This window comes from Microcoleus sp. N3A4 (assembly GCF_036701805.1).
In the GTDB taxonomy this organism is placed as follows: domain Bacteria; phylum Cyanobacteriota; class Cyanobacteriia; order Cyanobacteriales; family Microcoleaceae; genus Microcoleus.
Window position 1 is genome coordinate 1 of record NZ_JAUBRJ010000031.1, and the last position, 57671, is coordinate 57671.

A 57671-nucleotide genomic window follows, 5' to 3' on the forward strand; every position below is an offset into this window, starting at 1 on the left:
TTGACAACTACAAAAATAGATGTTTGCTTACGCAAGCATTTAATTGTTAGTTTAGCATACCAACTAATGAAGAACCAGAATTTATTTTACAGCGATAAACACTTGAATAAAACATATGATCTATCAAAATAAGCAACTGTCTGGTACTGGCAGGGAAGGGGTGCGAGGAGGTTTTGTGGGGCGATCGCCATTGAGTTAACCATTGATGGATAAAGTCGATAGCGCTGAACTCGTACCTTTTCGTTAGGTTTTGTATCGTATTCAATCAATTCATGCAGGAAATCAAACCATCACCTGTCACAGTCGATCGCTAACTCAATGACGGAACACAAAAAAGGAGAGGTGTCATGGAAACAATCAAGATTGAAATTTTAGGTTCAGGCTGCAAAAAATGCTAACAGCTAGAGGCAAATGCCAAACAAGAACTAATCTCAATTTAACTGCGGAAATTCTGCACATTACCGACCCAATCGAAATTGCTAAACGAGGTGTGATGTCTACTCCCGCCATGACAATCAATGGCAAAGTCGTCAGCAAAGGTCACGTAATCAGTCCCGAACAAATTCAGCCCCTATTGCAGCGTTAAAGAGGCAAATTGATGTTCGATCCATTTTATCCATTTGATTGGTTGGCAACCCAGATTGTCACCCAACTTTTTGGCTTGTCGATCGCATCGCATTTTTATCCATTTGATTGGTTGGCAACCCAGATTGTCACCCAACTTTTTGGCTTGTCGATCGCATCGCATTTAGGATCTAGTCTGCACTTCTTTCTTTACGATGTGCCAAAAGTCTTAACATTACTGATTGTAATTAGCTTCATTGTTGGGACATTTCAAAGCTTTTTAGAACCAGAGCGCGTTCGCTCTTTGCTAGAAGGAAAGCGCACTTTTGCAGGAAATATCTTGGCGGCAATGGTAGGAATTGTCACGCCATTTTGTTCTTGTTCTGCGGTTCCTTTATTCATCGGCTTCTTAGAAGCAGGTGTACCTTTAGGCGTGACATTTTCCTATCTGATGGCAGCGCCAATGGTGAATGAAGTTGCTGTTATCCTGCTGTGGGGATTGTTTGGACTAAAGGTGACGCTCATCTATATCGGCTTTGGGGTGGGTTTGGCGATCGCCTCTGGATATATCATCGGATTACTAAAATTAGAAAAATGGGTGGAACCCTTTGTTTGGGAACTGCAAAAATCTCATCAAGAAATACCTCTAGGTGATGAGGACAATCTAGAAGCAGTGATGCTAACTTGGGGGCAAAGATTTGAGCAAGGATGGTTCCAATCGAGCTCCATTGTGCGATCGGTTTGGCTCTATGTGGTAGGTGGAATTGCGATCGGGGCGGGGATTCATGGTTATGTGCCGACAGATTTTATCATCCAATATGCAGGCGCAAATAATCCTTTAGCAGTGCCGATCGCTGTAATGTTGGGCGTGCCCCTCTATGCGAACATTGCGGGTGTAATGCCCATTACTGAAGCTTTGGTAAATAAAGGAATGCCTATGGGTACAGTTTTAGCTTTCACAATGGCGGTAACAGCGCTATCTCTTCCTGAAATAGTGATTCTTAAAAAAGTTTTGAAACCTCAACTCTTAGCCGTTTTTGTTGGGTTAATGACCGTTGGTATTATCAGCATTGGCTATATATTCAACGCCATAATAAATTGATTGATAATGGTGCTGAAATAGTTGGCTGAGGGAGCTGAAACTTAACAATTTATTTCAGGATAAATCTATGAGCTTTAAGAAACCAATTCAGACGATATTACTGGGATTTGTACTATGTTTTTGCCTCTTGATTTGTATTTGGCAAAACCCACTTCTCGCAGCAACTATCATAGAAACTAAACCAATTTTTCAAGAAAGGATGCAAACAATGTCTGAAAAAACCGTGAATCTGGAATCGGGAGTCGATCGCTTTCTCACGTCGATTCCAGCAGGCTATTACACGATCGCCAATGTCGAAGGGTTGAAAAGCCTCTTAGAGAACCCTCAAACCCTGTTGGTGGATGTGCGCGAACCCTCGGAGTATCGATCGGGACATATCGCTAATGCGATCGATATTCCGCTCCGAACACTAACACACAATCTGGATCGAATTCCGCGCGATCGCCCCGTAGTTTTGTACTGTTCAACGGGCTATCGATCGGCAATGGGAGTAATGACATTGCACCTATTGGGCTATGAAAATGTCCAGGGATTTCCGCCAAGTTTTGCAGGCTGGAAAAACGCAGGAGAGGCGATCGCCTCTAGCTAATGCACCAAAACAATTAGGATGAAAATCCAAAAATTTTGACTCTGGAATTGCAAGACATTTTAACTTTTTGAGGACTTTTGTGATGAACTTTATCTACTTTAACTACCCTAAAATTCGCCCGATGCGCTGGCTGCTGGCTGCTTGGATCTGCGTTTTACTGATTGTCTGTATTCCCTTACCTGCTTTTGCTGCTGTGACGGAAATCGAAGAATATCCAGGGCAGATGCTGTATCAATCCCGGCAAAAACTGCAAGATCAGAACGGAAATTCTTGGCAGGCGATCGCCTTCAAACGCATCCATCCTGAAGGTAGTTTTACTGTCTCTCTGCGCGTCGTGGGCTTTCCTGGTGCGGTGGAATTCGATCGCACTCAACCGCTGATTCTGACAACATCTATGGGCGAAACTCTAACCGCGAAGGATATTTCTAGCGAAATTTCTAAGGACACACCAACCCCAGCGAATGTCGCAGAATATGACATTAAGTCTGTCCTACCGCAGTTGCAGGCTGAAATTCCCCTTCACCTAACTTTACCGATGGTAACTGGCTCAGCGATCGAGTTACAAATCCCATCGACGGCGATTCAAGAGTGGCAAACAATTTCTGCTCATTAACTAACCCCAAAAAATCAAACCGATGAATCCCCAACTCTCCACATTTTGGAGCTTACCCACAGATCAGGTGCTTCAGCAGACGCACTCTACAACCTGCGGTTTAAGCCGTCAAGATGCGAAACAACGCCTGAGCGAGTACGGCGCAAACAGCCTCAAACAAACACACAAATCGAGCCCATTGATACTGTTGCTCAATCAGTTCAAGAGTCCGATTATCTTGATTCTGATTTTTGCGGCGGTGCTATCAATTTTTGTTCAAGATGCGGCATCTGCCATTATCATTTTGACGATCGTCCTGATTAGTGGGCTATTAGGATTTTGGCAAGAGAAAGGAGCGTCGAACGCCGTCGAAAAATTATTGGCATTAGTGCAAGTTAAAGCCACTGTTTTGAGGGATGGTCAATCTCAAGAAATCCCTACTGAGGAAGTAGTTCCTGGCGACATTGTGTTGCTTAGCGCAGGTAAAAATATTCCGGGCGACGGTCTAGTTTTAGAGTCGAAAGATTTATCAGTAAATGAAGCAGCACTGACAGGAGAAACCTATCCGGTAGACAAGCTAAGTGGTGTATTGCCTGCGGAAACTGGACTAGCTCAACGTACCAATTCCCTCTATATGGGAACCAATGTAATTAGTGGAACGGGGAAAGCCGTAGTCGTTCATACGGGAAAAGAAACTGAATTCGGCAAAGTATCGGAACGTTTGAAACTCAGACCTCCCGAAACAGAATTTGAAAGGGGACTTAGCAAATTTGGTTACTTTCTCATGGAAGTAACGCTAATTTTGGTAGTTCTAATTTTTGTCGCCAACGTCTACCTCCATCGCCCAGTGTTGGAATCATTCCTGTTTTCTCTGGCGCTAGCAGTCGGTTTGACTCCCCAATTGTTGCCTGCTATAGTCAGCGTTAACCTGGCTCGTGGTGCCAAGAAAATGGCGACAAAGCAGGTGATTGTGAAGCGCTTGCCAGCTATTGAAAACTTTGGCAGTATGAATGTGTTTTGTACCGATAAGACGGGTACGCTGACGGAAGGAGAGGTAAAAATTCACTCTGCGGTTGATGTGGAGGGGAAAGAAAGCGATCGCGTTCTACTTTACGCTTATTTGAATGCCGCATCCGAGTCAGGTTATGTCAATCCGATTGATGCAGCGATTCGCGAACACAAAAAATTCGACATTTCTAGCTATCAAAAGTTAGATGAAGTGCCTTATGATTTTAACCGCAAACGTCTCAGCATCCTGTTCAAAAAAGAGAAGACGCATCTGATTGTTACTAAAGGCGCACTAAAAAATATTTTGGATGTTTGCTCAAGTGTTGAAACTGGTGAGGAAAAAACGATCGACTTTGCAGATCAGCGACAAAAAATTCACCAAGAGGCTGAAGATTTAGGCAGTAAAGGATTTAGAGCCTTGGGTGTGGCTTATCGCGATTTTTATCAAAATTCTTTCAGCAAAGAGGATGAAACCAAGATGACATTTCTGGGCTACCTTGCTCTGTTCGATCCTCCAAAAGCTGGCATCGCTGACACCCTTAAAGAGTTAGAATTGCTGGGAGTCACCCCGAAGATGATTACCGGAGACAGCAAGGCGGTTGCTATTAGTATCATTCAGCAGGTAGGACTGCCTGAAGCAAAGATTTTGACCGGTTCCGAACTAGAAAAGCTTAGTGATGAAGCCTTGATCCATCGAGTACAACATACAAATGTTTTTGCCGAGGTAGAGCCAAACCAAAAAGAGCGGATCATCATCGCCCTCAAAAAAGCGGGGAATGTAGTTGGATATCTTGGAGACGGCATTAATGATGCCTCTGCCCTTCATGCTGCCGATGTTGGTATCTCCGTCGAGAGCGCAGTCGATGTCGCTAAGGAAGCCGCTGATATTGTGTTGATGGAAAAAGATTTGAATGTCTTGGTCGAAGGCGTAAAGGAAGGACGGATTACATTTGCTAACACTTTAAAATATGTATTTATGGCAACTAGCGCCAATTTTGGCAATATGTTTAGCATGGCGGGAATTTCTCTGTTTCTGCCCTTTTTGCCTCTACTGCCCAGTCAGATTTTGCTGACGAACCTATTAACTGATTTCCCGGAATTGACGATCGCGACAGATCGGGTAGACAAGGAGTTAGTCAACAAACCTCGCCGGATGGATATCAAGTTTATCCGCAACTTCATGATTGTGTTTGGTTTGCTGAGTTCAATATTTGATTACCTCACGTTTGGGGCGCTGCTGTTGCTGCTACACGCTGAACCAGAACAGTTTAGAACAGGCTGGTTTATGGAGTCTGTAATCTCCGCTTCGATGGTTGTGCTAGTCATTCGTACCCGCCAATCTATTTTCAATAGTAAGCCAGGAAAATACTTGTTAATGGCAACGCTGGCGACTGTCGGAGTGACACTAATCATTCCCTGGACACCTTTGGGAACCCTGCTCGGATTTCGCCCGTTGCCGTTGAGTTTTATGCTGGTTCTGGGAGCGATTGTCATGCTCTATATTACTGCTGCCGAGAATGTGAAACGAGTGTTTTACAGCCGTGTAAAATTTTAGTCGTCAAGGCGTAGCACTTATGACTTTAGACATCGAACCTTGATTGATGCCTGGGGTCGTGGGGAGGTCATGGCGCTCTACTTTATCCATCCCACACTTTGATATATGATTAGCCCAACTTCAGAACTTAGTGTTGAACCGCTGAATCTATCAAGTCCACAAGGTTTGCTATCGACTCTGCAAGAACTTCGCCAGACCGTTGAAAGCGAAGGACAAGCCACCTTTAACCAGTGGCGATCGCACATTCAGCGTTCTGAGTTTCTTCCTAGTGCCTTGAATTTAGCTGAGTATCTGGCATTACGTCGGCACGATCTACGCCACCTCCAAGCCGCACTAATGCCTTGGGGCTTATCCTCATTAGGACGGATTGAAGCACGAGTAATGCCCAATCTTGATGCAATCATTGCCACCCTGAAAGTCATTTGCGGCCAAGACTCTGCCGAGCATCTCAACCGCCCACCGATTGAGTCATTTTTTGAGGGCGATCGTTTATTACAAAAGCACACGGAAGAATTGTTTGGTCAGTCCCCGCCCCAGCGTCGGGTCAGGATTATGGTGACGCTACCCACCGAGGCCGCTACTGACTATGAGATGGTGCGAGAAATTATTCAACGAGGGGCAAACTGCCTGAGAATTAACTGTGCCCACGATACGACCGAATCTTGGGAAAACACGATCGACCATATCCGTCGAGCGGAACAGGAAACAGGAACGCCTTGTAAAGTGATGATGGACTTAGCTGGTCTCAAAATCCGCACGGGACAGGTACTTGCACCACTTGATAAAAAACGGGTATTTCGAGGGGAGCGTATCCTGCTGTCGCGGTGTGTGCCTGCACTCGGAAGTGAAGTGATGTCAGATGAAACAATCCCATCACCTGTAAACTATTTCCAAACTTGCTGTACAGTTCCCGAAATTCTAGATTTATTAGTAGTTGACACCCTTGTATATATCGACGATGGCAAGATTCAAACTCGCGTGGTTGACACCCAATACCCAGTATCAAATGGACAACCGGGACTTTTACTAGAAGTGACTAATGCCAGCCCCAAAGGAGTCAAACTCCAACCTGAAAAGGGGTTGAATTTCCCAAACACAGTGTTACCTCTTAGTCCACTGACTAAAAAAGATTTATCCGACCTAGATTTTGTCGCCACTCACGCAGATATTATTGGCTACTCTTTTGTGCAACGACCTGCTGATATTGAGTTACTTCAACAAGAATTAGACAAACGCTTTGGTGAACGTCAGTCCCGACCTGCGATCGTGGCCAAGATTGAAACCGCGATCGCAGTTTCCAATCTGCCAGAATTAATCATCTACTCCCTTCCCGCTCTAAGATTGAGTATAATGAGAAGAGAGATAAAATAGGTAGCGGTATATGATGGAGATCTGTAAAACTCGGACAGAGCAATTTTTGGAAATAGGGTTGGACTTGGAGGAATGGCAGCGGCTGTACTACAAAAATCAGCAGGATTATATTAGGAAGAGATTAATAGCTATCAAGTACTTGTACACAGGGTATAGCAGGCTACAGGTCTGTCAATTCATTGATTGTTCGTACAATACTTTAGCGAGTTGGATTGATAAATTTATAGAAGGGGGTTTGGAGAGGTTGGTTGAACCAATTAAACACAAGAATGCACCGCAGCATTTGAGTCAAGAGAACAAACAAGAACTGAGAAAAATAATTTTGGAACAAAGTCCTAAGGAGCATGGAATTGACAGGAACTTTTGGACGGGGGAGATTATAGCACAAATCATCCAGCACAAGTGGAATATATCGCTTAAAGACAGTCGGATTTACGAAATTCTTAAAGAATTAAAAGTGACTTACCAAAAAGCCCATCGAGACTATGCTAATGCCAATAAAGCAGAACAAGGGGAGTTTGTAGAGGAGCTAAAAAAAAAATAGAATCCTTGCGCCCAGGGGGACGGGTGTTTTTTTTCGATGAGTTTGCAGTGTATGACCGCCCTAGTTTATTTTATGGTTGGGCAGCAGTAAATAGTCGGCCACAGGTGCTGAGTGATGAGAGGAGAAAGCGGAATAAGCTCAATGGTTTTTTGAGTGTTGATGCAGTTAGCGGTGAAGAGTATTTTATTTTAAGCGAGCGATCGAAAACAGAGGATGTTGTGAGCTATTTAGCGCTCTTGTGTGATGATATGGCGCAGGAGGGATGTGATAAAATCACTATTATTCTCGACCGAAATCCCACGCATAAGGACAAGATGAGATGTCAATTAAAGCAATTATTTGAAAACCTGGGTTTAACGGACAGAATCGAAGTTGAATTTATTCATACTCCTGCTTATTCTCCAGACTTCAATTTAGCTGAATATCTCATCCATCAATTCAGACTGAAAATCCTGCATCACCTACCTGCGGATACGACAATTGATGACATTCAGATGCACATCGAAACCTATTTCGCAAACCATCAGCTTCAAACACCAGAGCAGATCAAAAATACCATTAACCACATCTGTAAATTAGGTCGTCAATCATAGGGTGGGAAGGGAGTATGCAGCCGGGAAGCAATCATTTGGTGTGATGATTGCCAGAGGCGACTTAGCCATTGAAATTGGATACCAGCGTTTAACAGAGATCCAAGAAGAAATTCTCTGGCTTTGCGAAGCGGCTCATGTTCCTGTTATTTGGGCAACTCAAGTGCTAGAGAGTTTGGTCAAAAATGGCACACCTTCGCGGGGAGAGATGACCGATGCAGCAATGGCTGAACGCGCTGAGTGTGTGATGTTAAACAAAGGGCCGTTTATTGCCGAAGCGATCGCCATTCTCGATAATGTTCTAACACGCATGGAAGCCCATCAATTGAAAAAAACACCACAGTTGCGGGCGCTCCATTCGTGGTAATTCTTTTGCTTCACCGCAAAACACTGTAACGAAACCTTGAGATTGATACGAACTACCGAAATTACATCACGATTGAGCCAAATAAACGCAGCGGCAAACCTTGTGTGTGCGGCTTGCGAGCGCAAACTAGAGCAATAACTTGCTAAGACTAGCAAATTCAATAAGACCCTGATAGTTGTCAGTCGAGTGAATGCTGTGGGTCGAGCAAATGCTGTGAGCGCTCCATTTAATTAGAGCTGCATGACATTTTCCGGTTCTATATTTTTCACTTCGTTTAAGTCAGTTACATCATACCTCATCTTTCTGATAAAGGCTATACAATTGCCATAATTCAGGGGGGAGCAAATCTAAATCTGCAATAAATTGGGATGATAAATTCCTTTAATCCTCCAGCGGTTATCACTTTCCTCGGCTAGAAATCTTGCACAAGAATCAATCAGCCTTTTAGGGGATGATTCTTGGGTCAACCCCACAATAAAATTGAACTTTAGCTTAGCTGGTCTGAAAGGCTGTTCGTGCAAATGGTGCAAGATGTTCGATCGCACCTTACTCTCTTCAAGGAATAACGATGAATTACGATATCTTTGACGAACAATACTACCTTTCGCAATATCCTTGGGTGAAACCAGCCATTGATGCAGGAGTTATCAAATCTGGACTAGAACACTTTCAAAAATATGGTCAAGCAGGCGGTCTAACAAAAGTATCGCGCTATTTTGACGAAGCTACTTATCTTGCTGGCAACCCAGACCTCCGACCCTTTGTCAAGACTGTCAATCCAAACGCACCTTTCGCTACTGGGCTAGATCACTTTATCCAATTCGGTTACAATGAAGGAAATCGCCGCAACGAAGTATCGCCTGAGTACAACGAAGATTTTTATTTAGCAAATAACTTAGAGCTGATACCGTTTATCGGCACTAATCTAGTTGTCAAACCCAATGCAGTTTTCATATCAGGATACCAGCACTTCATTCAATTCGGGAAAAAAGAAGGTCGTTTTGGGACATCATTTTTTGAAACGGAATACTTAAGGAAAAACCCCGATATCGTCCCATCTGTCAACTCTGGAAATTTGAGAACTGGTCGGGAACACTACTTCAATTTCGGGAAAAACGAACCCAGCCGCTCTGCTACTTTGGTCGGCACTCGCGGCAACGATATTATCACAGGCGTTGGTGTGGGAAATACCGAACTGATTGGAGTGGAAGTAGGTATCGATCGCCGCCAAGGCAATCGGCAATACGAAAGCTTTGGCACCAATGAATTCGATGTCCTGATTGGCAGTCCGGGAGTTGATACATTCGTACTCGGAGTTCCTCCTACAGCCGAGAATGAAGAAGCGAGAACCTTGTACACAGATGCCCTGGTCGGGACACGGGAGCAGAACTTAAAGACACCAGGGCTAGGTTTTGCTACTATTCGGAACTTCAACGCAGCAGACGATTTGATCCAACTGGCAGGAAATTCTTTAAGCGACGGCTACGCACTGACTATCAATGGCAACAATTTGTTAATTGGTCGTTATGCAGAGTTGGTGGGCGTGATTGAAGGAGGAGCTAATTTGAGTTTGGTATTCCAACAATCTAATGGTAATGGTACTTTTATGATTGGATAATCATTGGTCATTAGTCATTAGGTAACGCTAATGATTGATGACTTTTTTGATCGGGAAAGCTAATGAGTATTCAAGCTCAAAATCATCTAAACATCAGGAGTAAAACATGGCTAACTACGCAATTTTCGACGAACAATTTTACATAGCCTCATATCCTTGGGTCAAACCAGCCATTGATGCAGGAGTTATCAAATCTGGACTAGAACACTTTCAAAAATACGGTCAAGCCGCCGGTCTAACTAAAGTATCGCGTTATTTTGACGAATCTACCTACCTTGCCGACAATCCAGAGATAGCACCCTTCGTCCGTACAGTCAACCCAAACGCGCCCTTTGCGACCGGACTAGACCACTTTATCCAATACGGTTACGAACAGGGTCGCAGCCAAGTATCGCCTGAGTATGACGAAGCCTTTTATGTAGCAAATAACCGAGATTTACTGCCGTTTATTCAGAATGGAACTTTTAAAAATGGCTACCAGCACTTCATTCAATTCGGAATCAAAGACGGTCGGTTTGGAACTTCATTTTTGGAATCGGACTACTTACAGAAAAACCGCGATATTGTGCCGTTTGTCAACTCTGGAGCCTTAAAAACTGGTCGCGAACACTACTTCAAGTTCGGAAGTTCCGATCCAAGCCGCTCTGCGACTTTTGTTGGAACTTCCGGCAATGACATTATAACGGGTTCCGGGGTGGGGAATGCCGAATTAATTGGAGTTGAAATAGGTGTAGAACCTCATTACGGTGCCCGATTGTATGAAAGTGATGGCAGCAATGAATTTGATACTCTCATTGGCGGTATCGGTCGTGATAAATTTGTGTTGGGCGAATATCAAGCATTCGCCCGTAATGTGTCATTGCGTGGAGTACAGTATTACATCGGGCCGGGTTTTGCTACAATTCGGAACTTTACCAAAGGTCAAGATAGCATCGAGTTATTAGTGGATTCCTCAGATCAGTTATTGGTGTTTCCCATCAACAATAATCGAGATTTAGCTATCCAAAGGAAAGGCTATCCCACCTTTGAGAATGGAGTTTCTGTTCCCTCAACCAGTCCATTTGATACAATTGGTGTTATTGAAGGTGGCGGAAATCTCAGTTTGAATCTATCACCAGGATCTGGTTTCACACGTTTACTTACGTAGAAATCTCGAAGCTATTCAGGATTTGCCTGATTGCTGCTGGGAGTACGATCGCACATTCAACAAAATCTGCGATCGCACTTGCCGATGCCAACAACTCGCCTTTCGCGACTGTACTTTACTTTTTTTAAGAAAGCAACCATGAATTACGACATTTTCGACGAAAAATACTACCTCGCCCAATATCCGTGGCTGAAACCAGCCATTGATGCCGGAAGCATCAAATCTGGGAAAGAACACTTTGAAAAATTCGGTCAAGCCGCCGGCCTAACTAAAGTATCGCGGTATTTTGACGAAGCTACTTACCTCGCTGGCAACCCAGACATCGCTGCCTTAGTCCGCACTCCTAGCAACCCAAACGCGCCTTTTGCAACCGGACTAGACCACTTTATCAAATTAGGTTACGAAGAAGGTCGTACCCCCGTATCGCCTGAGTATGACGAAACGTTTTATCTAGCAAATAACCGAGATTTACTGCCGTTTATTCAGAACGGAACTTTCAAATCAGGCTACCAGCACTTCATTCAATTCGGGGTAAAAGAAGGTCGTTTTGGAACTTCATTTTTTGAAACAGAATACTTACGGAAAAACCCCGATATTGTGCCATTTGTCAACTCTGGAACCTTGAAAACTGGTCGGGAACACTACTTCAATTTTGGGAAAAACGAGCCAAGTCGGTCTGCGACTTTTGTCGGAAGTTCTGGGAATGACATCCTCACCGGTTCCGGGGTGGGGAAAGTTGAATTAATTGCAGTTGAAGTAGGTTTAGCTACAGGTAATGGCTTTGGAAGCACTCGACTTTATGAAAGTGATGGCAGTAATGAATTCGATATTCTCATTGGCGGTAGCGGCCGCGATACATTTGCGCTTGGTAAGGAGAACATAACCCGTAGGGGATCGCTACTAGGATCGACACAGTTTTATATCGGGCCGGGTTTTGCTACAATTCGGAACTTTAATCAAGGTCAGGATACTATTCAGCTAGCAGGATATTTCACACTATCAAATTCTTACTTAGATATATTCTCGGTGTTTCCCATTAACAATGGTCGAGATTTAGCTATCCAAACGAAGGGCTTTAGAAACGCTATAAATGGAGTGCTATCAACCAGTTCATTTGATACGATCGCTGTTATTGAAGGTGGCGGAAATCTGACATTAAATCAATTACCATCATCTCCAGATGATACATTTTCACTTGGATAGAAATCTCGAAGTTATTAGGGATTTGCTTGATCCTGCTGGGGAGTGCGATCGCACATTCGCAAAAAGGGCGATCGCACTTTTGTCTTTGCCATAAAAATAATAAAGGTGAAATCGGCTATTGTAATTTTTCTGTGGGCTCAGAGACATTAGCTCGATATAAATACACGCAAAGCTCTCAACAAGTTAAGTAGGATGATCTGTCATGAATAAACTAAAACTTTCGGGTCTATTACTCTTTCTTGCTGGTTCAATTGCTTTAATGGGCATCATCACTGCTGAAGCACTATACCCATCCGGATCTGGCTACACGACCTTTAACAGCGAAATCAGTGATCTTGGGGCAACAAAACCACCTAACAGCTTAATCTATCAACCATCCGCCAGCATTTTTAATATCACCATGCTGTTATCTGGCTTAATGACTTTGACAGCAACATTTTATCAGCATAAATACTTCAAAAAACTGCTCGTTAGTATTCCACTTGGTCTATTTAGCTTAGGTCTTGTGGGCATTGGAATTTTTTCTGGTAATAAAGTCCCCTACCACGGAATATTCTCTTTACTCACTTTTATATCGGGTGGAGTATCAGCTATTATGTCTTTTAAAATTGTTTCTGCTCCATTTAAGTTTATCGGAATTGTCTTTGGAACTATTTCCTTAATAACATGGTGTGCTGTTGTGTTTGTCCCTAATATTATTGTTCCTTTTATTGGCTTGGGTGGAACAGAAAGATGGCTTGTTTATCCAATTGTGCTATGGATAACAGGCTTAGGCGGTTATTTGATGAACATAACAACAACCAAAAAACTTGGCGATCAGCACCTCTAAAATAATTTGGTAAAAAGTTAAGGAGAGATAAAAATATGAAACAAAAGAAGCGATCGCTAAAGCAAATCGGATTTTTTCTACTTTACACTTTTGCCATCACATGGTTGTGCTGGATAATTATCATCATTGGGAACAGATATTTTAATGCTCTTTGGTATGGTGAGCCTTTATTTTGGATACCTTACTCAATCGGCAATTTGGGGCCAGCCATTAGTTCTTATATTATTTATCGACAGTTCAATGAGGATTTTGGTGAAGAATCTTTTGTTAAATTTGTCTTCGGCAAAAAAAAAAGATAGAAAAGTGTGGCTGATATTTGGGTTATTTTCAATTTGGCGTTTGTTTATGGTTTGGATTGCCTTTGGAATCAATAAGCCTATATCAATTCTTTCTGTAATTATTAATCTACCACTGATTATTCTTTTAGGTGGTGGATTAGAGGAATTAGGTTGGCGTGGAATTTTGCAACCTAAATTAGAAAAGGTAGTTAATTATTTACCTTCTATCCTTATGGTAGGAACTATATGGAGCATATGGCATTTGCCGTTATGGTTTATAAAAGGAACAATTCAAAGTTCATTTCCATTTGGATTGTATCTATTTTCAGGCATAATTTTAACTTCCAGTTTTACAACTCTGTATAAATACACAAGCAGTTTATTTCTCTGTGTATTAAGTCATGCCTGGTTCAATGAATGTATTGGGTTGGCTTTGTATATAGGTAATAACGGAGCCTTGCAGCTAAATTTGAATTGGAAAGTAATTGTTGTTTTTTCCATCGAGCTAATAGTATCCGTCATTTTAGGAATAGCATATAGTCGTAAGAAAGCCCTTCTGTGTTAAGCAATACTTTCAATTGAAACAATTACTAACGTATTTCGGACTTGCATACTTAATCGCTTGGAGGATTTGGTCGATTCTAAGTCATCTCATTCAAACGTTATTCACAGTTTCTTCATTTTTGTTCAATATCATGATAGATAGTTAATTTTCTTGTAGTTGACGAGGATGAAATCTATGAAATGGCAACAATTAATTCTGGCTTTTATAGCTACCATTTGCTTAATATTTGCAGGCAATGCCCTGGCGCAGACTGATATCAATATCAACAATACCAACCTCATCCGCTTTGGTGGAAGCGTAACCGTACCAGAGAACCAAGTTGTCGAAAATGCCCTTGCTTTTGGCGGGAGTGTTACGGTATCCCCTAATGCCAAAGTTGTGGATACTGCGATCGCGTTTGGCGGAGATGTCATCCTGCAAAAAGGAGCGCTGGTAGAGGGTGATGCTTACTCATTTGGTGGCAAAATCGTACAGGAAGCAGGTGCGATTATTGGTGGTGAACGCGCTACATTCAGCGATCGACATGGCATGATGTATGGCTCCAATCGAGGCAGAAGTAGCTTCTTCGCGCACTATTTCTTCAGTACCATTTTTAGAACTTGTTCCGCTGTAGTAGCAGCTATTCTCGGACTGATCATCTTACAAACCAGCCCACAGTTCCTGCCAAATTTGGCGACAAAATTGGGTCAACACCCCGGTTTGACTGCTCTATGGGGAATCGGGGCGATCGTTTCCTTGGTCTTTGCTACCGTATTTTTAGCGATTACGCTCATTGGTATTCCTCTGATTCCACTCCTGAGTCTGACTGCGGTGATTACGGCTCTAGTCGGATCATTAGGCGTAGCACTTTTTGTCGGTCAACGCCTATTCCGTAATGGTAATTGGTCTTTACAGCAGCAGTTATTGGTGGGTTTGGCGATCGTGACAGTTATGACACTAATTCCCTTTTTCGGAGGGTTAGTAGTTTTCCTAGTCAATCTGTTGGGCTTGGGTATCATCTTGCTGTGGCAATTTGGTAGAGAAAAACCCCAAATAGCTACTTAGTGAGTAGGGCGGTATAAATGTTGATCAGGGTGAACAAGGTTCTGACGAAGGCAACGGCCAAAAATGTTGAAGGTAAATTTCAAAAATGAAAAATCCCCAGAAACCTTTCTCGCTCAGAACATATCTATTGATTGTCGTGGCGATATCTTGGCCATTTCAAATTGCGTATATGCTGTGGGCAGAGACACCGTTTATGCGCTATGCCTTAAGCTCATTACCAATGATTATGGTCACAGTTGCTACTTATATCGCCGATCGATATATATTTCAGGATGGCTTCTCAAAAGCTGGTTGGAATTGGGGTAAATCAAAACACTATTTCGCAGTCTTCTCACTAGCAATCTTTGTCTGGGTGGTTCCTACAATCCTCGAATTAGTCTTAGGAATGCGGAGTATTCCTAAAGGCGTTATCGTTCCAGAAATTCTCGGAAATTTTCTACTTCGTTTTATCGCAACCTTGATTCCAGCCTTTGGCGAAGAGTTTGGTTGGCGCGGCTATATGTTACCGCACTTGGTAAAACGATACAGATTAAGAACAGCACTGCTGCTTCATGGATTTATTTGGTGGGCATGGCATTTGCCTGTAATTGTTGGAATGGGAATGACTGAACAACTAACTGATAATATGGGTACTTCAATAGCCATTATGCTTGCAATCACTTTAATTCCTAGCATGATGCACGCGATGATTTATGCCTACATTTGGACAGTTACGCAAAGCCTTACTGTTGTAACTGTTTATCACGCGGCATTTGATGAAATTCGGGATGCAATTGAAACCTCGATCGGGCTTAGTCCTCTGGCGCAGATCTGGCAGATGCTGACGTTGACAGTATTAGGTGGACTGCTGCTGTGGAAGGGTAATTGGAAGCAGTTAACTGCGATGAAAACAGGAGAAAGCACCAGAGTATTCAGCAATCGTTCAGATTAAGAGCTGGTATAGCCTCAAAACAAGAAAATAATAACAAATGAGATAATAACAAATGAGAAAATACCCCCTTACTTGGTTCTATATCTTGGCTTTTGGTATGTCATGGCTTGGCATGATATCGACCGTCTTAGCCTCGCGAGGCATTGCCCCATTTAACAGTCCTTACTTCCAAGTTCTTTTCATCTTTTATGCCGTTGGACCTGCTCTTGCGGCTATGATTGTGTCACAGGTGACGCATGGTAAAACAGGGATTCGGGATTTGAACAAGGGACTAATCCGATGGCGGGTTAGCCTAATCTGGTACATCGTAGCGGTGCTGGGGTCTGCAATTTTGCTGATTGTGGCGCAAGTCGTCACGAAATTATTGGGCTTTTCAGTAACAATTGCAGTGCCACCAGTCAATCTATCTCCCTATGTTATTTTCGGTTTGGGAGTAAATTTCCTCGCCACTACCTGCGAAGAAATTGGGTGGCGCGGTTTTGCATTACCACACTTGCAGAAACGATATAACGCTCTGATTGCTACTCTCATTGTGGGCATATTGTGGGGTTTATGGCATTTACCGCTTGTCTTTTTGGTAGGCAACCCGATGTCTGAGTTTCCTTTCGTTTGGTTTATCAGCATCGTGACCAATGCTTTTATCTATACCTGGATTTACAACAGCACTAAAGGCAGTATTTTGCTAGTGGCGCTTTTTCATGGTTCGCTGAACGTATGGGGACTATTTATAACTGGGGTGTCCCCTGTCGCATACGCTCTCCTGAATTGCGTTGTGGCGATCGCACTGATCGCAGTATTGGGAAAAACCAATCTCTCTCGCCGAGAAAGGGTTCTTGCGGGCTAACACGAGGTATAGCAAACATATAGGAAATCTTCATTATGAAGCCTAATTGTGGTGGCACCATTATCATCATTGGGGCGGGGATTGCTGGGCTGGCAGCAGGTTGCTACGCCCAGATGAATGGTTATCGATCGCAGATCTTTGAAATGCACGATCAACCCGGTGGGCTGTGTACGTCATGGCAACGACAGGGATTTATTTTTGATGGTTGCATTCACTATTTGTTTGGCTCTGGGCAAGGACAGCCTTTCTATCGGCTCTGGGAAGAACTTGGCGTTATGCCGCAGCAACAATTTGTCCATCACGATGAATTGCTACGAGTTAGCGAACCTCATGGTAAAACCCAGAAGTGTTGAATGATAGGAAAAGATTGCTAAAATTGGCCCAACAATGTATAATTGCAGAGTTATAAATTATTAATAATCAACTGAAATGCTATTTTCTAACTTCCCCAAAATTGTCAAACGGTATCTCGCCCATTTACCCAAAGATGATTATCCAGTTTTAGATAGCTTCACATTTGTCTCCTGCTGGCTAGGGTTTAGTTTTGACCAAAGTCTGGATACTATGCGTTCCCTATTTTCCCGTTTAAACAGTCGAGATATTTCCCTAGATATATCAACTTTTTCCAAGCGTCGTAAGCAGAGAGATATTGATGTTTTTGTAAAAATATTTGAAAGATTACAAGCCGATATAAAACGTCAATTAATTAACAAAGATTGTCTCAGCTTATTCCCTTTAGATTCAACGATAGTTACCTTGACAAGTAAATTACTATGGCAACAGGAATACCATCAAGTAAAATTATTTGCTGGAACGGACAATGAACGGGGAATAATTGATGGAGTACACATTCATTTTGGCCAAGGTCATGACGCCGTGAGCATGGAGATGAAACTATAGCAGCCACACCTCAAAATGGAGTCGCTGTAATGGATAGAGGTTTTTCGAGTTCTGAACGCGTTCAAGCATTAATCAAACAAGAAAATCAATATTTTGTACTACGAATTAAGAATAATTCTACTATCAACATGAAGGAGGATGGAACTTATGAACTGTGGAGTGACAAACGAAAAGTTCAAGTAAGATTAGTGACTTTTTCAGATTTAGAAACACGAACTGAATTTAGGTTTGTCACTAATTTACCTGAATCAGGAGAATTAGCATACACTAATGAAGAAATTGGAGAAATTTATCGCAGACGATGGCAGATTGAATTGCTGTGGAAATTCTTAAAAATGCATTTAAAACTGGCTCGTATAATTACTAAAAATACTAATGGAATCAAGATCCAAATCTATGCCTGTTTGATTTGTTATTTGTTGCTTCAGTTAGTTGAAGTTCCTGATGAAATTGGAAATAAACTCTTAGACAAATTACGATATTTACAGGCTTTTATGTGTGAGAAAATCAGCTATATTCACTGGTTTAAGGAACTTGTTTTCAATTGCTGAAATCAGCATTTTATAGGATTCGTATGTCTATTTTCAGAATCCTATCAATAAGCGTTCAACACTTCTGAGTTATATCCCTAGAAAGAAACCTAAAAATGGGCAAGTTTCTCTGTTAGCAAAAAACTATAATCGAACTCTAGCCCAGAAAAGAATTGTGATTGAACACGTTAATCGGAGTCTCAAAATTTTCTGACATTTTGTCGAGTCGTTATCGGAATCGTCGTCGCCGTTATGGTCTGCGTTGTAATTTGCTGTTAAGAATTTACAATTATGAGTTAGCTCTAGGCGATTAAATTTAAGACTTCTCATTATAACAGAGATTTTTTTTGCAAGAGGTCTAATATTGTGCGCGATTATTTTGAAATTTTCTTTGAGTCGATCGAGAAATTTGGCGGTAAAGTTATTAAAACCATCGGCGATGCCGTCATGGCTTCATTTATCAGCAACGAACAAGCAATTATGGCGGCAGTCGCTGCTGTGACCCCTTTCAGAGAGTACAATTTAACTCGCCCACAATCAGAGTGGATTCAAGTCAGAATTGGCATTCACCGAGGAACCGGTTTGCTCGTAAATCTTAATAATTCGATCGACTATTTTGGCTCCACGGTCAACAAAGCCGCCCGCATCCAAAATCTTTCTAAAAGTGATGAAGTTTCCTTTTCCGAAGATGTTTACAACGACCAATCATTTCTAACGGCATTAAAAGCGGCTGGAGTGTCCGAAGTTCACAAACGAGTTGAAGATTTAAAGGGAATACAAGGCGCCAAAGTCGCTTATACTGCTAGAATTAATACGGAATCTGTAATTGCGCTCTCTGGTTGACTGGTCGCTCAAAGAAGCTAAGTAGGTAATCGAATATACCGAGTTATTGGCAGCCTCTTCTTGCGATCGCCCCAACAGCAGATAGAGTTCTTCGATCGCGCTCAGATCGTGGCTCCAGCAGTTTAGCTCATGCTTAAGGCAGTTGCATAAGGCCGACAACTTAAGTAGGGTCTGATGAAAATAGTCCGAATTACTCAGCCTTACGCTTTCCAGATATGTATGCTGCTAAATAACTGAAGTCGAGGACTTCGTACCATGACTTCTCATAAATTATCTCCAGACAATACACCAGAATTGATCGCACCAGCCGCCCTCGACAGCGAACATTCAGCAAAAACCGATGCCCCCTTTCCCATAGTTGGGATTGCCGCCTCAGCAGGAGGGTTGGAAGCATTCACCGAGTTACTCAGCCATTTACCGGTAGATACGGGTATGGCGTTTGTGCTGATTCAGCATTTAGCCCCCAATCACAAAAGTTTGCTGACCGAGATTCTGACCAAACAGACGCAAATGCCTGTTAGTGAGGTACAAGATGGCGTAGCTGTAGAGCCCAATCAAGTCTACATCATTCCGCCCAACACCAAGATGGTGCTCTCTAAAGGCGTGCTGCAACTATCACCCCGCGAGAAGATTTATGGCAAATATATGCCGGGAGATGCGTTTTTTACATCATTGGCGATCGATCGCGGACACAAAGCAATTGCCGTAGTATTATCCGGGGGAGACGGAGACGGTTCACTGGGGCTGGTGGCAATCAAAGCAGCCGGAGGCGTGACTTTTGCTCAATGTCAAGGCACGGCAAAATTTGATAGTATGCCGAATACCGCTGTTGCGACAGGAAATGTCGATTTTGTTCTGCCACCGGAAAAAATTGCCGAGGAACTGGGAAACTATAGTCGCAGTGGGCTTCTCACTGGCCCGCTTCCCCTGACAGAATTTGACGCATCGCCCGAACAGCCATCGGCCCTGGCAACTATTTTGGCGCTGCTGAAATCGACGACAGGCGTTGACTTCACCGAGTACAAACCGGCTACCCTGAACCGACGCATCCAGCGACGGATGGTATTGTATAAGGTAGAAAGCTTGGCTGATTACGTCGAACAGCTTCAACACAATACGGCTGAAGTCAAAGCTTTGTATGAAGAAATTTTGATCCACGTCACCAGTTTTTTCCGTGACAGCGAAGCCTTTCAAAAATTAAAAGAGCTGGTTTTCCCGGCGATTACCCAAAATAAATCGGCAAATGATCCCATTCGGATTTGGGTGGCGGGATGTTCCACAGGTGAAGAAGTTTATTCGATCGCCATTTGCTTGTTAGAGTTTTTGGGCGATCGAGTTATCCCGCCAATCCAGATTTTTGCCACGGACATTGGCGACGCGACGATCGGCAAAGCTCGGTCAGGCGTCTACTCAGAAAACCAGATGGTAGACGTTTCACCAGAGCGACGTACTCGCTTCTTTATTCTCCAAGAAGGAGGTAGTTATAGAATCTGCAAGGCCGTCCGCGAACTGTGTGTATTTGCCCGACAAGACTTAGGTAGTGACCCGCCTTTTTCCAATCTCGATTTAGTTACCTGTCGCAATGTGCTGATTTACTTGGGAGAGTCATTGCAAAAGAAAGTGATGCCGATTTTTCATTACAGCCTTAACCCAACAGGCTTTCTCATGTTAGGTACTTCTGAGAGTACCGGAAAATTTTCATCATTATTTACTTCAGTGGATAAAAAGTCTAAAATTTATGCAAAAAAGTTGACTCAGACTCGTGCCACTTTTTCATTTACGCCGAGTTCCTATCCCGTCGCTAAAACTGTTCAAAAACAGGAAATGAATGAAGAAAATTTAATAAATAGCTTGGACTTACAGCGAGAAGCTGAGCAACAGATTTTGAATAGTTATGCCCCAGCCAGTGTGCTTGTCAACGAGGATCTGAAAATCCTGCAAGTGCGGGGAGACGTCGATCCTTACTTTAGAGTGGCAGCCGGAACGCAGGACTTAAACTTGCTGACAATGGCAAGGGCAGGCTTGCTTGTTGAGCTTCGCACCGCAATTTATCAGGCACAAACGCAGAACGTGACAGTTAGGAAAGAAAGGGTAGTTGTTGGATCGGGCGGACGATCGACTATCGTCAATATTGAGGTGATGCCGTTTCAGCCGCACACCTTCACAGCACGCTATTTTTTGCTGCTACTTCAAGAGGTTTTACCCCAGGCGGCCAACTTCCCCGCCGTCACTTCTGAAAGCTGCGATCGAGGTGATTTAGCTTCGGAAAATGAGTGCCTGAAGCAGGCACTTGCCACCGCTAACCAAGAAAGAACTGAGGCTCAAGGGCACCTGCAATCGCTGATCCAGGATCAGGAAAATCTCAACCAAGACCTCAAAATTGCGAACGAAGAAATCCTGTCGAGCAACGAAGAGTTGCAAAGCACCAACGAGGAACTAGAAACTGCCAAAGAAGAGATTCAAGCCACTAACGAGGAACTCACTACCACTAACGAGGAACTTCGCAGCCGATATCTCGAACAAAGCCAGCTCAATAACGATCTGACAAACTTGCTTGCTAGTATCAATATCCCAGTCTTAATGCTGGCAAACAATTTACAGATTCGACGCTTTACGCCAACGGCGCAGGGAATTTTTAATCTGATTCCCACGGATATTGGACGACCCTTTAGCGACATCCGATCGACTCTTGACGTTCCTGACTTGGAACAGATGATTTTGGAGGTGATTGATACTCTCCAGACGCAAGAACGAGAAGTTCAAACTTTATCGGGATCTTGGTACAACCTCCGCATTCGTCCTTACCGCACAACGGAAAACATGATTGACGGTGTGGTGATGGTTTTGATCGATATTGACGGTCTTAAACGCAGTGCCAGAACTTTGGAAGAGGCCCGAAACTACGCTGAAACCATCGTGGAAACTGTGCAAACGCCTTTAGTCACCCTAGATGCTGATTTCCGAGTGCACAAAGCAAATAGATCGTTCTATGAAACGTTTCAGCTTTCTGCCTCAGAAACAGCGCAATCTTCGCTGTTTGAGCTAGGGAACGGGCAGTGGAATATCCCTAAATTGCGATGGATATTGGAAGATATTCTGGTTAGTGATGTTCAGCTTGAAAACTTTGAGTTGGATCGCCTGTTTGAGCATATCGGGCAGAAAACTCTGCTGCTGAATGCTTGTAAACTGGAACGAGAAGACCAAGCTGTAATGATTCTGTTGTCGATCGAGGATATCACACAGCGCAATCAGTTTGAGACGCTACGATCGCAGTTATTGGAGCAGGAACAGTGGGCCCGCCAACAAGCAGAAACCGCCAACCGTGCTAAAGATGAATTTCTCGCGAATCTCTCCCACGAGCTCCGCAATCCCCTGACTCCGATCCTGGGCTGGGCAAAAATGCTGCGCTCTGGCAAGCTTAAGGAAGCAGCCGTTACTCACGCTCTAGAGGTGATCGAGCGCAGCGCGCAGGCGCAATCTCAGTTAATCGAAGATATCCTGGATATTTCCCGGATTACGAGCGGCAAGCTCGCTGTTGATACCAATTTGATCTATCTGCAGTTAGTGGTGCAAGCTGCGCTCGATGGGGTTCAATTATCAGCCGAAGCAAAAAGTATTCAAATTGTTTCGCAGCTTAGTTCTGCGACTGTTTTAGGCGATGCTGCTCGCTTGCAGCAAGTTGTGTGGAATCTTCTGTCTAATGCCATTAAGTTTACTCCGGCGGGAGGACGAGTGGAAATCACGCTCTCGGCGATCGTGAATCATGCTCAACTTCAAATCAGCGACACGGGAAAAGGCATTGGGGCAGAATTTTTGCCGTATATTTTCGATCGTTTCCATCAAGGCGATGCCACCACCACTAAGGCTAATCAAGGGCTGGGATTGGGTTTGTCGATCGTGCGTCATCTGGTTCAATTGCAGGGGGGAACCGTGCAAGCGGATAGTCCGGGTGAGGGACAAGGAACTACAATGACTCTGAGATTGCCGTTGAGAGTCTCGCCTCAAAATTTGACACCGGCGATCGATTTAGAGCCAACTTTTTTGGTAGCGCCTTTAAATGCCTCAAGAAGCGATAGTGTCCCCTCTCTCGAAGGCTTGCACATCTTAGCTGTGGACGATCGGATCGATACCCGGGAGTTCGTAGCATTTGTGCTCGAAGGCTACGGGGCTGAGGTTTTGACAGTTGCATCTGCCAGAAGTGCGATCGCTGCTTTGACTGAGAATCCCGGCCGATACGACGTGCTAATCTCTGATATCGGAATGCCAGAGGAAGATGGGTATTTCTTAATTCGAGAAGTGCGAACCCTTGCTGCGGAAGCCGGAGGAGAAATTCCAGCCGTCGCGCTGACTGCTTATGCGAGCGATAAAGAACGGCAAATGGCGATCGAAGCTGGTTTTCAAACTCATATTGCTAAGCCGCTAAAGCCTATTCAACTAGGATTAATTATTGCCAATCTAACAGGACGATTTTAATTTATTTTTAGATAATACTCGGCGGTTAAAACCGCTTTTTGTCAAAGGAAGCATAGTCCCGCGCCGGACTTAGCCTGGGCCGTTTCCCTACAAATATCCCGTAGTGATTTTGTAGGGACACAGCACTGTTGTGTCCTAATTTTGTAGGGAAACAACTCAATCTTATACCAATCATATCATGTCCGATCGATCGATCGCCCATAATACATAGCCGGGGCGGGTTTGTGAGATTGTCTGTTTTTGGCAAATATTATTGGTGAACCCGCCCCTAGAGGACTCAGGGTAATCGACCGGACATGATATCATTAACAGCCGCAGACTCCAGCGCCGCATACAACAATGCCGTTTTTCTATAAATATTGCGTACTGATTTTGTAGGAAAACAACATTAGACCTCTTGCAAAAAAAATCTCTGTTATAATGAGAAGTCTTAAATTTAATCGCCTAGAGCTAACTCATAATTGTAAATTCCTGACAGCAAATTACAACGCAGACCATAACGGCGACGACGATTCCGATAACGACTCGACAAAATGCCATAAAATTTTGAGATTTGTTTGTTGATTAATTACTAATTGACTTTTTAGCGTATGCTGTTTTTTCTTGCCTGAATAACAATTTTTCTGTTTATTTTTATCTTGTTTCTAGCAAAAGTTTGTGAACATTAAGTTAGGACCTGGGATTTAATCAAGTAAAGCAAAACTTCTCATTATATCATAAAATTATTTTGCAAGAGGTCTAATAAAATCGATATCTGGCTCTGGATTGGTTATGGATTTGTATCTCTAGAAGGTATAATCTTACTAACCTTTCGATTCGTCTGCCCATTAACTCTGATTGCACGGAAGTATTCAAATTCAACAAAGGACAATTTTGCGATTTATCTTCCTAATTGGCTATCTAAGTACACGTTTTCAATCTATACAGCTATTGTAGCGATCGTTCTGATCGTCACAATCTATCAACTTCTGAATTAACAAACATAGGTAAGTATCATGTGGATTAAGTGGATTGCAATTATTGGTGTTTTAATCATAGTCAGCTTGGGAATTGCTGCCATTTATGGTAGCTATCGCTGGGAGTCAGATACCGATCGCCTACGAGCAAAATTAACAAATGGACGGCGAACAATTAAGCCCAAAATCTACGACCAAAAAGAGATTGAAGGCTTGCCAGAACCCGTACAGCGATTTTTTCGGACAGTAATTAAGGACGGACAAGCGATCGTGGCGGCGGTCAAACTCTCTCAGCAGGGACTGTTCAATATGAGTGAAACTGAGAACAAGTGGAGTCCGTTTACTGCCACTCAATTTGTGATTACTCAACGTCTGGGTTTTGATTGGGATGCACGCATCCAGATGGCTCCAGGAGTTAATGCCTTTGTTCATGATACCTATCTCTTAGGAGAAGGCAGCTTACACGCATCATTACTCGGTCTTTTTACCGTTGCAAAAATACCCAGTACGCCTGAAGCGAACCAAGGTGAATTATTGCGGTTCTTTGCTGAGGCTCCTTGGTATCCCACTGCACTATTACCCAGTCAAGGTGTGCGCTGGGAGACGATTAATGACACCTCTGCTCGCGCTACTTTGACGGATGGTGCAACCACTGTCTCCGTCGTATTTCAGTTTAATGCTGAAGGGACGATCGATAGGTTTCGGACTGAAGCTCGTTATCGTGACAAGCTGACTGCGATGCCTTGGGGCGGTCGATTATGGGAATATTCAGTTCGTAATGGGATGCTGATTCCTTTAGAAGGCGAGGTGGGATGGGAGTATCCAGAAGGCACTCGGCTCTATTTTAAAGGAAGAACTACAGAGATTAGCTATGAGTTTGTGCTGTAGCAAAATCTTGGGATTGTAACCCTTGCCAATTTTTTTTACGATCGAGGTCGATCGCCCTAGTCACGGTTTGTTTAGTTGTGGCCAGGGTAGATGCGGGCAAAAAAGCATCAATTAAGCGGGCAGAAAATTTGTGAGGCGATCGCTTTCTCAACAGGCTATTGACTCCGATCATTGACTTTCAGATATCGACTCCATCCAACGACAGATGTAAAGCCGGGATTATTTCTGTTCAATACTACCAATCAACTAAATTTTTAAGAGAATAGTAATGTTAGATATTGATGAAATGGGGCAAAAAGAAATACACGAACTCTTACACAAAGTAGGATACGGTCATCTGGGCTGCATACACGAAGGCAAACCCTACGTGATGCCAATGAATTATTATCTCGAAGAAGAGGACATTTACCTGTTTACAACGATCGGCATGAAGACTCACGATCTTGATGCAAATCCAGAAATTTGTTTGCAGGTTGAAGAAAAACGCGATCCGCGACCTTGGCGCAGCGCGATCGTCAATGGTCGAGCTTCGCGCCTGACTGAGCAACCAGATATCGCTCGGGCTATGCACTCGATCGAAGAGCGCAATCCAAACCTGTCACCTGCGATCGATCGAACCTGGATTGATGCTCAGGGACGTTCAGAAGCGATCGCAATCTACCGCATCCACGAGACTGAAATGAGCGGACGCACCACTGATGGAGTCAGCAGTAAGAACCCTTGACACTCTCCGACCTGAAGGTACGGAGATTCTTAAGAAGCTTTGACACTCTTAAAGGCGCTGTCAAGACACCTCTAGACGTTCAAAACAACTACCTTTTGGTGTTGCAATTACGCTTACTTTTTGCCTTATGCTTTCGTTCGCACTTTTCAACGCTTGCCTGTTCGGTACGCTCCCCATCCTGCGTTGCTTGGCTGTGCCATAGTCTTTCTCAAACAAAAATGTTGAGGGTGTCTTACTGCCCGGAATCTCACCGTTCTAGGAATGGTTTAACACGTAGTTGATACGCCTACTTGTTCCGCATTGTTAAAATTATAACACAGATTACTCGCAGCCTAAAGGCTACAACTGCGTTTCATCCCCGGCTTAAAAGACCGGGGTTCTCACGCAACGCGCTATAGGAGCGCTCTCGTCAACCGTGCAGCAAACTTATGAGGCAACTTGTTGATCTTGTATGGCATCTCATGCACCTGTTTGGACACTATCGACCCAGCAAGTCTACGAAACTTTGTCAACTTCAGAAAAGGGACTTTCAGAGGCAGAAACAGCAATCAGAATCAAGCATTACGGCTTTAATGAACTGCCCGAACCAGCCAGAAGATCGCTATTACTCCGCTTCACCGATCAGTTGACCCATTTCATGGCACTCTTGCTCTGGGTTGCAGGTGCGCTGGCTTTTGTGTCCGGTACACCAGAACTCGGCTGGGCAGTCTGGGCTGTAATCTGGATTAATGCCGGTTTCAGTTTTTGGCAAGAATTCCAGGCAGAACAAGCGTTAACAGCACTCAATAAAATGTTGCCCGCCCGCGCTAAAGTCTATCGAGATGGGAAGCTAGGTGAGATTCCCGTCAGGGAGATGGTTCCGGGAGATGTCATGCAATTGGAAGAGGGCGATCGCATCTCTGCTGATGCCAGATTGGTTTCGGCTCAGTCTTGTTATGTCGATGTCTCCGTGCTGACTGGAGAATCGCTGCCGGTTGCCCGATCGGCGGAACCTGTAGCCACTGAAAAGATGCGTGCCTCGGAATCAAGCAATCTGGTTTTTGCGGGTTCTACCGTTTCGGCAGGGCGTGGATTAGCTGTCGTGTACGCTACAGGAACTCAGACCGAGTTTGGTCAGGTTGCCCATCTCACTACAACTGTGAAGCGAGAACCCAGCACCCTGGAAGTTCAAATCAACAGCGTGGTGCACGTCATCACCACGATCGCCGTTGGGCTGGGTGTTGTGGTGTTTTTGCTGACTAACCTGTTGGTGGGCATGGAACTCAAGGAAAGCTTCATTTTTGCGATCGGGATTATTGTGGCATTTATCCCAGAAGGACTGCTGCCAACGGTGACTCTGGCTCTGGCTATGGGTGTCAAGCGCATGGCAAAGCGTAATGCTCTGGTGCGTCGGCTCTCGGCAGTGGAGACATTGAGTGCCACAACGGTCATCTGTACAGACAAAACAGGGACGCTGACCAAAAATGAGATGACGGTTTGCCGACTCTGGATTCCGACATCTGAGATTACAGTAACTGGAATAGGGTACGACCCGACGGGAGGAGAGGTACAAGTTCCTGCTGGGCGAATGGAATCACAGGTAAAGCTGCTGTTGGCGGGTTCGGCGCTCTGTTCCAATGCCCGCTTGAACCATCCAGCAGGTTCCAGTCAGTGGCAGGAGATTGGCGATCCCACTGAAGCGGCTCTGCTGGTGGCTGCCCTAAAAAATGGACTGAATTTTGAAGAACTACAGCGTCAGCTTAAGAGAACGCAGGAAGTTCCCTTTGATTCGCGCAGACGGATGATGAGTGTCGTGCTGCAAAGAAGTTCGGATAATTCAGGTTTAGGGTTTGAGTTAGAAGGGCAATCGGACAATCTCAAACCGCTAACGGCTCCCTATCTGATTTTTACAAAGGGATCGCCATTGGACGTGCTGCAACACTGTAAACAGATTTTGAAAGATGGACACATAGAAGAATTATCAGCAGCAGAACGGGCAGAGGTGACTGCTGTTAATGATGGATTTGCAAGTCGAGGTTATCGAGTTCTGGGACTTGCCACGCGGCAGAAAGAGGAGCAACCGCAAGACGCCCAGGAATTGGAGCAAAATCTGATCTTTGTTGGGTTGGTGGCAATGATTGATCCGCCGAGAGCAGAAGTTGCGGACGCGATCGCCAAATGCCATCAAGCAGGTATCCAGGTGACGATGGTAACAGGAGATTATGGACTCACCGCAGAAGCGATTGCCCAGCAAATTGGCTTAGTAGATGGTAAAGCTAGGGTCGTTACGGGCGAAGAAATGGGACATCTTTCGGATGCCCAGTTGTGTCAAATATTGCAGCAAAAATCCGGGTTAATCTTTGCTCGCATGCAGCCGGAACAGAAGTTAAGGCTGGTTCAGGCTTACATCGGGATGGGTCATACCGTAGCGGTGACGGGTGATGGGGTGAATGATGCTCCAGCCTTGAGAGCCGCCAATATCGGCATTGCTATGGGGCTCAGCGGCACGGATGTGGCGCGGGAAGCGGCTGATATTGTGCTGATTGATGATAACTTCGCGACTATTATTATTGCGATCGAGGAAGGACGAGCTGTATATCAGAATATTCGCAAGTTCATCACCTATATCCTGTCCTCGAACATACCAGAATTGCTCCCTTTTCTGGCGATGGTCTTTTTTAAGATTCCGCCCGCTTTAGTGATTCTGCAAATTCTGGCGATCGATCTAGGCACAGATATGGTTCCCGCCCTAGCGTTGGGCGCAGAAGAACCGGAGGCAGGCCTCTTGCTTCAACCGCCGCGCAAAAAGTCGAAACCGTTACTGGATAAGTCTTTAATGCTGCGTGCCTTTTTGTTTCTAGGGTTGCTCGAAGGTGTGGTAGGAATGATCGGTTTCCTGCTGGTTTGGCGGTCAAATGGTTACGGGATTACCGAGTTGCAGGCGATGACTTCGGCGATTCTTGCCCGATCGGGGACTGCTACTGAGATGGCAATTTATCATCAAGCAACAACTGTGACGCTGGCGGCGATCGTGGCTTGTCAGGTTGGAAACGTTTTCGCCTGCCGAAGTGAGCGCACCTCAATTTTTCGCTTGGGCTTCTTTAGCAACCGTTTGATCTGGTTAGGAATTGCGGTTGAGTGGGCACTGATTCTATCTATTATCTATTTCCCACCTTTACAAAAAGTCTTTGCGACCGCACCCCTATCTCCCTGGCAATGGTCGCTGCTAATCTTCTGTCCACCATTGATACTAATCGCTGATGAAATACGAAAGAAAATTGTTCAGGCAGGGTAAACGCATCTTAACTTTCAACCAAAATATGCTACAGTTAAATTCGACTAAATTTCAATAAGGCATTTGAGGTTAAAAATCTTTGTATATGACGACGACGGCTATTTTCTTGTATTGGTAACGGCCGGTTATACCAATTCACTATGAAGGTACACTAAAATATAGGGTAAAAGTAGAGGAAATCCAATATGGCGAACAAACTTCAGGTACAAATCCAGGAAACGGTTGAGGAACTAGAGCATCGACTCGAAGGTCATGCGACCGCCGTAAATAAAGAAAAATTACTGGTATTATACTGGCTGGCTACCAAAAAAATCCAAAAAAGAGCAGAATTAGCCACGATGTTAAAACGAGACGAATCAACAATATATCGTTGGTTAAAAGCTTACAAACAAGGTGGAATTACGCTCATTACTTAGCATAAAAAAAGCTCCCGGAAAGACTCCACATATTCCACCATCAGTGAGAGAAAAATTAATCGAAAAACTGCAAGAACCACAGGGAGAAACAAGTTATGGCAAATTACAGCTCTGGCTCGAAAAAGAATGCGGAATTAAAGTGAGCTATAAAGTGGTACATGACCTAGTACATTATAAATTGAAAGCTGACCTGAAAGTCCCAAGACCCCAAAGTAACAAAGCGAACGAAGAGGTGCAGGCAAGCTTCAAAAAAAACTATGTGAGCTCATCAAAGTAATGATTAAATATTTCGGAAACTCGAAGCCTGTAAGGATATGGTGTCAGGATGAGAGTAGATTTGGATTGATTACTATGCGCCGGGCAGAATGATTACATTAAAGGGGGTGAAACCCATTGGCAAAAAGCAATGGAAACGAGGAAACTTTTATATTTATGGAGTCGTAGAGCCAGCAACAGGTGAACAATATTATCAAGAATTTTCTCAGCTCAATTACAACTGTTTTCAAGAATTTTTAAAGGGATTTGGTCAAAAATACTCAGAGAGCTTCAATCTAATTATCATGGATAATGGTAGCTTCCATAAAGCTCTATTATTAGACTGGGCTGACCATGTAATGCCAATATATTTACCTGCCTATAGTCCTGAATTAAATCCGATTGAAAGATTGTGGGAGCATACAAAAAAAGACCTCAAGTGGGAAAACTATTCGAGTTTAGATAAACTCCAAGAACAGGTAAATACAATTATCAAATCTCTCACGAATGAAGAAGTTTTAGCTCTCTGTGGTTGGGACTATATCCTTGAAGCTATATTAAGTGCAACTTCATAGTAAATTGGTATTAGCAGCTAATCTTTCTATCCTTACTTCTCGATAATTCTGTAGTAGCCATACCCGCATTTTTAGAGTAATTAATTGTCTATTGCTCAGTTTTTTTTGCAGGACTGTTTGATAGAATTGTGATAGCATTTATGGTTGTGATCTTGTTATTTTGACGAAACCATTCTTTTCTATCATAAAACAGTCCCTCACAGATAGCTGTCTAATAACCTCACGGTTTATTCTCAATAACGTGAGTTCGGGATAAGGATTTGGGCCGTGAAAAGGGCAAACCCGATAGGCTGAAAATGCTAAAATCTCGCCCAGTTTGCCCTCCTGCTTAGTCTAGAACAACTCTTTTGCTCCGTCGATGATTTTTGCCAAGGCTTTGAAGCGCAATGGCAGCAGCAACTTTTAGGCTGTGGACTCAAGCTGAGGAATCGACCTCGCAGCTTGACGAAAGAGCAAAATCATGACGATTCTGATTGCATTCCACCAATCGTGTTACCGCAACTTCAAAACCTATTATCAACAGAAGGTGCAGACTGAATGGGCAGATGCGTTTCCACCAGGGGTGAGCTATCACCGCTTCATCCAATGGGTTCCTGGAACGTTAGTGCCAATGTGCGCCTACTTGCGCTCGTGTTTTGGCAAGTGTAGCGGCATCAGTTTTATGAATTCTACCTGTATCAAAGTCTGTCACAACCGCAGCCTCCCTCAACACAAAGTGTTTGCCGATAAAGCCGCCCGTGGCAAAACCTCGGTTGATTGGTTCTTTGGCTTCAAGCTGCATCTGGTGGTCAATGACGCCCGGCGAGTTGTTCAATATCATATTGACTCCGGGGAACACCGATGACCGCACTCCGGTTCCTTCATTATTGCAGCAGTTGTTTGGCAAGGTGTTTGCAAGCAAGGGCTACCGAGTCGCAAAAATTGGCAAAACAATTGTTCAAAACCGCAGGCATTCAACTAATCACCAAGCTCAAGCGCAACATGAAACAGCGCTTGATGCCCCTCAATGACCGGTTGATGCTCGCGCTTGCGCGCCCGATATCGAAACCATTATCGATCAGTTAAAGAACATCTCTTAAATCGAGCATTCGCGTCATCGTTCTCCGGTCAATTGCTTTGTCAACATTTTGGGTGGGTTGATTGCCTATTGCCATCAGCCAAAGAAGCCGTCGATTGCGCTCAACCATAATCTGTTGCTTCCGGCTTAACCCGAACTCACGTTAATAGCTAGGAAGTCGAGCGACTGCTGTAAACCAAGTCAGGGAATAAATCTTTAGCCAACTGTCAAGCTTTATCAGACAACAACAGTTTAGCCGATTGCAAAGCGCGAGTCCGACAACAGCAATTTACGCGACTGTCAAGGCTGGTATAACGGCTACTGTGTTGCCAATTTTCTCATACTCCTTATTTGATTTTTTATTCAATTTAGATAACGGCTACTGTGTTACCAATTTTCTCGCACTTGCTCAACTTGATTCTTAATTCAACTTAGCGGGGCTCTTCTGGGTTTATGGGGATAAGTAAAGCTAATGAGAAAGACAGGCTAATAATCTAGAACGAAAGTTTACAAAATTCAAAAAGCCATAGGCTTGTCATTTAATTAATTTGATTCGGTTATTAAGTCCCTCCATCACACCACTAGATGTACGGTTTAAAAAGTAATTACAAATATTGTCTAGATGGTTGTGAATTGTTTCCAAAACTGCTCCGTAGACAACTTGAGCTTTTTGAAGCCATTCTTTCAATTGTTCCTGACCATCTTCAGGGGTTTTACAAGTTTCAAAAATACTCCTAAAATCTTCTTTTAGAGTATAAGCTAATCGCCAACGCTTAGAATACTTCAAGACAGTTTCCAATTTCACTTTTTCTTCTTCTGTTAAATCAATATTATTTTTTAGCAGGATAAAACGACTGCCTTTAATCTTAACTCCAGTTTGTTTACGCAATTGATTTAACTCTTTGATCACTGGCTGCATGACATGAAATCTGTCGATGACAATTTTGGCATTTGGGAATACCTCTTTTACAACTTTTGGAAATCCTCCCCACATATCAACGCTGACTTCCTCAACTTTCTCTCTGATCTCAATTGGTTGCTGCTTAAGGATTTCAATGATGTCATCTTGTTTATGACTATCAATCACTTCTAGCAATTCTCCTAAGTCAATATTTGATACGACCGTGACCAAATTTTGATGTCATGCAGCGTTTACTCACTTCATCAATACTCACCCGTTTTACTTCTTCCCAATTCTCCTTTTTTTTGAGAGAAAATTGGTGGTTAAATATTCCCTGTACTTGATCCCAACTCAAAAATTCATCTCGACTTACCTGCTCTACACTCGCACTTTGCACTCGTTGATAAACATACTCTTCAGCTCTTTGTGTGTATCGTCTTTCCCAATCTACAAAGGGTAATTCTTCCGTAAAATGTTTTTGACACTGATGACAATAAAATTGGCGGCGTGGCGTATTTAAATAAATTACTTTGCCAAATACTGATAAATCTCGAATCAGTATCGGTCGATTTTGTTTTAATTTTCTACTCTGCGTATTACAATGGGGGCAAGGAGCTTCATCATGTAAGAATCTCAGCTTGAGAATAATTTTATTTTCTTCTTCCGTAAAACTTTCGATGGTTGTATTTGGTAAATTTAGCAACCTATCAAGATGCAAGTCCATGCCTATCACCACGTATTCATTGTATCTCATTATACATTAATCCCCTCAAACCAGAAGAGCCAGAAAGAGTCAATTTTATACTTAACCCAGTGAGTTTATCGAGTTTTTAGACCGGGCAATTCACACAGTATTAAATCCGAAAAAATCTCGTTAAAGTAAAAGAGGGGGAAGGGGAAGGAAGGATAAATTTTAGCTTTTTCTCTTTAATAAAAGCTAACAATAACCTATAACTTTCCATTCGGACGTTCGGTAAGCGGGGTTCCCGTCGGACTTCGGCGTGAGGCTTCGACCATGAGCTTAGCCGAATTGTGGCTCGATTGAGCGCAAGCCGAATGTCGCTCAGTCGAGCCGCATAGTTCACGGCGAAGCCTTCCTTTCCCCTCCCCAAATAATCAGCTTTTTCTACCCTTCCCCTTCCTCTTCCCTTCCTTTTTCCACCCTTCCCCTTCCCCCTCCCCCTCTTGCAAACCTTTTAAGAGATGAAAAACTGATAAATTCCGAGCGCATAGAACCCGATTTAAGGTTAAGGAAAGTGGCAAACCTGCGCAAGTCATTCGTCAAAGTGAGACGGAATAAATAGTCAGCAATAATGGAGGCCATCCCCTGATTAATTGTGAGACTCTGAGCGTTAATAGTGGCTAACTCAGCACAAGATAAATAGGTATTTGCCAGTTCTTCAGGCTGGGATTCTCTCAAATTGGGGCACTGCCAAATAGGAGAGGGTAACGCTCCCATAATGCCTGTTTTCTCAAATTGATCTAGGTGAGTAATTAACCCCTCACCACAATTATGACTACCTAGTAGAATTTGACCGCTATCAAAGTTATTGCCAGCATCAAGATACCAGATTCTTGGAATATCAGAGTGGCGGTTACTTTCTAGTGTTTTGCCGAGGGAACGACGAGCCGCACTATTGTCAACGCAGCCAGTGATAATTACCAAATCATTCCAGTATGATTTTACCAATTTGGGGTCAAAATAGTCAGGAATTGCACTAATTTCTAGCCCCCAGGTAAGATTGTAACGCAAAGCAAGAGTAGCGGCTTTATTCAATCCGAGTTCAGATTGACAAAATCTCTGCCTTCCCAAGTTTTTCTCTTCAACAATGTCAGGGTCAACAAAGGCAACATTGACATTTTTACCACGTTGTTTGAAAACGTAAGCTAATCGTGCTAAACTTTCAGCTACATAAGAGCCAGTGCCCCCACAGCCAACGAGCCACAAGTGTAGGTGAGAGTAATCTTTGAGGAGGAGAGGGGTAGAATTGGCGTACTCAAAGTCGAGGTTTAAGGGAGTTTTGGTAAGCATCGGTGATAAAATATGGCTCTTCAAATACAGAACTAGCTTTAATTAAGCTATAGTGTCCGAAAATTCCGATTCTGACTAAAATCTCAGGATTTAAAGTATTAACTTTACCCAAGACTGCATAGAGTCTAAACCCGCGCTCGTCAGCATCATCTGTGCTACTAAAGAAAGCAGGCATTTCTCCGTGAGAGTGGCATTCAATTAAGGCAGTTGAGCAGGATAAATTATCAAGAGGTTGGCAGCTTGTTCGTGTAGTTGTTTGGAGTGGAATTGTCAGTTGCCATTGATTGCGGCTGTCAAGGGATAGGTGAAATAAAATCTCTGTGAGATTCCCACTATTATCTTTGCAAAATGCAGATTTTGTACACATAGAAAGGAGTAATTCTAATGGTACTGAACGAGTGTCAAGGTGCAAGTACGGTTCTATAGATGGCAACCCTTTGATAGTATTGGGCGCTGAATTTGCAATAGGAATCATTGCCTCTAGTCCGGGGCGAACTGAACGCACAAACACGCCGTTAGAAGCTGTAACGTATTCGCAGAATACTCCAGTAGCAATGGGAGGCAAGGGAATAGAGGCATGAATGTGGTTAAAAAGTTTTAGCATTAACTTAAACTTGGCGGTTGAAAGAAAAATGTTGAGTGCAATGCCTAGATAGGGTTAGCAATCAATAAAAGGTGTTCTATTAAAGAGTTAATTGACTGGTTGCACCTGCTTTCAACTAAATCTTTAACAGGATAGGAACGCCTTTTTTTCAAGGCTAAACTTTTCAGATGTTCTCTGACATCTTGGGGAAACTTTCGGCTTTTTTGGCTGGATAAGTCAGCATTGAAAGGAGTAGTGATGAAAGTTTGCCAAGCAATATCAATGGTTTGAGTTGAAGCAACCGGGGGAGTATTTTGTCCCCAGCAAATTAAACCGTTTGGGTGGATATTTGGTAAGGGAGTATGGTAAGCTTTCGCCTCTGGGTTGAAGGTGGCGACATCAGTTGCCCATACCCAATATTGAGTGTTCTGTCCTACCAATACCAAAGCGGTTAGCGGAATAGTAATCGGTTCAATATCATCAAAGTGGAGGTTATATTGAGCAGGATGTATGAATTTTACTACCCAATTTCCTTGAGAATTAGTTCCCCACCTTATGACTCCTGGAGGCATCCAACCTGTATCAATTGGCTCGTGAGAAAATGCAGTTCTCAAACTGACAGAGGAGAGTAGTTTGTAGTGTTCCTTTGTCCCTTCTCGATAATGGAACAGGTATTGTTCTTTGATGAACAGTAATTCAGCATCAATTTCTGTTAGCTGTCGGGGAGCTATTTGCAGAATTTCACGGAAGGCTTCTCCTGACAAATGTTGCATAATAGCTTAAAATTGATAGAGGTTATAGAGCTAACCCGATAGGTAAGGTTAGCTCCTACTTGAAAATTAGTATTCATTCGATTTCATTAGGGTAGCAACTCTCCAAGTTTTATCCGAGTTTTCTGGGCATTCTGAACTCACTTCTTGGTTGTCCAGCCAAGCTTTTCTGTCAAAATAATCAATTTTGAAAAAGTAGTTTTTGCTATCCAGTTGAATGGCAAAAAAATCTCGTTCTCCGTAGGGGTCGTTGCCCGATTCAAAACTGTTAAAATCTCTTACTAATTGCAGTAATTTTTGTTGGTATTCAGGAGGAAGAGCTTTTACAGTTTGAGTGATCCGAATTTCACCAATTTTGGTATTTCCTTGACGCAACTGGTCATTGAGACGTGCAATTCTTTCGGTTGTTGTTAGAGTTTCAGTCATGGTTAAGACCTCAATTTCCAACAGCTACAACCGCACTAGCGGTTGCTGCTTCACAATGAATACGCTTAAGCGGGGAGCTCAGCATTTTTAGACTTGAGAGTTTGAATCGTAATTATTTGGATTCATAGGTAATTCAAATTGACAAAGTGCTCTTGTTCCAGAGTTCAAGAATTTGCTGAAAACGTCGAGGGCGGTCAGTAGCAAGCCAGTCGATAACCTGTTGAGCTTGGGTTATTACTTCTTTAGCACTTTGCCATTGCGCTGATAAAGATATCAAGTTTTCGACTGTCCATTCTCTAAATTGATACTCGTCTTGAGCGCAGCCGTCTAGCCAAATATTACCTGTTGAATAATTGAGGAAACTTAGTACAATTGGCACTGATTTTATGGGAAAGTCAGCCAGAGAGCAAAGCTCTTGGAATTGCAGATAATTGATACTATCGGGTGGTAAAACGTGAGAAAATAAAACGTTAAATTCCTCTTCATACCAATCTTGTGCGTCATTTTCAGTTAGCCAATCTAGTCCTTTAGAAGTTAGAGGCAGCAAGATTTGCCACTCAGGGGCTAATGACTCAATATCATAATCTTCATAGCTCAACCAATCTAACCCCCAAGGCTCTATCAGGAGTTCGTCGAGGCGTTCTTCTTGGGCTATTTCTAATTGCCAGGGGCTGATAGGGATAAGTTCTGTTTCGTCAAGCCGACTGAAAAATTCTAATTCGCGGGGGCTATGAATGTCAGGACTATCAGAGTAAATAGAACTGGTACTGGTGGTAAATTCAGTTGGAAAAAAGTGTTGGTAAAGGTTTAGTATTTGAATACTATTAAGCGTTTGCTGGAGAAATTCAATCGCTTCAATTGGCTTGGTTACTGGGTAGGAGTGTCGCAAACCAGCGATGGCTTGCGACACAGACAAAATGGTTGCAGGCATTAAAAATTCAGGGGAATTTGGGGATGTGCAATAGCTGGCGCAAGTTGCAGTTGTTTGAGAGTTGCTTTAAATCGCTGTAGTTCTTGTTCACCTCTCGCTATTGCTTGAGAGATTTCTTGAGTGCGACTTGCTAAGGTTAGCGGAGTAACATAACCGTTGATAGATTCACATTGGAGAGCCCAAGTGAGTTGGACAGCTTGATTCGGTTCTTCTGGTGCTGCCATAAGTGAGGAGAGTGGGGAATGGGGGGGAGGATTTGATGAGTTTTTATCTGGCATTGAAATACGCAATTTTTATGCAGTACGGATAGTTTTTTTTGCGACTCTTCTACACCTTTTGTCTTGGCTTGTTTGATGATTTTAATGGGTTGACCTGCTTTTCTTTCAATCGTAGCTTCGCTTAATTCCGGGAAGTAAGGAAGCAGGACTTCGAGTAACTTTTCATCATTTGAAGTAATTTCGTTGGGCAGTTCAATTTGTCTGCCTTCGTATTCTATTAGACTCATTTTTACCTCTTTAAAACAAGGAAATTTGGACTCCGATTTCACCCTTATTGACGGGTGAATCAGTAGGGTGTTGAGGGATTGGTTTAGCTTTCTTGCGGGGTGGACGTAAAGAAGAGCGAATTTGAGCACTCACTTTTCGGTTAGGTAAATTGGAGGCTAACCGCTGGAGCAATTCTTGTAAAGCACTTGGCCAAGCTCCAATTGAGTTCTCTCTAACTTGTGTTAATAATGGTAAGTCGTCGTGGCTCGTTGCTGTAATTTCTACGATTCGCCCTTCGGGATGCCCGTCGTCTGGTCGCATAATAATGTGGATTTTGACTGTACAAAAATTGAATTCATAAGGTTCTGATTCTCCTTCATCAAGTAAGTCAGGACTCTGTGAAATGTTCTCAGTTTTGTTGATGGTTTCACCCACTTTTTGAGTAGCTGAAAGTGGAATCTCCTCTCCAGTTAGTTCGGAATTTGGTTCTATTTGGGTCATGGCTGGATTCGCAGTACAAGCAAGTGCAGCTTATTCTCAAAAATTGCCGCGATCGCGGCCTTGCTTTTAACGATCTATTTTTTGTAAAGTTTTAACGGTAAGCGTGTTTCCCAAGAAATTTCTTAATTAATTCCCATTAATTATCTGTCCGACAAGATGCGGTCGCACTTGTCTCTATTGATTCTTTGATTGTAATTGCTCAACCCCCTTGACAAGAAGACGAGATAGACATTAGATAAAGGAATGGAAAAACTCCCCGACTTAAAGCAACTATTGAACGAGGCAAAAGAAGCCTTGATAGTAGAGCTATGGCAAGAAATCCAAAAACTCAGCGCAACATTAGCCACCTACGAACCTTGCGCCAGAGCCATCTCTCAAAAAAACTAGCAAAAATTCCGAAGTATTGATAGAGAAGGAATATCTATTGCGCTCGCAAGCTATATTACTATTAGCCACATCTACGATTGCACAGCTATCAATCAGAGCATATTTACTTATGCAATTGTAACTATCCGTACAAATGCGATCGCTTTAGAGCGTAAATCAACACTATGATAAAAAGTTGTAGTTAGTAGATGATCGGTAAAATATATAAAAAATTCTCCCAGCTATCAGTAGGTTCTGTCGCTGGGAGAAATCGCTGGAAAGTCGGTTTGTTCAACTAACGCAGGTATCTCGATTAATTCAAATTCAAACCTTCGCTGCATTCGCCGTTATTCTTTAGGCACAGTAGGCTTTGGTTGCATGTCAAAAATAATCACAAATGTGCGCGTTTTCACTAATCGCTGCAAAACCCGTAGATGATCGTCTGCATCGTTTCTCTTACGAAATCGTGCCACAATAACACGCTGACAATTAGGAAGCAGGCTAATGATACACCACGGGTGCAATTTTTCAGAGTAGGTCATTTTAGTACCTCAGCAGTAAAAGTAACAGATTGTGCTCTTGTTTCATTGCTTGCCAAGACAGTAATTGAATAATCTTGTCAAAGACAGGTCACGGTGACATTGATATTTGACGAGGTTTGTGCTAAGACAAGCTCAAATTATTTTTTGATGCTGAAAAAGCTTGATGTATAGCAGCCAACAAAACTGTTAGAACAAGTCAGCAGTATATGATTGCGACAACGTATACAGTCGTTGCCCTAAACAGTCTTTCCGTTATACGCGCCGCTACTATTAATCCAGGCTATTCTCTTCGCAAGGCGGACACAGGAAAGCCACCAATGCCTCTGGGATTTCCTCAAAGTGTTCCAGCAGAAAATCCATTAAAGCCAAATGACGCAAATCGACAGCAGTAGGAAATCTGCGATTTTTCCCCTTTCTAAACCAACCCCGCACTGTAGAATCAGAACGAGAACAAATAAAAGCAATTTCCTCATAACTCACTCCCCACTTTGCATAAAACTGCCTCGGTGTCATTTGCAATTGGCATTCACTGTAAACTGCAATCAAATTGCGTTCTCTATCTGTCAAAGTCTGCTGCTTTTTTATCATCCTCAAACTTCTCCAAATCTTCCTCCCAGGCAGTATCAAACTGACACCACTTTGCACTCTTGGAATCAGGAGTAAGGCAAATGATGTAGCACCACATCCAACAACGCTGACGCTGTTCATAGTTGTAAAATTTGCCTATAACCATTCCTCTGTCACCTTCTTCACCAACATCAGTCCAGCGCACCATCTCGCCACACTCAAAGCGCGGGGGATGAATTTGGGCAAAATTTGCAGGCAACTCAGTTGAAGGTGGTATATCCTTCAACTGTTTTAGTGGCAGGCCCGAAATCAAATCTCGCTTTCCTTTTGAGATTGACATGAGTTCTCAACTGTGCATCTATTGCAACAGATTTGTTTTGATAGATTTTCCGACCAATTTCTTGATAAAGAAATTGCAGCGCGACATCTCCTTGAATCAATCAATTGGAATCTATATTTGACCGACTATTTTCAAATTCAAACTCTGACTAGGCTATGAATTTTTTGAGACTCCGCCTAATCGCGTTGACTCCTTTTTTGCCCGCTGCAATTAATTTCTAGACTGCTGTTTGTCCGAGAGAAGGTACTAAAACTTTGCTTAAATCGGCTGCGTTTGATCAACCAGAATCCCTTCTAGGATTTATTAGCAGGAGTATTGCCACTGCCAGCAGAGAAGTTGGCAGCGATCGCCCTCAACGGCAAGAGTTGCTACCATATCTAAACCGGGGACTAACTCAATCAAAGACCATCGGAAACTTCTTTTGGATTTTCCAGAAAGTTTAACAGTGCTGCTGGTTCTCCCGGCGCAATCGCAACATCAAATCCATCCAAAGGAATTGAAAGACCTTTACCTACCGCTTTGATGTAGGCTTCTTTGCGAGTCCAGCAGGTAAAAAAAGCTCTCAGTTGTTGATGTTCGGGGAGCGAGCGCAATACGGCGTTTTCAAAAGGCGAAAAAAAACTTTCGGCTATCTGCTGGTAGGGAAAATCTTTACGAATGCGTTCAATATCAATGCCAACTTCTCGATTTTGCTCCACAGCAATGAGAGCAATTCCGTGAGAGTGAGACAAATTGAAGCAAAGTTTATATTCGGATACTGCGGTAACTAAAGATGGTTTTCCGTAGGGGTTATAGCTAAAGCGCAGTTCGTTAGGATTTTTATTTAGATAGCAGCCCAAAATTTTTCTGAGAATACCGCGAGCTGCGATAAAATGCGCTCTGTCTTTCTGAAAGTAAAAACGCTCTGCTCTTTTAAGTTCGTCAGTAGAGAGACTCTCCTGCAAGCTTTGTAGGCAAGATGCTCTCATCTCCAGATCAACGCGCCAAACATGAACCTCATCGCTATTAAGTATTAGGTCTTTTGGGGGTATTTTCCACTCAATTATATTAGTATTCATCATTAGTCGTAAGCCGTGAAAAATTATTGATTTTGCTGCAATTTTTGACAAGTAGCTTGAAGCAAAAGCAACTGATATCTCTTTAAAAAAAAGTGATGGTATGGAAACATTTGCAGCGAACAAAAAGCGATTGTATGTTTGTTCCAACCTTCAATAATATCGGGACTCGTTTCGGGGTATTGCAAACCACCAATTACAGTAATCGGACATTCTAATGGCGCTTCGTTAGTATAAACATAGACTTCATCAATTGCTAAATCTGCCCGCACAATAGGAATCAGTAGTTGCATCATTTCGTAATTTTATAGAACTTCTTTAGGGATACCGTTGAGACGATGCAATTCATGCAACAATTCCGGTTCTGACAGAGCGTGCATTGGCTATGGATCGGGAATGTGAGGTGCAAGGCTAGCGGATGCGACTGCTAAAAATTGGTAACTCGCTAAGTAGGACTCAGATTTTCGCAAACAATTAGGCCTACCACCAGAGACCTCAATAACAAATAAGTATCAATTAGGAACAAATCTAGTGAAGAAATGGTAGTTGTAGTTGATAAATAACTACTTTTTGTTGCTATATTTGGGTAAATTAAGTAGTTAAATTAATTCCATATCACACTAAATATTAATTTTCATTAAATATGAATTTTGCAGGTATAAAATTATTAAAAATTTGGCGCTACATCTATTATCTTAGAGTGCTACCATTTTAGCGATGGAACTCCATCAACGCACTTGTTGCATAAATTGATGGATGGTCAACTGATTTCCAGCAACGCGCGATCGCCATCAACAATTCAGGAATATCCTCAGCAGAAATCTCCTTAATTGCATTCTCCACACCCGCTCCTTCCACCAGCTCCCCAGCTACCAGCGAACAAAAATGTTTGCGTGCTCCCGGAGCAATCTTCTGCATCGCCTGCAACAGGTTGTCGAGCATCTCGTCCGTTACACCCTTCTTGCCGTGCCTAAACTGCGACACAAGACTCTCGCTGACCCCAGCAACTCCAGCTAGGGCTTTGCCACTGATGTCATAACGTTTCAACGTATTGTGGAAGGCTTCATAAATCAGCATTAAGATTTGTCACCTTAATTCACTGTGGGTGAATCTAGATTTACTATTGGTAAATGATTGGGGTCAAAATGGAGGTTTTTGATGAAGACTGACCTGCATCCACAGCTGCATAAAGCTTTTTGGCTGGGGAGGCAAAATTGGATGCTATTTAACTTTAGCAAAATTAGGAGGTTTGCCAACACAGATTGCCAAATTTTTAGCAAAAACTTCTCGGTAACCCTCGCAGGGACTTGGAAGATGTCAAAACAGGCATCGCCCAATTCCTCTCATATCGCTTGGAGGTGCACCGATGAGCGACATTAATCAGGCTCCCCAGACGATCGCCCAGACAATCGACTGGCTCCACAATTGCTTGGGCAGACCTGCGCTGCCGGAATGTCCCAAGGAATGCGAAAGGGACTGCAACGTTCCCGGAGGCAAAGCGCCTGCTTGGATAAACCAGAAAGGAAAAGCAGTCAAAGTCAGTTGGAAACCCTATCAAAAGCAATTGCCAACTCAGGCAAACTTAGCGAAGTGGTTCGCCCACACCACTGGCATCGGCACTCTCGGCGGCGGACCTAATACACAGGGCCACTACATCGCCTTTGTCGATCTAGATCGTAAAGAAAAAGTCTTCTCCTCGTCACAAGCTTTTGAGGCGCGCCTTGAACAGTGGTTCAACGACTACCCCCTCCTGAATGTCGCCCCTCGATTTCGCACCCCTTCGGGCGGATACCGAGTCATCCTCGCCTTCACAGAAGAACCAGATTGGACAGCCTTCAGCCTAGATCGAGACAGGTCCCGAATGGGCGAACTGCTTGCCCGAAACGGCGGTCACACCCTGCTGCCCCCTACTGTCGGCGCGAACGGCATCCCATACCGCTGGGAGTATTTTGTCGCATATCCGCCTACAGTTGCCAAACCGGAAGATGTTGGTATTTACCCAACACGGCAACAGCACCCGTCTGTTCCTGCCAACACCTCGCCCCGTTCTGTAGGAAGTTACGTCCCCGGCGCAATTCGCCTGGAAGACCTCATCTCCCCCCGCACCCTTGAAATTCTGACAGGTGGTGCCAAAACAGGCGATCGCTCCGACGCCCTGACCGCTCTCGCCTCCGAATGTTACGGCTGGGAAGAGTTCTGCCACCGCTACAGTATCTCCTACTCCGGCACCACTGAAATCTTAGCCGAGTACGCCTGGGGGCAAATGGAAGACAGCAGCCGAGATCCCTACAAATGGCAGCGCATCCTCAAAACCATTAGCCCCTCCGCTTGCCAAACCGCCGCCGAATATCACAGCGGAGACTCTGAAAATTGCTGGAAAAAGATTTACCGGCTGGATCGAGAAACCTTCCAGGCTTCATGCCCCCCTCACATTAAAGACAGGATTTTAGGAGAAGGGGGTATCGACAAGCGCCCCAGGGCATCACCGACCGCGAGCCAGCAGCAGCTCAATTCTCAAAAGTTACAAGCAGATGCGCCAGAGAGCATCCCGCCAAACAACGGTGAGGTTACAGATAATTTTTACCCGCCGGATTCTGACAGCAAACAGAAAGAAAACCTGCTCCTCAAATATATCGATCGGCTCCTGGAACGGGGCAACATTCCCCTGTCAGAACGAAGATCCGAGTGCGCCCAAATCGCTCAAGCTTTGGAACTCGACCCCAAATACGTCGAACAAATCGTTTTAACCCGACTGCAAGAATGGCAGTTCGCAGAAGTCGAAAACGAAAAAACCCTTATTGAAGATTTAGTTAGCAAGCGCAAGCAGAGTCTCGACTTGCACCAAATTTTACCGCCTGAAATTGCCTGCATCCTGGCACAAATCGCTGCTGCAATGCCCACCAGCGCCGAACACCTGATGACAGTAGGTTGGTCAACCTTCGGCTGCGCGATCGGCACGGCCGCTGAAATTGTTGCTTGGCCTGGATTCAGACAAAAGTCCTGCGTGCTGTGGACAATCAGCACCGCCCGGTCGGGGAAGCTTAAAAGTCAAACTCAAGAAGTTATGGTCAACCCCATCCGGCTCTTGCAGCAGGATGCCAACAGCGAATACTGCATTGCCCTCAAAAGCTACAAAGAAGCACAAAAAGCCACCCAGCAAAATCGAGACTCTGACAGCCCGCCAGAAGAACTCTCGCCCCCACCCGTTCCTCGCGAGTATTGGGTCGAACACATCACCGTAGAAGCCCTGATCCGCACCATCAACGAAAATCCGCGCGGCTTCCTCGTCCACCGCGACGAAATCGACGGCTTCTTCAAAGCCCTCAACAAATATCGGGCTGGCAAGGGGGACGACGAAGCTTTTTACCTCACCCTCAACAACGGCGGCGGTCCCAAAGTCATCCTCATTGACCGCGATCGCCGAGTCGAGGTGGAGAGGTCGTGCGTCCCCATCACCGGCACCATCCAGCGCAAGACGCTTGACGAAGAGATGACGCCCCGCAAAATTTCCAGCGGCTGGATGGCCCGGTGGGTAATCTGCTTGGCCCAGATGCCCAAACGGCGGCGGACGCGACTGCCCTACCCCGACATTGACGCCTTTCTCAAAGACATCTACCACAAACTTTCCGTCCTCAAAATGCACTATCGTCCCGTTCAAAATGAGGAGACAGGCGAAGTGCTCAAAGATGAAACGAACCGCACTGTTTACCAGGGTTTTCCGATTACTTACCACCTCAGCGACTCGGCAGCCGACTACTACGAACAGCACTTCTTCAACCCGATGGTCGAGCGCGAAGAAGCTGAACTGAATGAAGGCTTCCAGCTAGCCATGTCCAAATGGAGTGGGTACTGCCTGCGGATTGCCCTCATCCTGCACTGCTTGCACGAAATCTGCAAGTTAAAAAACCCGGACGGCACTCTCAAAACTTACTTGCAGTTGAAAGAAGAGTGGAAGCTCTCAGGCGGGGAACGTTCCGACAAGCCTTTTGAGATTGAAATTCCTACCTCGATTGGGGCCGAGATCATTCAAAAGGCGATCGCCACCAGCTACTTCTACATCAACCAGGCTGAAGTGCTTTACAAAGGGCAGCAGCAAGATGAGGACGATACAGTCCCGGTCATCCAGAAACTGATTCAGAAATCAGAAGAGTTGCGGGACACGGTTGCTGAAGGTTGGATCAGCACCCGTGAAGCATACCGCAACTGTCGCGAACTCGTTGCAGGAGCTAAACTGCGCCAGATGTCGAACACCGACTTTACGGCTGCGGTCTTCAACCAAATGGTTTCGATGAACCTCGGTGAAACGAAAAAGGTCGGCAAGTCTTTCAAGTGGCGGATTCTAAGATAATTGTTGCTCGGCCACGTTTTGGCGGTTATATCATTTCCGAAAAACCCTACTACAAACACGAGCGTTGGGTTGATTCGCAAGTCAAAGCCAACAAAAAAGTTGCTACTGTTGCAGAATTTTTCGGAAATGGTATTAGTTGCAAGCCCGCAGAGCGATCGCGCGAACCGAGTTGCAAGTGCAGTCCAGGGTATTTGTGGCAACTTGCAAAAAATGCCGTCCTCCGACAGCAGCGATTCTTCCAAAGTCTTCCAGAGTAAGCGATTACGTTATCAATAATGACAGTTGTGACGATTCTCAACCGTCATTGACGATCGCGCTTCCCGCCTGGAGCGCTCTACACGGTGGGGCTGCTCGCACCGGAGTCAGAATCGTCAAAACCAGGTAGGGCATTCCTCAAACCGCATGATAGAAATCTGACCTTAGCGGGTATTTGCACTTCAATCGTCAAAACCAGGTAGCGCATCCCTCTTGCCTTATAGGTCGTGAACTCGATCGCGAGAATCGTCAACCAGACTTACGCAAAACCTCTATGTGTAAGGTGCGAAGTGATAGCGTAACGCATCAAACCACCACATTTTTTGTCGCGGGGTGAGTCGTGGTCAAAAATTTTGTAAAAAATCATTGGTGATTCTTAAAAGCTGAAACCTTTACAGAGAGAACAGTTCACTATAATCGTCTTGCACGTTGGGCGAAATTTGTAACTGTTGGCAGCCAGGGCTAAAGCTGAGCATTGAAACCTTCGTCTGTTGCCTCAAGAAAGAAGCTGTGTTGGGAGAAGAGCGGAAGAAACTAAATAAAGCCCAGTCGGTTGTGGGCGATCGCAATTGTCACCGGATACCTAATTACCGCTAGTTGAAAAATTGCGTTGACGATTTGACGATAGTTTGAAACTCTTACACATCAAGCAGTTCCCTCGTCAATAACAGCTTCGACGATTGAAAATCGTCATTGACGATTCCTCAGCACATCCCAAGAGATTTACGATCGCCCGCAGGTGAGCATACTGGTAACAGCGGCAACCTACAAACTGCTAGTTCGGCAAGCTGGACTCGTCAAGCAATCGTCAGAATCATAGAAAACTCCAAGTACACCAAATTTTGTGTTGACGATTTGACGATTCCCTATAACTGTTACCCCGTAAGCACTTTAGTCGTCAATAACAGCTTTGACGATTCTGAATCGTCATTGACGATTCACTGCTGACGTTACTCACGGTAATTACATCAAGCACCATATAGCACCATATATGGTGTGGTGTCCTATTTTTGTGTTGACGATTTGACGATTCCCTATAACTGTTACCCCGTAAGCACTTCAATCGTCAGTAATAGCTTTGACGATTCAGAATCGTCATTGACGATTCATTGTTGACCTTACTCGCGGGACTTACAAAAAACGGTATATATAGTGTTTTATTAAATTAAAGTCTACATTAAATAACTATATATAGAGTAACTGCGTAAGTCCTGCTCATTCGCTTACATCGAGTTCATGTGATAGTGGCAGTTCGCTTGTCCACCAGAGGTTGTCAAGCAATCGTCAGAATCGTCAAAAACTCGCAGTACATTCCCACAGCCCTTGCAGAGAAAGCGTTTATCGAGAATCGTCAAAAATAATGTCAATAATCGTCAATAAAAGCTAGAAGCTGAAAGCTTTATAAATAGAAGAGTTTAGGAGAATCGTCAAATCGTCAAAGAAAATTTCTTTTTTAGTCGCGCTCTGGTTCACGGCTTGACACTGAATCCCAACCCCTTTGTAGAAGCTGTGTTAGGAGAAAAGCGGAAAATGCTGGGGTGCAAGTTGGTTGTGGACGATCGCGGCGGACTATCCGGCATCTAATTACCGCTAATTTAAAAATTGCATTGACGATTTGACGATAGTTTGAAACTCTTACACATCAAGCAGTTCCCCCGTCAATAGCAGCTTTGACGATTGAAAATCGTCATTGACGATTCCCCAGCCACATCCCAATAAATTCACGATCGCCCGCTCCCGCGATAACAAGGACAATCGGTTTCCCTGCCAGCTTGATAGGGCGATGGGCGTCAAGCAATCGTCAAAATCGTCAAAAATTTGCAGTATATCCCCAAAATCCATGCTGAAAAAGCGTTTGGGGAGAATCGTCAAAAACAATGTCAATAATCGTCAATGAAAGTTAGAAGCTGAAAGCCTTATAACTACGATAGTTTAGAAGAATCGTCAAATCGTCAAACAAAATTTGTCGTGACCTTGAGTTAGGACACTCGTGAGGCATCAAGTCCTCAAAAGCCAAGGTTATGTCGGATGCTGGTTCAAAACGCTACAGGGAAGTTAGTTGCTCCCGAGTGTGATCGCGAATGCCTGCCGATCCCTTTTTTGCAAAAGCTTAAAATTAGCGTTGACGATTTGACGATTCCCTAAAACTTTTACTCCATAAGCACTTCAATCGTCAATAACAGCTTTGACAATTCAGAATCGTCATTGACGATTGTCAATCAGATAGCAGTGGCGACCGGATCATGTCAGGCGCAAGTCGTCAATGACGATCGCGACAGGTCGATCAACCAATCGTCAGAATCGTCAAAAACAGAGCGGCTATTCCCCAAACTTATAGTTGGAAAGCATTTGGGGAGAATCGTCAAAAACAATGTCAAAAATCGTCAATGAAGCTTAGAAGTTGAAACCTTTACAAACAGGGAAGTTCAGGAGAATCGTCAAATCGTCAATAAATTTTAGTTATAAGTAGTGTTGAGACTCAAAATTGAAACTGAGTATTTTTACAGCCCAGCAAATTTTCTGCACGTATTCAAGTTGTCTTTCAAGGTTGAATCTTGTGCTATTTGCACCTCTCGATCGGGTAATCTGGTCTGGAAAGGCACATTATGAGGCCGGCTATGGACTTAGAACACGCTGCTAATTCCTTTGGAGAAATCGCTTCGACGCGCGACCTAGTGGCAGAGCTGTTAGCTGCCAAGCGCTCTGTCAACACTAGGCGTGCTTATGAGAAAGACTTATACGATTTCTTTGCGACAATGACGGGGCAGGAACCGCATCCGGCATTAGTGCGCGAGTTCCTACGGCTGAACCGCTTCGCCGCTGTCGCGGTGGTTCTCAAGTATAAAGCCAAACTAATCGACAAGGGACTCAAGGAAGCGACGATTAATCGGCGGCTGGCAGCTATCAAAAGTTTGGTGAATTTTGCTCGGAAGGTGGGCGAGTGCGAGTGGAGTTTGGTAGATGTTGAAGGAGAGAAGGTGGTTCCTTACCGGGATACTACAGGGTTTGGCCGAGTTGCTTCTGAGAATGTGGTGGCGATGCAGTCGGTGTTGTCCATTCCTGACCGGAGTACGCCCCAGGGAAAGCGCGACTATGCAGTTCTCCGGCTGCTGTGGGACAATGCATTGCGCCGGGGAGAAATCGGCGGCGCCAATATAGGCGACTTTGACCCGCTAGCCCGAACTCTGAACATTTACGGCAAAGGTAGGGGAACTCAAGCGCAGCTAATTGACTTGCACAACGCGACGGCAGATGCGATTTCTGATTGGCTGAGCGTGCGGGGAGCTGCAATGCCCCAAGATCCTTTATTTATTGCTTTGACAAAGCGGGAATACGGGTTGAGGTTGAGCGGGTACGCTATTTACAAGCTTGTTTTCTCAACTTGCTCCGCTGCGGGAATTCCTAAAAGAATCAGCCCGCACAGAATACGCCACGCTGCAATTACGACGCTGTTAGATGCAAGCAATGGCAATACGCGAATGGCGCAGAAGTTGAGCCGCCATACCAGCTCGAACGTCCTTAATTGTTACGATGACAATCGGCAGAGCTTGCAGCGAGAAGCGTCGGGGCTGCTGGCTGATTTGGTGCATTGAGTTTAGATTTGTATGTTCGGATTGTTAAATAGGGAACTGTTTCTATTTCAGGCAATCCCATCAAGAAAAAGGACGGGGTTTCTATCCAAGTTTCTGATGAAAGGCGATCGCCCCAAAATCGATCGAGCCTCCACGTGTTGAATGCTGCCGGCGTTTTGCGCTCAACCCACTGCGAACTCAGTAAATTTTAGGCAATCCCCATCCCGATCGACCCAGTTTTGGCACGCTCGCCACTGGCGAGCGTTGCCGAAGCTTTATTGCAACTGCACTCTGGCCGAACCGACTCCGGCTGTATTGTTCTCGGGCAATTTCCAGTATGAAATTGCGGGGGAATTAGAAGGGGAAAAGCTGCATCATTTGTACGAGCTTCTGGAAAACTGGCAGCCCGATTTAGAGGCTTACCGGGAAATTGTCATCAAGCGGTTTTTGGGACAAGAAACCGAAGAGTTGCCGGCTGCCGCGTAAAGAACGAGAGGAAATAAGTTTATATTGTCTGAGGCTGTTTGAGAAGCTTAATATCAGGAATAGCCAATCGGGCCTAACATTTATGATGCTTTAGCTGTCAGGTTAATTTTTTCCTTTCGCCACTTCCGGGCGCTTTGTTTGACAGCTTCTATTTCCTCAAAATCTACTCGAATCGCGGCGATTTCAAATTCTATGCCTAAAACCGTACTAACTTCGAGGATTTCTACAAAACTGGCGCATTGATAATCTGTATCTTCATACTGCCTAACTCGCTGTTCTTCAATTCCTAGTATTTGAGCCAGTTCTTGTTGGCTGATTTGGGCTGCTATTCTCGCTTTAATTAAAGCATCTGGCAGCTTATTTATGCTGTCAATTTTAATGAAAATCGGCTGATTTCTCTCGCACTTAATTAGTGTTTCGTATTCAGCAATCTCTGCTTGTAAAGCCGTCAAATGAGATTGTTTGACATCGCGAGAAAGTTGCCAACCATCAGGGTCTTTTTTCTTCAGTTCTTCATCTCGTTCTAACGCCTTAAGAGAATCTTCAAATCTGCGGGCGCATTCTTGGCTGGATTCATACTCTTTTTCGTTTTTAATCATGGTTCCCACCTTAATATATCTATGGCTATAATCCCTTTAGGGTTTAACTCTCTGTCGCGCAGAAAGAATTCTAAAGAAGTTAATCCGCTATCTCCTACAGGTTGGTCCGAACGAAAGATTTCACCTTTATATTTGGATTTCTGCGCGCTGCGGTCTAAATTATTTAGCAATCTCGGGGCATTTTTTCGCAGATAATCGTAATCCACATCTTCCGGTTCCCAACACGCATCAAAATCACCTGGTTTTGGCTTGCTACTAACAAAACTACCGTTAATATAAATAGTTCTACAGCCTGCTGCTTTTAATTGGGCGAGTGCCAACTCCAAACCATCTATCATTCGCTGCCTCGTAGAATTAGTACCAAATCTATTTTTAAACTCCTCCCATTCGCACCAATGCACTCCCGGTGGCAAGTTGCCGTTCTCATCAAATTTAGGAATCATGCCCTCACACCTTTACACCTTAACACAATTTTACTGTCAGTTTTTAATGACTGTTGGTTTGCTCAGCATACCTGAATGTTTGGGAAAAAGCGATCGCGATTTGTCATAATTAATAAGTTGTAACAGGAACGCTCGATCGGACAAAAGTCGCTACGCTAGCACAGCCTGCAACAGTTTTCAAACGCATGAGGTACGATCGGTAAAGTACCAAGTGTATTTTGAGCGCTCGCGCGACGAAAACAACGAACCATTGTGCGAGATCGCACAAATTCAATTGCTTGTAGAAAAAGTCGCGATCGCAATTTGCATTCTCATCTAGCTGTTGTTTGATTCAAGCGCGTGAAGCGCAGCTATCCCGAGCGTAACTCGCCAACTTTTACCAATACTTATCCTACCTCAACTTGAGAAGCATTTCGCTCTAAATACTCCCGATACTCGGCTTCATTACCCCCAAAAGAATCGACAGTAACTTGACCTTTAGCCAACGGTTCTAAAACCGATTCGATCGGCACCCACTTGCAATAACAAATTACAATAATATCGAAATACGCGATCGGATCGAAATATGCGATCGCACCGCCACTCAATCCTGGACTGTCAATACGGGGTAAAGTCGGGATACGATCTTGCACAAGACAATACATGAAGTTTTGCAACAACAAGCGATCGCACAAATCGCGGTTTACCTGTTGGATATTAGTACAACATTCTCAGTAACGGGTGCTAAATTATACCGATTTTTAGCAACAAAAAAGTTGGATTTTGCAGGGTTAGATCGATACCCAAACGCGACGAATGTCGGACGAAATACAGACAAAACGAGACGCTGCAAATTTATTTTACGCGGAGTCTATAGAGTCTAACGAAAGTCCCGCTTCCGCCTACCAAAAGTCCCGCTTCCGTGAACAGTTTTTTTACGGATAATCTCTGCAATATCATCCATAATCTCTGCAAGCTCCGTCTCATCCATTCCCAAAAAAACCGGAACTCGATCGCCAAGAAACAAACTGAACAAATATCGCTGCGGCTCCAGAGGAAGCGAACTAATCATTGCCTCAAGACTGTCGCTATAAACCCGCTGCTTCCCTTTTCTAAACTGCGAAATCATTTGCTGGCTTACGCCTGACTGCTCCGACAACCATTTAGCAGTGATCCCGTAGTATTCAAGGGTTTTGTCGAGAGCTTCATAAAACTTCATTTTTATTCAGCCATAACTGAAATTATATCATATAATTAAGTAATTACTTAATTATTGTTGCCTACTCAGACAAGCTCAATATAGCACAAACATTATGTCTGAAGAAAAAAGCTGGCGATCGACCGGAGCGGGGAAAAACCTGAAGACTTGCAGCTCTTGATGCAGGAGTTTAATAAATGAAAGCAATTAATAAAGCTAAAACCAGATCGAAAGCCAAGTTTCAACCACAGCCTCCGGCAGAACAACCGGTCGATTGCCCTCAACATGAAAGCGACGCTCAACAAGCGATCGACTGTGCGACACCTTTGACAACTGACTCAATTGCTGAGTTGCTGCCGTCAGTCCCCGCAGGGTTTAATATCTCGCAAGCCTTACCGGAGTTCGATCTAGAAAGCTTTGACAAACAAGAATTGCTAAGCCGAATTGCGTCGGAGCACAGACTAATAGAGCGCATCGAGCGAAAGGAACTAGAGCTAGCTTTTGCAAAGTTGAACTGCGCTCGCAATGCGGGTTTGCTGCTGCAAGAATTTAAGCGACGGTGCAATTATGGAGAATTCCTGAGCTGCTTGGAGTCGGCGGGAATTCGCCCGCGAACCGCACAGGACTACATGGCGATTTCAAAATATTGGAACCTTATCGAAGCAAAAGCGCGGAGCTCCGCGTTTTTGAAAGATTGCGAAACACTCAGCATCAATTGGGCGCTCGCTGCTGTTCGAGATGAAAAAAAATCTTTAAAGAAACCTTTGAAGTCGGCAGCAGCAGCCAGCAACCCAGACAGCGGTCGAACGTCGAGCGCGCCAGAGCAACCTATTTTGGATTTAGCGATCGGATCGCCGCCCGTTGAAACAGTACAACTGGCCCAAGGGGATTTAGTTCAAATTGGCAACAGCAACGCCCTCTATGGCGGAAATACGGGCACTGTCAGAGGTTTTGCCAACGGTGGGCGATCTGTTATAGTTCGCCTTGACGGAGGTTCCGTTCCCTCTGAAATATTTAATCTCTCTGACGCGGGTTCCGCTCCCGAGCCATAAAGTTGTTGCACCTACTGCACCTGCTACAATCGCTAGCGTCACGCAAGAGCAAAATGCAATGGCAGCAAGTATCGGACTAAGCAACGGTAAAACAGTATTGCCCGACTTTGGCAACAGCGATCGAATTCGGATGGAACGATCTGACCCATTCACTGTAGACGATCGACCTTTTGCAACCGCGATCGAAATTGAAGGAAACGGCGAAGCCGCACGCTGGTACGAAGAAACAGCAATCGGCGTTATCAGCAGTTCCGAAGGTTTCGACACCAATCAAGCTGCACGAATGGTCTGCGAACTTTTAAAAGTTGACTTTAATCGAAGAACAAAGGCTACTTTAGAGCTTTTTTCTTATTCACAATTAAAACAACTACTGCAATTGTGCGAGGCAGAATTAGACAACTGCAAACAAAGAGCGAGCGCTCTCGCCGATCGCTAATGACTATCTCTCGACTTTTTGGGCTTTAAGTTCTGAATTGTTAATATTTTTTAGAGAATATTGACCGCCAAATAAAACCACGGTTGCGGCGTGGTTTGCTTGCGGTTGCGCGCGGGCGCTCGCAGATTAAAGCTGCCGCGATCGACCGCGGCAGCCCCAAAAAAATTTCGACCCTCAGTCGGCTAATTTACTGCCTGCAATAGACGAGCGATCCAAATCGCTCTCTCGATCTCAACAAAATTGAATAGTGCTGGTCTTGGCTAAAAAGTCGCACCCGCAAACAACTCGATCGATTTAATTGTTTGCATTCTGGCGATTGAGGATGTCTTGCGTCTTGCGTCCGCCGACGAAAGCGGTTGCTATAATTTGGTGAATTTAGGTGGCTTTACTTTAAAATCCGCCTCAATTTTCCAATCCCTCACCCACCAATGCTTCCAGTTCAGCTAACAGCTTCTCTAGTTTCTTTTGCTTTTTGGGGTCATCCCAAACTTTAGACTTTTTCACTCGCTGCAAAGCTGCATCTACACGATTTTTAAGCGATCGATCCGGTGCCGTCGCCTCCCCCGTATTTTTCGCTTTTAAATCGGCAATGCGCTGTTTGATTTGGGTCAGAGAGAGGTCGAGATCGATCGCCTCCTCTAGTAATTGGGAGCGCTCCGAGCTATCCTTAACTCGGGCAATCGCTCTGGCTTTGGTATATTCAATCCGTCCTTTCCGCAGCGCTCCAATCACATCATCTGGCAGGTTCAGCAAGGGGAGGCGATTGGTTCGGAAACTCTCTGGAGTGTACTTCCCGACAAGTGCAAATATATCGCTTACTATTTGCCACTCAGAGCTGTGGATAACGTTATCCACACCTCCGCGTTCCGGGTGCGCGGCCGCTCCGAGCAAAGCAATAACTGACGAGGAGGTAGAGTTTAATTTCATTGCCAGCAATTGCAGAATCCCCTCGGTTTCCTCAATCGCATTCAAATCTTCCCGCTGCAAGTTCTCCAGCAGTGCAATTTGCAGAGCCTCTGTGTCTGTCAGTTCCCGAATCACAACAGGAATCTCAGTCAAGCCTAACGACGACGCGGCTCGATAGCGCCGTTCTCCCGCTACCAATTCGTACTTGTTGCCATCTATTGGGCGTACCAGGAGCGGTTGCAGAATCCCTAGCTGCTTGACTGACTCCACCAGTTCTTGCATAGCTGTCGGCTCGAAATAGCGGCGTGGCTGCTGCTGGGGCAAGACAATTTTGTGTATTGAGACAAGGGAGGATGCGGCATCTTCGCTGTCGCTGGTTCCTAATAGAGCCTCAACCCCTTTGATTTGATAAGGCTGACTGTCGCGCTTTTGATTCATGCCAGAGCTAAGAGTCCTTGTGCAATAGTATCGAGTACGGCGACGGCTGGATGTTTTGGATTGTACACGGCCAGAGGTACGTGTTGCTGTGACGCATCGGCAAAAGCCACAGTCCGAGGCACGGCGGGGTAAATCGCACCAATCTTCTCCAGAGAAGTAGTAATTGACTGCAAACTTTGAAAGGCTTGTACAGTACGGGTATCGTACAGCGTCGGAATCACTCCAGCAATCTGCAATTTCCGATTAGCGCGTTTCCTGACGCGAGCAATGGTTTGCAACAGCAATTCGGTTCCTTTGAGAGCTTTATATTCAGTCTGAATCGGAATTAAGACGTGAGTGGAGGCAACTAGACTGATATAGGATAGGATGCCGAGCGAGGGAGGGCAGTCTATCAATATGAAGTCATAGTTCGAGCTCAGGGGGTCAATGACTTCTTTTAGCCGACTATCTCTCATGTCAGCCACCACCAGTTCCAGCTCTGCTCCGCTCAAATTAATATTAGAAGGGAGCAAGTCCATGTTGTGAAGGTTTTTGCAGAGCACCGCTTCAGAACCGTTCATAATCGACTCGTAGACAGTCTCCTGTAACTCTGATGGCTCCAAGCCCATGAAGGTGGTAAGTGAGGCTTGGGGGTCCATATCTACTAACAAGACTTTTTGCGAACGCCTCGCCAAATGGTAGCCTAAATTCATTGTCAAACTGGTTTTGGAGACACCGCCTGACTGGTTGAACAGCGCAATAATTTTGCTCATCTATTTTTAAGCACGCTCTGAAACGTGTTGATTAAATAATATTAGTGGACTGCGGCTTATTGTAAACTAATCCTAGAAAGAACTTTGAGAACCGCGTCTGATAACTAACTGCGATCGCAGTTAGCACTGAGCAGAGATGTTCAGCGCAGTCCCTACCCATAATCTTGGATTTGGGTGGGGTTCATTCAAAGGTAGTGTTGAGTTAAATCGCTGATAATATCTAAGCTCATATTATCAACTAATTTAGTCAGAGCCACAGCAAGAGGCTTCTGCGACAGCGGAATTCGCTCAATCAACAGCCTTACCGCTTGCTCGTCTCCACAAGCGGCTGCTTTATAAAGCTTCTCAATCGACTCCCTCGGCAACACAGATAGCGACTCAGGAGTCAGTTGCATAACAGGCTCATCCTGTTCGGACTTCCTCGGCGACTCCTCTTCATAGATATAGCGAACACCCAAATGAAGCGCCATCTTCTCAAAAATTACCGCCTCTCGGAACGGTTTGGCAACAAAGTCATCGAAGCCTTTCGACATGGCGAGTTCCTGGGTTTTAACAAAAGCATTAGCGCTCAAAGCAATAATCTTAGTGTTAGAACCGTTAGGCAGAGCTCTAATTTTTTGAACAGCTTGAAAACCGTCTAAAACAGGCATCCTCAAATCCATCCAAATTAAATGCGGCTTGTACTTTCGCCACAACTTAACAGCCTCAATTCCGTTATCCGCGAACCACACAACAAAACCAGCCGACTTCAATATCTGAGTTAACAGCAACCGATTTGCCGACTCATCGTCCGCTACCAAAATGCGATATATTTGTTGGTTGGATGCCAACCCCTTCACTCGTTTTTGCGGCAGTCTGTCATAAACTTCGCTCTCAGTAGCATGACTGACTTTAACGTAAAAACTAAAAACCGTTCCTTTCCCCACAGAACTTTTGACCTTAATTTCACCACCCATCAGCTTCACAAAAGAGTTACTGATTGGCAATCCCAAACCCGTTCCCGTTTGCGATTTTCTGCCAGCATCCGCTTGCACGAACGGCTTGAACAAACGGCTAACCTCATCAGGCGCAATGCCTGGGCCTGTATCCTTCACCGAGAACTGGAGAAAGAATTTGGATAACGGTTTTTTTGCCATAGACTGAAGGCATTTTACAGTCAGCTTCACCCTACCCGCCTCAGTAAATTTAACAGCATTACCCAACAGATTAATCAAAACTTGGCGCAGCTTGCTTTCATCAGTTCGGACATATTGCGGTACATCTGAACTGCGTTCAAAAACAAGTTGCAACCCCGACGATTGAGTTTTGAGTTGGAACATCCCTTCGATGTCCGAGAGCAAACCGTACAAATCAAAAGCATTTGATTCGAGGGTAATTTGACCCGCTTCAATCTTAGACAGCGACAAAATATCGTTGATTAGTTTCAACAAATGCTCGCCACTGCGATTGATAATATCTAAACTCGACTGCTGTTCCGGTGCAGTTTTTTTAGAGTGCACAAGGAGGTGAGCAAAGCCGATAATCGCATTCAGAGGCGTTCTCAGTTCGTGGCTCATATTCGCCAGAAAGGTACTTTTAGCGCGATTGGCACTTTCGGCGGCAATTTTAGCTTGTTTTAGTTCCTTTGTTTTCTGTGCAACTTGCCGTTTTAAATCGCCAGAATATTCTTCTAACCGCTTGCGAGATGCTTTTAACTGGCAATTCATGCGCTCGAAAGCACAGGCTAGGGCTTCGAGTTCGGCAACGCCGCTACCTGAAACTGTTGAGTCGAAGTCGCCACCAGCTATCGCCTCTGTTGCCGAAATTAACCGCAGCAGCCGCTGTTCTATTCTTAGGGAAATGGACAGCAAAAGGCAGATAGAAAGAACCAAAGCCAGCAGCACGAGCAAAATAGTGTTGCGAGTATTGGCCTGAACTTTTTGGGTGAAGTCGGTTTCGGGGACAACTGCTACAATCAGCCAGTTTAAGCTTGAAGAGTTTTCAAAAGGTCTGACTTGCAGTAAGTATCTAGAGTTGCTGGCGGTAAAGTTAAGATTTTGGCTGCTGTTAATAGCAGCGAGGCTGCCATAATGTTTA

The 57671-nt window shown here is 44.3% G+C and carries 58 protein-coding genes and 3 pseudogenes (1 of these 61 running past the window's edge); 37 read left to right on the forward strand and 24 right to left on the reverse strand.

The window, feature by feature from the left end; genetic code table 11:
• Nucleotides 1-391: 391 nt before the first annotated feature.
• From QUA56_RS18510 to QUA56_RS18610, 21 genes and pseudogenes are all read left to right on the forward strand, one after another.
• Entirely contained in the window at nucleotides 392-586 is a 195-nt protein-coding gene (locus tag QUA56_RS18510; protein ID WP_333360189.1) for a thioredoxin family protein, read from the forward strand.
• 12 nt (nucleotides 587-598) lie between these two features.
• A complete protein-coding gene (locus QUA56_RS18515; RefSeq protein ID WP_333360191.1) occupies nucleotides 599-1666 on the forward strand; it encodes a permease in 1068 nt (355 codons plus the stop codon).
• 208 nt (nucleotides 1667-1874) lie between these two features.
• Complete coding sequence (locus QUA56_RS18520; protein ID WP_333360193.1) at nucleotides 1875-2255, forward strand: rhodanese-like domain-containing protein; 381 nt, start codon at nucleotides 1875-1877, stop codon at nucleotides 2253-2255.
• 82 nt (nucleotides 2256-2337) lie between these two features.
• Nucleotides 2338-2868 (forward strand): DUF3122 domain-containing protein, encoded by a 531-nt coding sequence (locus QUA56_RS18525; RefSeq protein ID WP_333360195.1) that lies wholly within the window; start codon nucleotides 2338-2340, stop codon nucleotides 2866-2868.
• A gap of 22 nt (nucleotides 2869-2890) precedes the next feature.
• Nucleotides 2891-5410 carry a magnesium-translocating P-type ATPase gene (gene mgtA, locus QUA56_RS18530; protein WP_333360197.1) on the forward strand — a complete coding sequence of 840 codons (2520 nt, stop codon included), beginning with the start codon at nucleotides 2891-2893 and terminating at the stop codon, nucleotides 5408-5410.
• A 105-nt stretch (nucleotides 5411-5515) separates the two neighbouring features.
• On the forward strand, nucleotides 5516-6781 hold the full coding sequence (locus QUA56_RS18535; protein WP_333360201.1) for a pyruvate kinase: 1266 nt from the start codon (nucleotides 5516-5518) through the stop codon (nucleotides 6779-6781).
• Nucleotides 6782-6794: 13 nt separating this feature from the next.
• A protein-coding gene (locus QUA56_RS18540) for an IS630 family transposase (RefSeq protein ID WP_333360319.1) occupies nucleotides 6795-7918 on the forward strand; the annotation gives its coding sequence in 2 pieces (ribosomal slippage) (nucleotides 6795-7304 and nucleotides 7307-7918; 1122 coding nt in all).
• Between the two features lie 40 nt (nucleotides 7919-7958).
• Entirely contained in the window at nucleotides 7959-8282 is a 324-nt protein-coding gene (locus QUA56_RS18545; RefSeq protein ID WP_333360203.1) for a pyruvate kinase, read from the forward strand.
• A 568-nt stretch (nucleotides 8283-8850) separates the two neighbouring features.
• A complete protein-coding gene (locus QUA56_RS18550) occupies nucleotides 8851-9900 on the forward strand; it encodes a calcium-binding protein (protein ID WP_333360204.1) in 1050 nt (349 codons plus the stop codon).
• A gap of 106 nt (nucleotides 9901-10006) precedes the next feature.
• Complete coding sequence (locus QUA56_RS18555; RefSeq protein ID WP_333360206.1) at nucleotides 10007-11047, forward strand: calcium-binding protein; 1041 nt, start codon at nucleotides 10007-10009, stop codon at nucleotides 11045-11047.
• Nucleotides 11048-11185: 138 nt separating this feature from the next.
• Complete coding sequence (locus QUA56_RS18560; protein WP_333360321.1) at nucleotides 11186-12250, forward strand: calcium-binding protein; 1065 nt, start codon at nucleotides 11186-11188, stop codon at nucleotides 12248-12250.
• 202 nt (nucleotides 12251-12452) lie between these two features.
• Complete coding sequence (locus tag QUA56_RS18565) at nucleotides 12453-13079, forward strand: DUF998 domain-containing protein (protein ID WP_333360208.1); 627 nt, start codon at nucleotides 12453-12455, stop codon at nucleotides 13077-13079.
• Between the two features lie 126 nt (nucleotides 13080-13205).
• Complete coding sequence (locus tag QUA56_RS18570; protein WP_333360211.1) at nucleotides 13206-13922, forward strand: CPBP family intramembrane glutamic endopeptidase; 717 nt, start codon at nucleotides 13206-13208, stop codon at nucleotides 13920-13922.
• A gap of 174 nt (nucleotides 13923-14096) precedes the next feature.
• Entirely contained in the window at nucleotides 14097-14966 is an 870-nt protein-coding gene (locus tag QUA56_RS18575) for a hypothetical protein (RefSeq protein WP_333360213.1), read from the forward strand.
• 85 nt (nucleotides 14967-15051) lie between these two features.
• Nucleotides 15052-15897: a type II CAAX endopeptidase family protein gene (locus tag QUA56_RS18580; protein WP_333360215.1), complete on the forward strand. Its 846-nt coding sequence runs from the start codon at nucleotides 15052-15054 to the stop codon at nucleotides 15895-15897.
• A gap of 52 nt (nucleotides 15898-15949) precedes the next feature.
• Nucleotides 15950-16741, forward strand: coding sequence for a type II CAAX endopeptidase family protein (locus QUA56_RS18585; protein ID WP_333360218.1), 792 nt, complete (start codon nucleotides 15950-15952; stop codon nucleotides 16739-16741).
• Nucleotides 16742-16776: 35 nt separating this feature from the next.
• Nucleotides 16777-17094, forward strand: a complete 318-nt coding sequence (locus tag QUA56_RS18590; protein WP_333360220.1) for an FAD/NAD(P)-binding protein — start codon at nucleotides 16777-16779, stop codon at nucleotides 17092-17094.
• 76 nt (nucleotides 17095-17170) lie between these two features.
• Nucleotides 17171-18192: pseudogene (locus QUA56_RS18595) on the forward strand (IS4 family transposase).
• Between the two features lie 67 nt (nucleotides 18193-18259).
• Nucleotides 18260-18485 (forward strand): annotated as a pseudogene (locus QUA56_RS18600) (transposase); the annotation flags it as partial.
• 52 nt (nucleotides 18486-18537) lie between these two features.
• Complete coding sequence (locus QUA56_RS18605; RefSeq protein ID WP_333360222.1) at nucleotides 18538-19014, forward strand: adenylate/guanylate cyclase domain-containing protein; 477 nt, start codon at nucleotides 18538-18540, stop codon at nucleotides 19012-19014.
• A gap of 255 nt (nucleotides 19015-19269) precedes the next feature.
• On the forward strand, nucleotides 19270-23487 hold the full coding sequence (locus QUA56_RS18610; protein ID WP_333360224.1) for a chemotaxis protein CheB: 4218 nt from the start codon (nucleotides 19270-19272) through the stop codon (nucleotides 23485-23487).
• Nucleotides 23488-23923: 436 nt separating this feature from the next.
• Here the strand turns inward: QUA56_RS18610 and QUA56_RS36860 are convergent.
• Nucleotides 23924-24022, reverse strand: a pseudogene (locus tag QUA56_RS36860) (IS5/IS1182 family transposase); the annotation flags it as partial.
• 460 nt (nucleotides 24023-24482) lie between these two features.
• On the opposite strand from QUA56_RS36860, the gene QUA56_RS18620 reads away from it, so the two are divergent.
• Entirely contained in the window at nucleotides 24483-25331 is an 849-nt protein-coding gene (locus QUA56_RS18620) for a DUF6920 family protein (protein ID WP_333360226.1), read from the forward strand.
• On the opposite strand, the gene QUA56_RS18625 is transcribed toward QUA56_RS18620, so the two are convergent.
• Nucleotides 25309-25503, reverse strand: coding sequence for a hypothetical protein (locus QUA56_RS18625; RefSeq protein ID WP_333360229.1), 195 nt, complete (start codon nucleotides 25501-25503; stop codon nucleotides 25309-25311). The two genes, QUA56_RS18620 and QUA56_RS18625, sit on opposite strands and share 23 nt — an antisense overlap.
• Before the next feature lie 96 nt (nucleotides 25504-25599).
• On the opposite strand from QUA56_RS18625, the gene QUA56_RS18630 reads away from it, so the two are divergent.
• The 7 genes from QUA56_RS18630 to QUA56_RS36870 all read left to right on the forward strand — a co-directional run bounded on the left by QUA56_RS18630 (nucleotide 25600) and on the right by QUA56_RS36870 (nucleotide 31640).
• Nucleotides 25600-26055: a pyridoxamine 5'-phosphate oxidase family protein gene (locus tag QUA56_RS18630; protein WP_333360232.1), complete on the forward strand. Its 456-nt coding sequence runs from the start codon at nucleotides 25600-25602 to the stop codon at nucleotides 26053-26055.
• Nucleotides 26056-26506: 451 nt separating this feature from the next.
• A complete protein-coding gene (locus tag QUA56_RS18635; protein WP_333360235.1) occupies nucleotides 26507-29329 on the forward strand; it encodes a cation-transporting P-type ATPase in 2823 nt (940 codons plus the stop codon).
• 185 nt (nucleotides 29330-29514) lie between these two features.
• On the forward strand, nucleotides 29515-29745 hold the full coding sequence (locus QUA56_RS18640) for a helix-turn-helix domain-containing protein (RefSeq protein ID WP_333360237.1): 231 nt from the start codon (nucleotides 29515-29517) through the stop codon (nucleotides 29743-29745).
• Entirely contained in the window at nucleotides 29723-30022 is a 300-nt protein-coding gene (locus tag QUA56_RS18645; RefSeq protein WP_333195959.1) for a winged helix-turn-helix domain-containing protein, read from the forward strand. The genes QUA56_RS18640 and QUA56_RS18645 overlap by 23 nt, the downstream gene beginning before the upstream one ends.
• 88 nt (nucleotides 30023-30110) lie before the next feature.
• Nucleotides 30111-30575, forward strand: a complete 465-nt coding sequence (locus QUA56_RS18650) for an IS630 family transposase (protein ID WP_333360240.1) — start codon at nucleotides 30111-30113, stop codon at nucleotides 30573-30575.
• 661 nt (nucleotides 30576-31236) lie between these two features.
• On the forward strand, nucleotides 31237-31419 hold the full coding sequence (locus QUA56_RS36865; protein ID WP_445242924.1) for a transposase: 183 nt from the start codon (nucleotides 31237-31239) through the stop codon (nucleotides 31417-31419).
• Nucleotides 31420-31466: 47 nt separating this feature from the next.
• Nucleotides 31467-31640 carry a transposase gene (locus QUA56_RS36870; protein ID WP_445242925.1) on the forward strand — a complete coding sequence of 58 codons (174 nt, stop codon included), beginning with the start codon at nucleotides 31467-31469 and terminating at the stop codon, nucleotides 31638-31640.
• Nucleotides 31641-32167: 527 nt separating this feature from the next.
• On the opposite strand, the gene QUA56_RS18660 is transcribed toward QUA56_RS36870, so the two are convergent.
• The 9 genes from QUA56_RS18660 to QUA56_RS18700 form a co-directional block, all read right to left on the reverse strand.
• Nucleotides 32168-32719 (reverse strand): transposase, encoded by a 552-nt coding sequence (locus QUA56_RS18660; protein WP_333185240.1) that lies wholly within the window; start codon nucleotides 32717-32719, stop codon nucleotides 32168-32170.
• Between the two features lie 19 nt (nucleotides 32720-32738).
• Entirely contained in the window at nucleotides 32739-33287 is a 549-nt protein-coding gene (locus tag QUA56_RS18665) for a helix-turn-helix domain-containing protein (protein WP_333360244.1), read from the reverse strand.
• A gap of 372 nt (nucleotides 33288-33659) precedes the next feature.
• Complete coding sequence (locus QUA56_RS18670) at nucleotides 33660-34565, reverse strand: ThiF family adenylyltransferase (protein ID WP_333195953.1); 906 nt, start codon at nucleotides 34563-34565, stop codon at nucleotides 33660-33662.
• Complete coding sequence (locus tag QUA56_RS18675; protein WP_333195952.1) at nucleotides 34531-35169, reverse strand: Mov34/MPN/PAD-1 family protein; 639 nt, start codon at nucleotides 35167-35169, stop codon at nucleotides 34531-34533. Before QUA56_RS18675 ends, QUA56_RS18670 begins: the two co-directional genes overlap by 35 nt.
• A gap of 44 nt (nucleotides 35170-35213) precedes the next feature.
• On the reverse strand, nucleotides 35214-35921 hold the full coding sequence (locus tag QUA56_RS18680; RefSeq protein ID WP_333195951.1) for a hypothetical protein: 708 nt from the start codon (nucleotides 35919-35921) through the stop codon (nucleotides 35214-35216).
• Nucleotides 35922-35987: 66 nt separating this feature from the next.
• Nucleotides 35988-36344: a DUF3768 domain-containing protein gene (locus QUA56_RS18685; RefSeq protein WP_194060237.1), complete on the reverse strand. Its 357-nt coding sequence runs from the start codon at nucleotides 36342-36344 to the stop codon at nucleotides 35988-35990.
• 133 nt (nucleotides 36345-36477) lie between these two features.
• Nucleotides 36478-37275: a hypothetical protein gene (locus tag QUA56_RS18690; protein ID WP_333184770.1), complete on the reverse strand. Its 798-nt coding sequence runs from the start codon at nucleotides 37273-37275 to the stop codon at nucleotides 36478-36480.
• A gap of 136 nt (nucleotides 37276-37411) precedes the next feature.
• Nucleotides 37412-37780 (reverse strand): hypothetical protein, encoded by a 369-nt coding sequence (locus QUA56_RS18695; protein ID WP_333313959.1) that lies wholly within the window; start codon nucleotides 37778-37780, stop codon nucleotides 37412-37414.
• Between the two features lie 10 nt (nucleotides 37781-37790).
• Nucleotides 37791-38261, reverse strand: coding sequence for a hypothetical protein (locus QUA56_RS18700; protein ID WP_333195948.1), 471 nt, complete (start codon nucleotides 38259-38261; stop codon nucleotides 37791-37793).
• 243 nt (nucleotides 38262-38504) lie between these two features.
• Between QUA56_RS18700 and QUA56_RS18705 the strand changes: the two genes are divergently transcribed.
• Nucleotides 38505-38648, forward strand: a complete 144-nt coding sequence (locus QUA56_RS18705) for a hypothetical protein (protein ID WP_333195947.1) — start codon at nucleotides 38505-38507, stop codon at nucleotides 38646-38648.
• 791 nt (nucleotides 38649-39439) lie between these two features.
• On the opposite strand, the gene QUA56_RS18710 is transcribed toward QUA56_RS18705, so the two are convergent.
• From QUA56_RS18710 to QUA56_RS18730, 5 genes are all read right to left on the reverse strand, one after another.
• On the reverse strand, nucleotides 39440-39736 hold the full coding sequence (locus QUA56_RS18710; protein ID WP_333360248.1) for a helix-turn-helix domain-containing protein: 297 nt from the start codon (nucleotides 39734-39736) through the stop codon (nucleotides 39440-39442).
• The gene (locus QUA56_RS18715) at nucleotides 39726-40076 is read right to left on the reverse strand and encodes a hypothetical protein (protein WP_333195943.1); all 351 of its coding nucleotides are present in this window, start codon (nucleotides 40074-40076) and stop codon (nucleotides 39726-39728) included. The genes QUA56_RS18710 and QUA56_RS18715 overlap by 11 nt, the downstream gene beginning before the upstream one ends.
• A gap of 398 nt (nucleotides 40077-40474) precedes the next feature.
• Nucleotides 40475-41137: a 4'-phosphopantetheinyl transferase superfamily protein gene (locus tag QUA56_RS18720; RefSeq protein WP_333360250.1), complete on the reverse strand. Its 663-nt coding sequence runs from the start codon at nucleotides 41135-41137 to the stop codon at nucleotides 40475-40477.
• A gap of 20 nt (nucleotides 41138-41157) precedes the next feature.
• Entirely contained in the window at nucleotides 41158-41427 is a 270-nt protein-coding gene (locus tag QUA56_RS18725; RefSeq protein WP_333273574.1) for a thioesterase II family protein, read from the reverse strand.
• Between the two features lie 415 nt (nucleotides 41428-41842).
• On the reverse strand, nucleotides 41843-42208 hold the full coding sequence (locus tag QUA56_RS18730) for a helix-turn-helix domain-containing protein (protein WP_194060227.1): 366 nt from the start codon (nucleotides 42206-42208) through the stop codon (nucleotides 41843-41845).
• A gap of 289 nt (nucleotides 42209-42497) precedes the next feature.
• Here QUA56_RS18730 and QUA56_RS18735 point away from each other — a divergent pair, with 289 nt between their 5' ends.
• The 3 genes from QUA56_RS18735 to QUA56_RS18745 all read left to right on the forward strand — a co-directional run bounded on the left by QUA56_RS18735 (nucleotide 42498) and on the right by QUA56_RS18745 (nucleotide 46682).
• Nucleotides 42498-45479 carry a DUF3987 domain-containing protein gene (locus QUA56_RS18735; RefSeq protein ID WP_333360253.1) on the forward strand — a complete coding sequence of 994 codons (2982 nt, stop codon included), beginning with the start codon at nucleotides 42498-42500 and terminating at the stop codon, nucleotides 45477-45479.
• Nucleotides 45461-45736: a hypothetical protein gene (locus tag QUA56_RS18740; RefSeq protein ID WP_333360256.1), complete on the forward strand. Its 276-nt coding sequence runs from the start codon at nucleotides 45461-45463 to the stop codon at nucleotides 45734-45736. The genes QUA56_RS18735 and QUA56_RS18740 overlap by 19 nt, the downstream gene beginning before the upstream one ends.
• Nucleotides 45737-46427: 691 nt before the next feature.
• Nucleotides 46428-46682 carry a hypothetical protein gene (locus QUA56_RS18745; protein WP_333360258.1) on the forward strand — a complete coding sequence of 85 codons (255 nt, stop codon included), beginning with the start codon at nucleotides 46428-46430 and terminating at the stop codon, nucleotides 46680-46682.
• Between the two features lie 687 nt (nucleotides 46683-47369).
• On the opposite strand, the gene QUA56_RS18750 is transcribed toward QUA56_RS18745, so the two are convergent.
• A complete protein-coding gene (locus QUA56_RS18750) occupies nucleotides 47370-47606 on the reverse strand; it encodes a hypothetical protein (RefSeq protein WP_333360261.1) in 237 nt (78 codons plus the stop codon).
• Between the two features lie 746 nt (nucleotides 47607-48352).
• Between QUA56_RS18750 and QUA56_RS18755 the strand changes: the two genes are divergently transcribed.
• Nucleotides 48353-49327: a tyrosine-type recombinase/integrase gene (locus tag QUA56_RS18755; RefSeq protein ID WP_333360264.1), complete on the forward strand. Its 975-nt coding sequence runs from the start codon at nucleotides 48353-48355 to the stop codon at nucleotides 49325-49327.
• Nucleotides 49328-49570: 243 nt separating this feature from the next.
• Nucleotides 49571-49792 carry a hypothetical protein gene (locus tag QUA56_RS18760; RefSeq protein ID WP_333360267.1) on the forward strand — a complete coding sequence of 74 codons (222 nt, stop codon included), beginning with the start codon at nucleotides 49571-49573 and terminating at the stop codon, nucleotides 49790-49792.
• Nucleotides 49793-49872: 80 nt separating this feature from the next.
• On the opposite strand, the gene QUA56_RS18765 is transcribed toward QUA56_RS18760, so the two are convergent.
• The 4 genes from QUA56_RS18765 to QUA56_RS18780 form a co-directional block, all read right to left on the reverse strand.
• Nucleotides 49873-50391, reverse strand: a complete 519-nt coding sequence (locus QUA56_RS18765) for a DNA-binding protein (RefSeq protein ID WP_333195928.1) — start codon at nucleotides 50389-50391, stop codon at nucleotides 49873-49875.
• A complete protein-coding gene (locus QUA56_RS18770; RefSeq protein ID WP_015211867.1) occupies nucleotides 50388-50834 on the reverse strand; it encodes a DUF6932 family protein in 447 nt (148 codons plus the stop codon). Before QUA56_RS18770 ends, QUA56_RS18765 begins: the two co-directional genes overlap by 4 nt.
• Before the next feature lie 386 nt (nucleotides 50835-51220).
• Complete coding sequence (locus QUA56_RS18775) at nucleotides 51221-51466, reverse strand: hypothetical protein (RefSeq protein WP_333360270.1); 246 nt, start codon at nucleotides 51464-51466, stop codon at nucleotides 51221-51223.
• Nucleotides 51467-51693: 227 nt separating this feature from the next.
• Entirely contained in the window at nucleotides 51694-52032 is a 339-nt protein-coding gene (locus tag QUA56_RS18780; protein ID WP_333360273.1) for a hypothetical protein, read from the reverse strand.
• 176 nt (nucleotides 52033-52208) lie between these two features.
• On the opposite strand from QUA56_RS18780, the gene QUA56_RS18785 reads away from it, so the two are divergent.
• Nucleotides 52209-53063: a hypothetical protein gene (locus tag QUA56_RS18785; protein ID WP_333360275.1), complete on the forward strand. Its 855-nt coding sequence runs from the start codon at nucleotides 52209-52211 to the stop codon at nucleotides 53061-53063.
• A gap of 58 nt (nucleotides 53064-53121) precedes the next feature.
• Complete coding sequence (locus QUA56_RS18790) at nucleotides 53122-53499, forward strand: hypothetical protein (RefSeq protein WP_333136107.1); 378 nt, start codon at nucleotides 53122-53124, stop codon at nucleotides 53497-53499.
• Nucleotides 53500-53901: 402 nt separating this feature from the next.
• Here QUA56_RS18790 and QUA56_RS18795 read toward each other — a convergent pair whose 3' ends face one another.
• From QUA56_RS18795 to QUA56_RS18805, 3 genes are all read right to left on the reverse strand, one after another.
• On the reverse strand, nucleotides 53902-54843 hold the full coding sequence (locus QUA56_RS18795) for a ParB/RepB/Spo0J family partition protein (protein WP_333360278.1): 942 nt from the start codon (nucleotides 54841-54843) through the stop codon (nucleotides 53902-53904).
• The gene (locus QUA56_RS18800; protein WP_333360280.1) at nucleotides 54840-55595 is read right to left on the reverse strand and encodes a ParA family protein; all 756 of its coding nucleotides are present in this window, start codon (nucleotides 55593-55595) and stop codon (nucleotides 54840-54842) included. The genes QUA56_RS18795 and QUA56_RS18800 overlap by 4 nt, the downstream gene beginning before the upstream one ends.
• A gap of 185 nt (nucleotides 55596-55780) precedes the next feature.
• A protein-coding gene (locus QUA56_RS18805) for an ATP-binding protein (RefSeq protein ID WP_333360282.1) crosses the window boundary here: on the reverse strand, nucleotides 55781-57671 show its 3' portion. It continues 452 nt past the right edge of the window; only the last 1891 of its 2343 coding nucleotides appear in the window; its start codon lies off the right edge, out of view; it ends in the stop codon at nucleotides 55781-55783.

Coding starts and splice junctions, on each gene's coding strand:
- QUA56_RS18510 (WP_333360189.1), top strand. CDS start 392: ATGCTAACAGCTAGAGGCAAATGCCAAACAAGAACTAATCTCAATTTA.
- QUA56_RS18515 (WP_333360191.1), top strand. CDS start 599: ATGTTCGATCCATTTTATCCATTTGATTGGTTGGCAACCCAGATTGTC.
- QUA56_RS18520 (WP_333360193.1), top strand. CDS start 1,875: ATGTCTGAAAAAACCGTGAATCTGGAATCGGGAGTCGATCGCTTTCTC.
- QUA56_RS18525 (WP_333360195.1), top strand. CDS start 2,338: ATGAACTTTATCTACTTTAACTACCCTAAAATTCGCCCGATGCGCTGG.
- mgtA (WP_333360197.1), top strand. CDS start 2,891: ATGAATCCCCAACTCTCCACATTTTGGAGCTTACCCACAGATCAGGTG.
- QUA56_RS18535 (WP_333360201.1), top strand. CDS start 5,516: ATGATTAGCCCAACTTCAGAACTTAGTGTTGAACCGCTGAATCTATCA.
- QUA56_RS18550 (WP_333360204.1), top strand. CDS start 8,851: ATGAATTACGATATCTTTGACGAACAATACTACCTTTCGCAATATCCT.
- QUA56_RS18555 (WP_333360206.1), top strand. CDS start 10,007: ATGGCTAACTACGCAATTTTCGACGAACAATTTTACATAGCCTCATAT.
- QUA56_RS18560 (WP_333360321.1), top strand. CDS start 11,186: ATGAATTACGACATTTTCGACGAAAAATACTACCTCGCCCAATATCCG.
- QUA56_RS18565 (WP_333360208.1), top strand. CDS start 12,453: ATGAATAAACTAAAACTTTCGGGTCTATTACTCTTTCTTGCTGGTTCA.
- QUA56_RS18575 (WP_333360213.1), top strand. CDS start 14,097: ATGAAATGGCAACAATTAATTCTGGCTTTTATAGCTACCATTTGCTTA.
- QUA56_RS18580 (WP_333360215.1), top strand. CDS start 15,052: ATGAAAAATCCCCAGAAACCTTTCTCGCTCAGAACATATCTATTGATT.
- QUA56_RS18585 (WP_333360218.1), top strand. CDS start 15,950: ATGAGAAAATACCCCCTTACTTGGTTCTATATCTTGGCTTTTGGTATG.
- QUA56_RS18590 (WP_333360220.1), top strand. CDS start 16,777: ATGAAGCCTAATTGTGGTGGCACCATTATCATCATTGGGGCGGGGATT.
- QUA56_RS18610 (WP_333360224.1), top strand. CDS start 19,270: ATGACTTCTCATAAATTATCTCCAGACAATACACCAGAATTGATCGCA.
- QUA56_RS18620 (WP_333360226.1), top strand. CDS start 24,483: ATGTGGATTAAGTGGATTGCAATTATTGGTGTTTTAATCATAGTCAGC.
- QUA56_RS18625 (WP_333360229.1), bottom strand. CDS start 25,503: ATGATCGGAGTCAATAGCCTGTTGAGAAAGCGATCGCCTCACAAATTT.
- QUA56_RS18630 (WP_333360232.1), top strand. CDS start 25,600: ATGTTAGATATTGATGAAATGGGGCAAAAAGAAATACACGAACTCTTA.
- QUA56_RS18635 (WP_333360235.1), top strand. CDS start 26,507: ATGGCATCTCATGCACCTGTTTGGACACTATCGACCCAGCAAGTCTAC.
- QUA56_RS18640 (WP_333360237.1), top strand. CDS start 29,515: ATGGCGAACAAACTTCAGGTACAAATCCAGGAAACGGTTGAGGAACTA.
- QUA56_RS18650 (WP_333360240.1), top strand. CDS start 30,111: ATGATTACATTAAAGGGGGTGAAACCCATTGGCAAAAAGCAATGGAAA.
- QUA56_RS36865 (WP_445242924.1), top strand. CDS start 31,237: ATGAATTCTACCTGTATCAAAGTCTGTCACAACCGCAGCCTCCCTCAA.
- QUA56_RS18665 (WP_333360244.1), bottom strand. CDS start 33,287: ATGAGATACAATGAATACGTGGTGATAGGCATGGACTTGCATCTTGAT.
- QUA56_RS18670 (WP_333195953.1), bottom strand. CDS start 34,565: ATGCTTACCAAAACTCCCTTAAACCTCGACTTTGAGTACGCCAATTCT.
- QUA56_RS18675 (WP_333195952.1), bottom strand. CDS start 35,169: ATGCTAAAACTTTTTAACCACATTCATGCCTCTATTCCCTTGCCTCCC.
- QUA56_RS18680 (WP_333195951.1), bottom strand. CDS start 35,921: ATGCAACATTTGTCAGGAGAAGCCTTCCGTGAAATTCTGCAAATAGCT.
- QUA56_RS18685 (WP_194060237.1), bottom strand. CDS start 36,344: ATGACTGAAACTCTAACAACAACCGAAAGAATTGCACGTCTCAATGAC.
- QUA56_RS18690 (WP_333184770.1), bottom strand. CDS start 37,275: ATGCCTGCAACCATTTTGTCTGTGTCGCAAGCCATCGCTGGTTTGCGA.
- QUA56_RS18695 (WP_333313959.1), bottom strand. CDS start 37,780: ATGAGTCTAATAGAATACGAAGGCAGACAAATTGAACTGCCCAACGAA.
- QUA56_RS18700 (WP_333195948.1), bottom strand. CDS start 38,261: ATGACCCAAATAGAACCAAATTCCGAACTAACTGGAGAGGAGATTCCA.
- QUA56_RS18705 (WP_333195947.1), top strand. CDS start 38,505: ATGGAAAAACTCCCCGACTTAAAGCAACTATTGAACGAGGCAAAAGAA.
- QUA56_RS18715 (WP_333195943.1), bottom strand. CDS start 40,076: ATGTCAATCTCAAAAGGAAAGCGAGATTTGATTTCGGGCCTGCCACTA.
- QUA56_RS18720 (WP_333360250.1), bottom strand. CDS start 41,137: ATGATGAATACTAATATAATTGAGTGGAAAATACCCCCAAAAGACCTA.
- QUA56_RS18725 (WP_333273574.1), bottom strand. CDS start 41,427: ATGATGCAACTACTGATTCCTATTGTGCGGGCAGATTTAGCAATTGAT.
- QUA56_RS18730 (WP_194060227.1), bottom strand. CDS start 42,208: ATGCTGATTTATGAAGCCTTCCACAATACGTTGAAACGTTATGACATC.
- QUA56_RS18735 (WP_333360253.1), top strand. CDS start 42,498: ATGAGCGACATTAATCAGGCTCCCCAGACGATCGCCCAGACAATCGAC.
- QUA56_RS18755 (WP_333360264.1), top strand. CDS start 48,353: ATGGACTTAGAACACGCTGCTAATTCCTTTGGAGAAATCGCTTCGACG.
- QUA56_RS18765 (WP_333195928.1), bottom strand. CDS start 50,391: ATGATTAAAAACGAAAAAGAGTATGAATCCAGCCAAGAATGCGCCCGC.
- QUA56_RS18770 (WP_015211867.1), bottom strand. CDS start 50,834: ATGATTCCTAAATTTGATGAGAACGGCAACTTGCCACCGGGAGTGCAT.
- QUA56_RS18780 (WP_333360273.1), bottom strand. CDS start 52,032: ATGAAGTTTTATGAAGCTCTCGACAAAACCCTTGAATACTACGGGATC.
- QUA56_RS18785 (WP_333360275.1), top strand. CDS start 52,209: ATGAAAGCAATTAATAAAGCTAAAACCAGATCGAAAGCCAAGTTTCAA.
- QUA56_RS18790 (WP_333136107.1), top strand. CDS start 53,122: ATGGCAGCAAGTATCGGACTAAGCAACGGTAAAACAGTATTGCCCGAC.
- QUA56_RS18795 (WP_333360278.1), bottom strand. CDS start 54,843: ATGAATCAAAAGCGCGACAGTCAGCCTTATCAAATCAAAGGGGTTGAG.
- QUA56_RS18800 (WP_333360280.1), bottom strand. CDS start 55,595: ATGAGCAAAATTATTGCGCTGTTCAACCAGTCAGGCGGTGTCTCCAAA.